This is a genomic window from Hymenobacter koreensis, assembly GCF_039541855.1.
GTDB lineage: Bacteria > Bacteroidota > Bacteroidia > Cytophagales > Hymenobacteraceae > Solirubrum > Solirubrum koreensis.
The window spans coordinates 1-57,671 of record NZ_BAABHA010000016.1; the positions used below are offsets into that span (position 1 = coordinate 1).

Here is a 57,671-nt window from a genome sequence, read left to right on the forward strand (position 1 = left end):
GCACCAGTTCTTCCTGGTGCTGGGCCAGTACATCACCGGCGGCCGCTACGAGCGGGTGCTCAACGCCCAGCGCGACGTGGATTTGAGCGAGTACCGGCTCATCTGCTTTGACCTGGCCAAGGTGCAGGCCGACCCCGACCTCTACCCCGTGGTGGCCATGCTCATCACCGAGCTCTCGCTGGACCTGTTCCGCAAGTTTCCCGATGATATCAAGTACATCGCCCTGGACGAGGCCTGGACCATGCTCTCGGGGGTGCTCTCGGAGTTCATCGAGTCCATGTACCGCACCATCCGCAAAACCAATGGTTCGGTGACCATCATCACCCAGGGCATCACCGAAATTACCAGCAGCAAAATCGGGCCGGCCATCATCAACAACTCGGCCACCAAGATTATCCTGCGCCACGTCAACCCCGACTCGCTGGCCCAACTGCAGGCCCCGCTCGGCCTCACCGGCCACGAGATGGACCTGATTAAGTCGGTGCGCTCAACCGAGGCCCTGCGCGAAATCTTTATCAAGCAGGGCGCGAAGGGCAAGATATTCGGGGTGGAGGCCTCGCCGCAGTTGGATGCTATTCTGACTTCAAAGCCGGTGGAGCGCAACTACCTCAACAAGCTGGTGAAGTTCTACCAGCAGACCAACCTGAAGCCGGTGCTGGACCGAAACGGCCGGCCGAAGCTGGATGCGGACGGCAACCCGCAGTATGAGCCCGTGAAGGTGCAGCGGCTGGACTACGCCGTTGACCAGTTTGTGGAGGATAAACAGGCCCGCAAGGGCGTCCTGGCCCAATGAGTAGCCTGTACTTAATGGTCGCCTACGGGGCCGACCCGGGCTTTCTGAGCGCCTGCGACCAGACCCTGCAAATCGTGCTGCGCGCCTGCCGCTACATCACGCCCACCTTCATGCTCATTGCCCTGCTCTACACCATCGGGCGCGGCTTTATCTCGGGCAACGGGCTGGCCATGGATTGGGGCCCCATCATCAAGGCCTTATGGATATTCTTCCTGCTCTTCTTCTACAAAGAGCTGATTGATACGCTCAGCTCGGGCATTGCCGGATTCACCCGCATGTTTGCCACGCCCGACGGCTCCACGGCCGCTTCGGCGCTGGGCGCGACCATCAGCACCTCGGAAACGCTCTCCCAGAAAACGGTAGTGGAGCAAGGGGCGCAGGAAATAGCCAACCTACTTAAAACCATCACCTCGTTCAGCCTGACCAACATTCTGCTGCAACTGGTGACCGGGGAAGTCGTGCTGCTGATTCGGCAAATCATGCAGTTCATTCAGCAGTTCATTCTGGGCTTCCTGTTCGTGTGTGGTCCAATCTCCCTGTGCCTGTCGGTAGTGCCGGCCTTTGGCCAGCTGGCCATCAAGTGGCTGCAGAACTTCCTGGCCGTACAGTTCTGGGGCCTGTCGTTTGCCCTACTGGATTTGCTCTACACCTTCTACACGGCTTCCAACACCACTTTCGGCGGGGTCTTCTCCGCCCCGGTGGCGGCAGAATCAGATACCCGCCAGTTGATTGTCTCGGTCGCCTTCATCATGCTCTACCTCATGGTACCCTACCTGACGAGCCTGTTTATCGGCTCCTCGGCCGCGCAAGGATTCGTGGGCTCCGTGGTTGGCATGGCTACTTCGGCGGCAGCGGCGGCGGCCGGTGTTTCGGCCGGCATGGCCGGCGGCGGCCACGGCGTGTCCGGGGCCATCGGCCGGGCTATGAGCAGCGGCGGCACCTCGGGCGGGGGCGGCTCCGGCGGGAGCACGGGCGGCGGCTTAGCCGACCCCAGCCCGGCCCCAAGCGGCGGCAGCTCGGCCTCGGCGGGCCTGCCCTCCATTACCATGTCCGATGCCCTCAATCCTTCCTACCGGCAACGGCCTTCCGGGCTGTGGACGGCTTAACCAATCCCCTCCTTTCCGATGAACTATCCCACCCGTTACCTAGCCCTGCTGACCCTGGGCTTGGCTACTGCCTGTCAATCCAAAGAAGAAAAAGCCAACGCGGCCCTCGTCGACGCACTGGAAGCACAAGCAGAAAGCCCCGCTGAGCAGGCTCGTATGGCGGCGCAAAAAGCGGCTTACGCGCTGCCCCCAGCCCGGCCGGCCTCGGCAGTGGTTGTGCGGGCCGGCGTGGAGCAGCTGCTGCCAGCCGAAGGCTACTTGGAGCTGGTGTCGGTGAAGGGGCAGGCCCTGCAGCCCATCACTATCAGCCTGCCGCCCATGTGGCGCATCGGGGTGAAGCCGGGCTACCCCAAAGTAGGCCCCGGCTACAAGATTCCGTTCGAAGCGGTGCTGCGCTGGAAGCCCACGGGCTACGTGGAGACCAAGCCCAAATCGGCGCTGCTGGTGCTGCAGACGCCAAAAGATTCGCTGATGCGCTTCTATATCTCGGAGATGAGCGTGGGCAGCAAGGTCGTGCAGGTGCGGCCCGGGGAGCCCGTCACGGTGCAAGGGGTGCTCTACACCTACCTCGACCGGGATAATGCGCAGCGGCTGCTAGTGTACCCCTACCAGGACAAGCAAGTGTACCTGCCCCTGGCCAACTAGGGGCAGTGGGGAAGAAAGCCCCGGCCTCGCCAATCATCTCCCGTTGACTTAATCAGCCTTTTTAATGGACTCCGCTAAAAACCTAAGTACCTCATTCTCCATCATGCGCAACCTAGCGATGGGGAGCGTCCTGGCCCTGCTGCTCGTGTCGCTGGCGGCAGGCTTTCTGGTGTACCGCGCCTACGAGAACAGCGGCCGGCGCGTGTACGTGGTAGGCCAGACCGGCTCGGTGGCCGCCCTCTCCGCGCCCACCACCGAAACCCACACGCCCTACGAGGCCCGCAACCTGGTGCGCAACTTCATGCAGACCATGTTCGGCCATGACCAATACACCTACAAAATCAACTTGGACGCGGCCCTGCCCCTGATTGAGGGGCGCGGCGGCCGGCGCATCTACGACGGCTTCACGCGGGGCCAGGTGCTGCAGAACTACGAGCGGTACGCCGCTCGCAACGTGGTAACGGTAGATAGCGTGAGCATCGACATGAACCACCGCCCCTGGTCGGGCCGGGTGTACATCAAGCAGCGCATCTTCATCGGGGGCGAGCAGAAAGAGCCCCTGCCGCTGGCCGCCAAGTTCAACCTGACGGAAACCAACCGCTCTGATGCCAACCCTTACGGGATGCTCATCACCAACTTCGACTACATCCCCTACAATCCGCAGGTGTCACGGGAAGAGCTACAGGCCCTGAAGGAGCAAGAGGCCGACCGGCAGCGGGCCCTGCTGGAAGCCCAGCGCAGCGCCGGGGCCCTGGCTCCGGCAGCCGGCGACGCGCCTGCCCCGGCAGCAGCTCCGGCTGCGCCCGCCGCCCCCGCAGCGGGCAACTAATACTATCCTTTCTCCAAGCGCATCGCACTATGTTTTCCAAGCTTTTGCTGGCCTTGAGCCTGCCCCTGCTGCTGGCGTCGGCCACGTCAGCCCAATCCTCCACGGCCGTGCTGCGGCCCGCCGCGGCACCACCGGCAGCCCCGGCGCTGCTGGACGTGGCCGTGTCCGACAGCTCCACTACCTACCTCGTTTTCGGCGGCCCCGTGTCGCTGGTCGACGTGGGTATGGCCAACAACTACCTGGTGAAAATCGAAGCCAACGCGGTGTTCGTGCGCGCCCGCCGCAAGTCCGCGCCGCCCACGCCCATCCTCATCCGCTACGGCTCCAAGTACTGGATGGGCCGCCTCGTGTACGTGAACCGGCCGGTGCTACAGCTGTACGACTTTCAGAAGGACGGCGCGCTGAGCGTGAGCAGCGGTACCAGCGAGGGCACGGCAGCCGGCGCGGCCCCGGAGAATGAGCTGGCCCTGGACAAGGAGCGGGAGAAGAAAGCGGCCGTTGAGGGCAAGCTTAGCCAGCTGCGCAAAACGCGGGAAGAGCACCAGGCCGTGGCCGTCGTCGACAACGACCTGGTACTGTCGCTGGCCAACGTGCGCAACGACAAGGATTTTACCTACCTGCGCTTCAAGGTCATCAACCACTCGGCCATTGACTACAATGTCGATTTCACCGACTTCCAGCTGGTGGAAAACGCCCATAAGAGGTTTCTGGCCCGCAAGAAGAACGAAGCGCGCCGGCCGCTGGCTCCCTCGGGCGGCTTAGCCAACCAAGTGGTTACGGGCCGCACCACCGGCTACCTGACCTACGCCATTCCGCTCTACGCGGCCACCGACCGGGGCTACCTAGAAGTGACCCTGCGGGAGCTGAACGGGGCGCGGGTTCTGGTGCTGCCGGTGCCTTCGCGGGTCATCAATCGAGCCTCTACCATCTAACACCGCTGCTATGGAACCCGCAAACCCCCACACCCACCCCCCAGTCATGGGCTCCGCGGCGCACGACGACGCGGAGCACTTCGGCCCGCAGCGGCCCGCCCCCGCCGGCCAGTCCAAAGCCACACCGCTGGAAACGCTGCGCAACAACTGGCTACTCTTAACCGGCCTGCTGGTGCTGCTGGTCGGCATGGGCTTGTTTCTCTGGCTGCGCTCCGCCACTCAGGCCGCGCAGCAGAAGAAGGAAGTCGTTGCGGCGGCCTCGGAAAACATCGAGCCCGAGATTAAGGCGGCCCCCACGGCGGCGGCGGAGCCGGTTTCGCCCTCCGCGCAGATAGAGCAGCAGCGCCGGCTGGAGCAGGAGGCGCAAAGCACGCCCAGCCGCCTCAATACCGACGAGGTCGCGGAAGCCTTCGTGGCCGATACGATGGGGCAGGCCCAGCGGCGGAAGCAGCGGGCGGCGGCCCTCACGGCGTCAGCGCGCCGCCGGCAGGAGGAAGCCCGCCTCGCTGCGGCCGACGTGGACACCATTGAAGCCACGGTGCAGGACCCCGCAACGGGCTCATATCACGCCCAGACGCTGGTGGTGCCCCGGCGGCGGCCTGGCCAGGTAGTCGGCAGCGTGGCCCGCTGGACCAGCTCCGGCGCGGCGCGCCGGGCGCGGGCCGCGCTGCTGCCGGCGACTGATACCGACGGCACCCCGTTTGAAACCGACCCAGACGTGCTAGCCATGCTGAGCACGTCTCCGCCCGAAACCCGCGCCGCCTACGAGCACATGACCGGCAAGCGCTACCGCGACCCCAAAGCCGTCGCGCAGACTCTGGCCAGTCGCGCCAGCGCGCCCGGTATGGATGGCTTTAATACCGTCAAGGTCGCGGGCTCTGCCCGGATGATGGCCCAGAGCAGCCAGGCGGAACTGGTGCCCGACGTCTTTTTCAAGTGCGTCATCAACGGCGAGCAAAAGGTGCGAACCGGCTCCGTGGTACTGCTGCGGCTGCAGGAAGACGCCGTGGTGTCGGGCGTAACCTTCCCGAAGAATACTGTCTTTGCTGCCATTGCCACCGTGGGTACCAACAACGTGATGCTGGAAGTCAACCGCCTCGGGCCTAACCGGGTCGCGGCCGGCATCTATGACTACAACTACATGCCCGGCATTATGATTGACCCCGTGAAGCGGGTAGCCAAAGATGCCAGCCTCGCCGGCCAGGACTTGCAGCAGCAGTCCATGCAAGAGGTCAGCACCGCCATCGACCGCTCCGCCTCGGCGGCCAACTCGGTGGTGGGCGTGGGCGGGCGCGTGGCCATGAGCGTGCTCAGCCGGCCCAAAACCCGCACCAAGCTGCGGGACGTGCTGCTCCCCGATGGCTACCCCATCCTGATTACCACGGCTGCCGCCGGCCAGATGGGGCCGGCCACGGCGTCGGGACGCTAATCCTTTCACCAATTCCACGACAATGAAAAAGACTCTTTTTCCGGCCCTGGCGGCCGTTGCGCTGCTGCTGGCCCCGGCCGGTCAGGCCCGGGCGCAGATGGTGGTTAATGACCCGCTGCACATGGGCGTGCAGATTGGCGAGTTCGCCAAGCGCCTACAGCAGTGGTCCTCCACGGTGCAGAACTACCAGGTAGTAAAGGACGCCCGTCAGATTGCCGGCGTCACCAAGGACATCACCAGCGAGGTTCGCAGCCTCACCCAGGAGGGGCTCGACCTGCAAAAGCAGGTGCAGGCCGACCTGCGGAAGGTGCAGAGCATTCAGGACTTGCGACTCTCCAACCCGCAGGAGCTATTTGCGCGGGCCCTGGCCATGTCCGGCCGCAGCCAGACCAACCAGATGATGCCCGTCTACGCCAAGGCCCAGCGCCTGCGGCAGGCCCTGCAGCTGACCAACCCCATGCAGGACGTGAATACGATGTACGACGTGTTCTCGCGCTTCGGCACCAGCTCGGCCGACCCCAACGGCAACATGACCAGCGACCAGTACCAGGCCAAGCGCGAGGAATCTACGGTTTCCCTGTTTGCGGCCGAAGAGATGATGGCCAAGCGCAAGCTGGCTATGGCCGTGAACTACTACAAGATTGCCGACGAGATGACCGCGCAAAGCGTGGAAATGCAGGCTACGCTGAAGAATCCGGGCCGCTACGCCATGACCGAGGGCGAGCGGATAGCCGCCCTTAACTCCTCGAACGACAACCTGATTAAGGCCATGCAACTGCGCGAGCAGGGCGACCGGCTGTTCATGGAAGCCTCGCAGGCCGGCCCTGCCCACCAGGCCGCCGAAGCAGTGTACGCCTCGACCCTCAGCCGAAACGCGCTGATTAAAATGGACCGTGCACGGCCGCGCTAGCGTCCTATGAAAAAGCTCTTGTTAGTGGTGCTCCTGCTCGCGGGGGTCGGCATTATGCCGGCCTCTGCCCAGCGGCACGTCAAGCACCTGGCCTCCTGGGGGGCACACCTCGGCCGCTCCGAAACCGGCGACTACTACGAGTTGAGCTACACGCCCATGCTCACCAACCACCTGGCCCTGCGCCTGAGCGGAGGCTATGAGCAAGGTACCCTGACTACTCGCGGCGAATACTCGGTGTACCAGGGACGGGTTTTGCTCTCGCCCCAGCTGTTCCGCCTCGGGGAGGTGGCCTACGTACACCTGCTGGTGGGGGCTGGCGCGGGCTACGAGTGGACCAACCAGAACGGCACCGGAGAGATGATGACCGGTGCGAAAGAGCCGCAGCGCTTCACTTACGGCCCCCAGGTAGGAGCCGAAGCGGATTTCTTCCTCGGCAACCGGCTCTCGCTCGTGGCCACGGGCACCAAAGGCTACCTGTTCAATAATCCGCTAATCGACCAATGGCCAGGCCTGGCCAACATTGGCCTGCGGTATCACTTTCGCTAATCACTCCTTCTGACCTATGAAACGACTTGCCTATCTACTGCTGAGCTGCGCAGCTTTGGTCACGAGCTGCTCGAAAGACAACGATGCCACGCCCTCCGGCCCGAAAGAGTATCAGGTAGAATACAAGGTTACCTCCAATGCTCCAACCTCGGACTACCTGAGCTACACCAACGAAAGCGGCGGCAATACGACGCTCAGCAACACACCGCTGCCGGTGAGCTACAAATTTAAGCGGACCATGAAGCAGGGCGACAACCTGACCATTCTGGCTAGCATCGACGGCGGCACGGCAGCCTCGGAAATCACCTGCGCTATCCTGCTGGATGGCAGAGAGGTCAAGAAGGAAACCGGCCGGGGCGTTGACGCGCAGGCTGTGCCGGTGTATGTCATCGGTGAGTAGATTTTCAGATTCGTTCCTGATAACGACAAAGCCTAACCAGTGACTGGTTAGGCTTTGTCGTTATCAGAGTCTTGCTATATTTTCAAAATCAGCTCTCATCACGGGCACTAGCTTCATGCTTAGTTGCAACTAGAAAACCGAGTGTCAGCTTGTTGTAGCAACTGCTTGAACATTAATGCGAGCTTGAAAAAAACCGCTGTCAAACAGCTCTTCTTTAATATTTTGAACATATTCAGCTGCCTCTTCGGCGCTGGAGACACTTTTGTACACGTAGGGTTTACGTATCAACCAGTCATCATTCTGCTCCGCCTCCGAGACAAGTTCATTGGCTGTTACTGCCAGCCCGTCAGACCTGAGCACTCCTATGTACAAGGTTTGAAACACATTGAAGAGGACCGTAATCGTCCAATCGCCTTCATCTCGAATCAAGGTTACTGCGTCGCCCCAGAAGCAATTACTGGTACCGCAGCGTTGCCCAGTGGCAAACCCTAACTGGGTTATCAAGCCGTTAGCTAACTCGTTGCGATATGTATCTAGTCTAACCCGCGTATAGTCGCGCCCATAGTATTTGTGGGCAAAAACGTGTTCGTATCGCTCCCTGAGGACCGTAGCATCCACATTTGAATTTTGCATCCAGTTTTGCAAGTCAGCTTCGAGATAAAGATGCTCATGTATATGACGGTGCTCACGACTTGAACCGAAAGTAGAACGCCGGGTCGTCAGATTCTTCAGCTCATCTTTTATAGCCTCTTCACTCTCTAAATCCAATAATCCTGCAACAAAAGCCTGGATATACCATGGCTTCCTGAGCAACATCCGCCAGTTATCAGCATCGTCGCGCATTTCAAGGAAACGTAAATGGTTCCATTTGGGCGCGGCACTAATGGTAGCTCGGAGCAATAAGTGGCTCTCCCTATAAAATCCTTGCGTACCTCTTGCGGAAAACAACTGCTCAGCTAACACCACCCGGTGCTGGAACCGGTCAATTGTCAGTTCCCCGAGCAACAAAAACTGGATGCTTCCCTGGAAAAGCGAATGCTTCTCACTTGCTACCAGTATAGCTTCCCAAGCGGCATCATCCTGTATTAGCTGTGCTTTTGTGCGCTCTTCCGTCAGACGAGCCTTGATGAAGCGAGAGCCTTCGGCGTTGATTATGTTAGCGCATTCGTCAGACAGAAGAAATTCATAAATGCTGCCGGCTCCTGATGTTAACTTTCCTACTACACGCATGACGGCGACCATTGCCTCGATGCTACGCATTTCTGGGTCGACGCTGATGTTCCAAATCACGCGCAACCACTGCCGTAGCGTTTGATGGTCAAATAATTCGGCCTCTAGGTAACGCATCACTGCGTAGAATAAGATGCGTTGCTGCTGGGTAATGGAAGCGGCCAGTAAGTGCCAGCTATTGGATTGTTCACCCCAAGATTCTTTGATAACCACGCCAATCGCATCGTAGTTGTCAACTAGTTTATCTAAAAGCCAAGCTGCTGCTTTTACACGACCAGGTTTCGCAAGAAGTGCACCATATAGCGCAAATCCTTTATATGTGTCGCTATTCGAACTATTATCCAGGATTTCAGCTAATGAGTTGCCTTTTTGTTCTGGGTCCACATAATGCATAGTCAGCAAAAAGCGCTGCCAAAAGCGCATATATGCTGCATCGACTGTGTTGTCGACCCTGGCGTTTCGCCAGAAAAGGTCGGTCCAGGTAGTATCCAGCTTGATGGTGAAGGCATCAACGAAAGGAATACTGCGACCATCCAAAGCAACAGGTTCAGCAAACTCCTCGTGCTCCGGATTTGTATCGGCTCGCAACCAGTCGATGAAATCCGCTTTAAAGTTTTCGAAGCCTGTGAGTTGCTTGCCTCGGGCGTTCATTTTGATGTACAGCTCATCCGAAAGCCCAAACCCATCAAGTGGCAGTACATAGAACGACAATTGCTTTAGCGCAAGGAACAGGTCTGCTGCACCTGCCTCAGTGTATTTCTTGTGTATGGCATCCAGCATTTCCAACATGGCTTGGATGGTTGGGTCCTGCTGGTAGCTGCTGTAAAACCAGGCAAGGTTGCGAATCGTCTGGCTGGGTTTGGTAGCAGGGTCTATGTCTACGCTTGTGAGTTTATCGCAAAAGTCACGGGCAGTGCTGCGGGTTGCGTAGCTAAACTTGCCCAGCCAGGCATTAAGCTTCGTCTTGTCCTCACCGGTCAGTTCACGGTTTCCAATGTACCAGTAGAGCAAAAACAGCGTTGTCAGGCGCTGCTGCCCATCAAGTGGTACGAAATATGGCTTCTTGTCCAGAAGTTGGACAGAGCCATATACAAAGTCGAGTGTTAGTTGATTGTTTCCCCCCAACGCTCCGAACAGAGCAGACAGAAACCGGCTTCGCACAGCTTCCTCCGACTTTCGCCCTTGCGCGTAGTCGCGCTGAATCATGGGCACCTGCACGCCGGCAAAGCGGATAGGCTCCTGCGCCGCCATGCCAATTTCATCGGCCAGCAGCTCTTCCAAGTTATACTTTCTCATCTTGCTTATTGGTCGGCTTGGTGGGCAAAAAATCGTGTAATTCGGTGGCTATCTGATTGCGGTGAGCACGAATGTCGTCGATGCCCCAACTGGTTCGGTGGATACCTTTCTTGTCGTGATACTTCAGGAAGGCATTTTTAGTAGCAGGCGGGATAAAATTCCCTGCCCCATCATTTTCAATGATTATTCTCCGCTTGGTTACAAAAAGGGCGTTTCCATAGGAGCGGTTAGTACTCGCGTCCAGCAGGGTCAAATTACCAATGTTGTTTTTCGTCAGCTCGTCATTGGCTTCTTCCCCCGCCAGTTTGATGATATCCTGCTGAATATCCTGGAACTCCTCCCGGTCCTCACTCTTTTGTGCTGCCCGGAAGTCCTCAATGCGTTGAACCAAGTCAGCATCATTACTGAGTTGGGGCAAATCGTGCACTGCCGCTTCTAGCCAGCTAAGTTGGTCTTGCAGCACGATAAGCGGATTTTCCGAGGATGAATCAATGTGTTCGATGTCCCACTTTTCAAGCTTGAAGGCCTTAAAAGGGAATCGTGTGAAGCCTAGAGAAGAGTGGCGCTGCCGGATTACTTCCTGCAGGTTGAAGAGCAGCAGCACCCGGCGAACTAACTCACGGTTGTCATAGCTTACATTCAGGTAGGCTTCACCGTCATTAGCATCTTGGGCCCATTCCACTACACCGACTGATTTATCGACCAGCTTAGCCGCAATCTTAGTTTTTAAGCGCTTAGTAATGTCACTCTTGGTAGGTGCATCGTAAAGAGCCAATAAGTCTTCTACGCGCTCCCCGCAATGAATCAGAAATCCTATATAATGGTACCACTCAGGATGCAGGTACCACTCCAGCATCTGATTGAAGCGCGTGACCACCGTTCCCCATTCCTGCTTGATAAACTCATGCGAGGGGTCAGCATTAGCTCGCAAGTAGTAAAAGCGGAAGGTAGCATGGCCATCCGTACCCGTCTTCTTATCTAGTTCAGGGTCCTTCTGCCGCTCCTGTTGACGAATAACCTCGAAAATGAACTCAATACGGGCGCTGGCATTGTTTGCTCCTTTGTTCAGGAACCACCACAGGTCATCGTTTTGCAACGCATTTTCTATGCGGTCCCATTCACCGGCAATTTCGAGTTGTTGCAACTTTCCTAACTCATTGGCATCCTGACCAAAGTTTCGGGTCTGCAGAAACAAGGCTTTGATTAGCTCAGCGTTCGTTAAAGGTATCTTACCCAGATTGATGCGGGTGAAGCTTTCAATGGGATTTTCGTCTTTGGCCAGCTCATACCAGATGACCTTTACCATGCCCTGTACATTGGGATGCTCGGGAGTTCCTACCAGCGTCCCGATTATCGTATCACGGGCTGGTCGCTGTGGTCCTCTGCTTTCAAACCACTCCCGGATATAGCTATAAGCCTGGGAGATGTAATGAGAATCAATACTATCCTCATTGCCTTCGCTGATGTGCTCCAGGAAGCGGTTGGTATCGTTCCGCGTCTCGTACCGTAGCGTGAATACATCATTGCCATAGGCACTTGCAAAGGACTCATCTTGCGGCAGATGCACCCGCGTTAGGTACACAAACAGGATTTTCAGGGTTGTGAGCCGTTGCTGCCCATCAACAATTTCCCAGCTTTGCTTTGGGTCACCTGGCTCAGTTGCAGTAGCAACTTCAAGGCAGGGCCGAACTACGATAGGCTGCAAGCAATAGAACTCCCCGGGGTTCTTGTTCTTTTTGTTAGCAAATTCAGATATGTCATTTAACAGGTCAACTACTTGTTGTTTATCCCAGCGGTAACCGCGTTGATAAGACGGGATAAAGAAATCTTTCCCAAGCAGTTCGCCTATGGAATAGAGTCGTACAGCGTTTTCCATGAAGCACAAGGCAGTTGCGTGAAGTTGATTAGGAAGTGTTTGGGTTTGGACGGTTATTGGCTTAAGACTCTGCTGGGCCACTATGTGGTACAGCCTGAAACTGCAGCAGCATGAATCTGCCTGACCTGTATCTTTAATGACGCAGGGGCTAGCACTTGCACCTGGTCACCGAGAGACAGCAACTCCATCAGCAGGTCATGGGTGTTGTAGACAGTCAACTGAATCAGTAGCTCCTCATCCGTATCCACCAACACACGCTGTGAGCTGTGTAGTGGGAATGACTTGAGGTATTGGCCCTGCGTTGGTTTCAGTGCCAGAACAATTTCCGCCGGTGGCTCATGGTCCGGGCGAATAATGCCGAAGCTGTGAGCGTAGTACGCCTCGGGCTGAAAGTCCGCAGGAGGCTCAAATGAATTAGCAGTTGATTCCAGCGCCTGGATGCGGTCTAGTCCGAAGCACCGGAGGACGTCCCTAGCTGGGTCGTGTGCCAACAGATACCATCGACCTTTGAATTCTTTGAGTAACAGCGGGGAGACGGTCCGGGTCGAGGGCTCATCGTCCCAGAACTTGTGGTACTGAAAAGCTACTTGGCGACGCTGCTGTACGGCGCGCAGCAGCGGCTGCAGCCATTCCGTGCCCAGGGGCCGCCGGGATTCCCACTGCACAAACGGGCTCAGTGCCGTTGGCAGCCGCAGGAATTCCTGTAGCTCAAATGCATCAAGCATCCGCTGGTAGCCTTCCGGCAGCGGGTCCGTCGAGGTAATCACGTAGCCGCCTGCTCGCCGGTCATGCGCAATGGTAACGCCGAAGCGCTCCGCGATTTTGGGTAAATCCCGCTGGAAGGTGCGCTGCGAATAGTTAGCAGCCAAGTCCTGCAGCGAAGTCTGCTCTAGCAGGTAGTCGCGCAACTCTTCGAAGGGGACAGCGCGCCGGAGGCTCTGCAGGCGCAGAACCAGCAGTAGCTGGCGAAGAAAGTGGGCGTGGGTGGTCACGAAAAGGATAGGAGCTACTGTGCGATAGATGAAGTAAGCAGGCTATTCGTTTGGCGTAGTCGACAGATTAAAGAATAGCATAGCGTTATCAGAGGGCCATAAATCCGCATAAGGCAGGGTGCAAGATAAGGATTGGTAATGAAGGGCAAACAGGCATTTATGCAGTGCCTTCCTCATTGGGCACCATAGTTTCCAGCACTTGTAGAATCCTTTCTTTGACCCACCAGGCACCCCACCGGTCCAGCTGCTCAGAGGCAGCCCCGTAATGTTGCTGTGCCTGCTGCCATCCTTCTTCACCGGCCGCTACCAACTCAGCTAGGCTGAGCCCTTGATTCTGATATCGACTGGCCACGGAAGCCACGTAGAGCTCTACCGTAGCGGGAACGGCATGGATGGGCGCAGGTAGCTTGTGCATCTCGCTACTAGGCTTTGTGATTCGAATGGCGCGTAACATGATGGGCTGTAGCTAAGTCAGGATGATTCACCGGCTTATGAGTAGTAGCAGCCGGACGCCTTCGCCAAGCGCAGGCTCAAGCCCATGTCCAAACACAACTTCAGCTTGGCGGCCGGTCTGGTCCATCAGATACTCCAGAATCTGCGTTAGCTCATCCATCTCCAACTCAGCAGACATCCCGCTTTGGATGGCCAGCAACATCCGGTGGGCAGGCAGCGAGCCATCACCCAGCATCGTGGAACTGGTCAACAGCTGCTGGCAGGTCACCTCAGCGCGGCTGTGGCCTTCCCCGGTTGCCATCCCAAACTGCAGAGCAGTTGCTCCGCTCAACACTTCCCACACATCTTGGTGGCCCACGTTGATTTCGCCGGTATCCGTCAGAATATGCTGCAGTACCGTCAGCAGACTGTTTTCTGTGGCGGGCGTCAGCGCCTGCACAGCGGACAGGTCAACTCCCTCCTGCTTCCAATACGTCATTAGCGCCGCTGCTTGGGTTGGAAGCTCAGGATGAGACAGAATGGGATAATCTTGCATAAGGAGCCGGGCTGATTCCTCACGAAGTTGCGAGCACACAGCGACAAAACCTGTCGTTCTCATTCAGCTTGAAATTTTAGGCCGTTTACGAGCTAAATGTTCGGGATATCTTCGATTTGCATCGACGCATTCTTTGGCCCTTATTAGACTGGAATACTAACTAGAAGGCGCTAATCCGATGACCGACCAATCCTCTGTAGAGCACGAAAGCGAACTGACTGCTTTGCTCAATGATTACCACCAGCGGTATCCGGAAGCTGAAAGTCCCGCCTCGTATATGATGGGCTTTGGCCCGGAGCAGTTGTGCGCCATTCTGCGGAATGCCGATGGCCGGGAGATTGTCTTCAGTTATCCTGACCTAGAACAAGGGGTACTGGATGTCTGCGCCTATCGGTGTAACGAAACCCTGAAAGAAGGCACATCCGGCAACCCCATCACCCTACAGGAATTACTATATGCCCGCGGCCTGCCCCGCCAGGACAAGACGGTGAAGCTCGTCCGGCACCGGGATGCCAGCGGCGAGCTTGACCTGCACGACCTGTACCGCAACCACCGCTCCGCTTTTCTTGATTACCAGCGCCAGCAGGGAAATCCTGTTTTTGACAAATGCGAATTCATTGTGGCCTGCCTGGGTGAGGCAGGCAGCCGGTCCCGCTTTGTGGGTGTTTTCCAGGTGCTGGGTATTGAGCGGAGAACGGAAGAGCATCTGTACTACAACCTGGTTGAAGTACCTGGCTTTGACGACCTGAAAGAGCGGGTCATCTTCGATTGGGGCCGTGCTGCGCTCAGCTGGCATCAATGGCTGCGGCCGGAAGCGGGTAAGACGGTGCTGGAAATTCAGCCCAAGCCATTCAGCCAGCCCTTCACCGACTATCTGGATTTCACCCTCTCGTTCGCGGAACTGGCGCAACTCGTCACGAGCCAGTCGCCCCGCGACGAGTGGTACCGGATGCTCTCGGCCACGGCCGGGGTCTACCTGATTCTGGACCAGTCCAGCGGCCGGCAATACGTCGGCTCCGCCTCAGGTACGGAAGGCATCTGGGGACGGTGGCGGGACTACGTCACCACAGGGGGCCACGGCGGCAACGTGGAATTGGTCAAGCTCCTAGCTGCTGATACGCAGCATAGCCGGCATTTCCAGTTCACGGTTCTGATGACCTTGCCCAAAACTATGACTCAGCGCGAAGTAGTCAAGCGCGAACAGCTTTACATGAAAAAGCTCGGCTCCCGCGCCCACGGCCTTAATTAGAAAGCTTTCCATGAAAAACAAATCAACCGTCACCTCACACGCGGGCCTGACTCTCGACTTGGCCCAAATTAAGTGCTTCAAACTTTCTCCGTTTCTTACAGATGGCAACGACACCCGGCTACTGCTGGTGGAGTACAAAACCCGGCCGGTATATGTGCTGCACCCGGGCACGAAGCAGTGGGAGAAGGAATACCTGGCCGACGTCATTGCTTACGACTTCCCAAGCTATGAATCCGCGCAGGCGCATTTAAGTGAGTGGGAAGAAATCTGGCAAGACTACTTGGACGGTCAGTCTTAAAAAGAGCCGGGCAATTCCCGAAGATTAGGGATGATAAACATTAATTATCATCCCTAATATTTTCGTACTTTTACTCGGCCAATTTTTACCGAACCCGCCGCGCATGGGAGTGTATAGTTACTATGTTGTGACGAAGGGCCGGCTTCCCGGCGTCTTCACCAGTTGGGAAGAATGCAACGCGCAGGTGAAAGGATTTCCCGGGGGCAAGTTCATGGGCTTCTTCACCCGGGAAGAAGCGGATGCAGCGTGGGCGGCGGCTGGCGAATCGGCCGAACCAATACCGGAAGCTCCGTTACAGAATAGCCTCGTCACCAAAGCAACCTGGCACCCGGTGACCAAGGCCGTAGAATACCAGGGCGCGTATTACCCAAGCCGGGAAGTCGTGTTCCGGGTAGGCCCGTACCAGCACGGCACCAATTACCTGGCGGAATTCCTAGCCATCGTGCACGCCCTCGCTTACTGTAAGCAGCAGGGGTTGGCGCTGCCGGTCTACTCCGAAAGTCAGCCGGCCCTGGATTGGGTCCGGCAAGGCGCGGTCCGCACCTCGTACCAACGCACCCTGGACAACCAACCACTGTTCGCCCTCGTGGACCGGGCCGAAGCCTGGCTGAAGGGCAATACCTACCCCAATCCGCTCCTGCGGTGGTACAGCCGCCAATGGGGTGAGAATCCGGCCGACTTTGGCCGGTAACGCACACCTGCACCCATGAAAGAACAAAAGGGAAAAAGAGAGCAAGTGGCCGTCGTGCCGGCCTCGTCGCTGGCCGAGATGGGCGAAGCCCTGGCCGCACACGTCGGCCGTTACTTTGTCGAGGGGCTGCACGGCGCGGACAACACGCGCTTGGCGTACTCGGCCGACTTGAAAAGCTTCGAAGCATACTGCGAGGCCAACGCCCTGACGCCGTACCCGGCCGACGGGGCCACCCTGGCAGCCTACATTGCCCACTTGGCTGACCTACCCCGCAAACTGGCCACCATCCGTCGGCACCTGTCCGCCATCCAAAAGAAGCACGAGTTGCACGGCTACCCGTCGGCCGTAGGCTCCAAGCCGGTTGAAACCGTGCTGCGTGGCATCGGCCGCGTCGTGGGCAAAAAGCAGAAGCAAGCCCCGGCCTTCACCATCGAGGCGCTGAAGCAGGCCATCCGCGGACTGGACCTGACTACGCCCGTTGGCCTGCGGGACCGGGCCATTTTGTTGCTCGGCTTCGCGGGGGCTTTCCGGCGCTCGGAGCTGGTAGCCCTCAACATTGAGGCGCTGGAATACAAAGACGGGGCCTTGGTGATGCACCTGGATAAAAGTAAAACCAACCAACAGGGTGAAACCGAAGACAAAGCGGTGTTCTACGCGCCCTCTCCACTGTTTTGTCCGATTCGCGCCTACGAGGAATGGCTGGCGGTACTGGGCCGCACGTCTGGGCCCCTGTTCGTGTCGATGGTGCGCGGCAAGCCCGGACAGCCGGGCCGACCGGGCACCCGCCGCTTGACCGATGGCCGGCTAAACACCGTGGTAAAAACCCATTTGGGCGACAAGTACTCGGCCCACTCGCTACGGGCTTCCTTCATTACCATTGCCGTGCTCAACGGCCAGTCCAATAACTTCATCAAGAACCAGACAAAGCAGAAAACCGACGAAATGATTAGCCGCTATACCCGTCTCACGGATGTAATTACTTACAATGCGGCACAAGCGCTAGGGTTATAAGCCAAGGCTATCTCTGACTGAATACTTCGGCAGTGGCTCAATGCGGGTGTTTAGTGGCGTTGTAGTCGTGTAGGAACAGCTTGATGCAGGCATCGAGTAGCTTCTGGGAACGGGAGAAGGAAAGGGATTTGCGCACGAGCCGACCGATGCGGGCGCGCAGCGTGGCGTTGAACCGCTCGATATGGTTGGTGGTGCCGCGCCCGTAGCCGGCCAGGTGTTGGCGGCGGGGCACCACGCCGGTGTAGGCTTCCCACAAGTCGGTGTAGCACCAGGCCCGGCGGTACTACGACGGCAGGCGCCGCCACAGCTTGCGGGCGGTGCGCCGGCCGCGGCAGCCCAGCGCGTAGGCCACCACCTGGCGCGTGCGCCGGCACAGGGCCAGCCAGAGCCACACCTTGCGCTGTTTGCGGCCGATAAACGTGCACAACTCGTCCAGTTCCAGCCCGTCAACCGGTCGCGGCGGGGCCAGCGTCTGGCTGAGCGGGGGCAACTGCTGGGCTTTTTTTTAACCAAGCCGTGACCGTCTGCCGCGACACGCCGAAGATGCGCGTGAGGCCGCGCAAGCTGGTGCGTTCCTGGTAAGCACGCAGAATTTCGGCCTTGCGCGCCTCGTCGTAGGCGTTCGTGCCCGGTGCCGGCCGGCTGGTGCGCCGGCAATCCGGGCAGAAATAGCGTTGCTTGTCGTTGCGGGCCAAGCCGTGTTTGCGCAACTTCGCCGAGTTGCAATGCGGGCAGGTGTCCATACCCGCTTATACGCCTAACACCCTACTTGGGCCACTACCATCCCTTGAATGCTAAGCCAGTTGTAAAAGAGAAAAGCATACTTTTGACCACCTTCCATTTATTGACTGTCACTAAGGTCTGGCAGAACGCTAGCAGCTTCACTTGCCCGCGTTCCAGTGAATGAAAAGCGGTCACAGGTAATGATTAAGCACTATAGTTAGCGCTATTACATTTGCCTACCACATACATACTCCACCCCCCCGCACAACATGGCAAGTTTTGTACAACAGCAATACGATAAGAGCATTGAGCATCTGGCCGAATGGCGGGGACGCTATACTAAAAATGAGCTTTGCGATAAAATCGTCTTGAACACCTTCTATCGTCAGCAGTCGATGCTGAACGCATTCCCTAAAATGCTTGAGGGCTTTGAAAAAAGGGCATCATTCCAAAACATCAACGATGCATACACAAAAGTATACATTACGTATTCTGAAGAATCTAAAAAGCTAGCTACTATTGATTTTCAGCGACTTCTTGATACCACACCGAATAATCCGGCCCTTGGAATTAAGTACAGCGATTTTAAAGCTATCGCTCAAAAGTCAAAAGGCGGTAATTCACTTACTTTTAATGATGCTTACGAGGAAATAGCGACTGGCTATATCGCAAACTTTATATCAAATCATCAGGTAATGCTTTGGGCAGCTCTGGGCTATACAGGCAGTACTAAAACAGCGGCTATAGCTCAAGCAATGGGCGTTGGGATTGAGGATATAGATAAAATGAACCTGCCCTACGCACCCATCCACCAGATAGCTGAACAGCATGGCGCTTTAGCATACTTAAGAACAGTTGATTACCAAAAATTTGCGAAGGACATAGGCATCTAACCTCTAATAGAGGTCGGCACCTTAACGGGTTGCGCAAGAGTAAGAACAGAAATTCCCGTTAGGACAGTTGGGCGAGTTGTTCTTCCCAACTGGCGGGATTGCGCAGCGGGTGTAGCTGTCCGGCGGCGATGCCCTCCGGCAAGGTGAAGTCTAGCGGCCGAGCATGTTGATGTGCTCATGCAGCATGGGCGAGAGCCGGGCCACATCGCCGGGCTCCGGCGGTTCAGCCACGGCTTGGTGGTGTTTCAGCGCTTGCTGTAGATAGGGTATTGTTAAACAAATGGAGTAAAACCACCGACTCGATGCTTTGCCCTCCGGCTAACAGGTGAAGAGAAACGAAAAGGTCCCAGAAAAGCACGTTCGCTCTCGCTCCAAGCGTTTGACGTCCCCGCCAGCGACTAGGCATAATAGATGGAGTGTCGCTTCGGTCCGCCAACATAACCTGTTGTTAAACAAAGCCATATACAAAAAATGATAGTACACCTGCTTTGGAGCCGGAGGGTTTCCCCTATTTGTTTAACAACACTCAAAAATTACCTGAGTCATTCTTATGTGCGCGCGTTGAGAGCAGATCTTACCTGCTTTGCAGCGTCCAGAAAGGAGTTATACATTGCTGCGGCAAGCCCTCGCGAGTGTGTAACACAGCATAGTGAGGCCCAGAGCAAGGCAACCCATTTCAACTTACAGGCTCGTTCTGTTTACTCTTGTGTAGCCTCTATGCATATATAAGTCATATAAGCAAGGTTTGTCAACCCACTGCCCATATACAATAACAGCCATAATGCAATCACCTAATACAGACGCCAACGCGGGAGTTCAAGCCGGTGTTGGCTTTGATTTTCAAAGGAACACGTGCGTTTACATATTACTAGACCAGTATAATCTATTAAAGAATCAGAACTACTTTGTAATGCTCGAGCATTATGATGACATCGTGTTCGCATTCAACAATGACGAAGGAGAGATATCTGAGGTTAAAATCTACCAAGCGAAGAAATCTGCCACCGTCTGGACAGTAGGCCAGCTATACGAGATCTTGACTAAAATGTGTGATGCAGGGATAGGAGTGATGAATGACAAACTAAGCAAAGCATCAGATTATTGCCAACACAGCTATTTTATAACAAACAATACAATAACCATTGAATATAAATGCTCAAAATCCAATAAAAAGTTAAAAGCATATGTCAACGAAACAAATGATACCGTAAGTTATAAATCTTTGCACCCAGATTGCCAAACTGTGCTAAAGAAAGGAAACAAAGACTTCAAATTCAACTCGAATCAGTTGATTCATTTAACAAATATTAATTTTAATTACATTGATTTCGGCAGAAATACAAAAAGCCAATTACAACATTTAACTGGAAAATTTCAAGAAGTATTTGGCAATAAGATATCTGATCATAGTGCTGCAAGAGACACATTGATCAAGGAGTTAAAAAAGATTGAAACGACCTATAACCAAGGTCACCAACCAAAGTTGTCTGATGCGAGTAAAAAAATCACATCGAACAAGATAAATGAAATAATAAACGTCATAACTACAAAAAATTTAGCAATTGAGTTTTGTCGTAAAAAAGCAGAAGATATTTGCTCCAAGCTATTAATCAATGTAATCGACGCCATGAGCTTTGAACTTGATTTTGAAAACAGCCTAGACAACTTCAAAGATCTTAACCAAGGAGAACATCAAAAAATAATACATTTCATAAGAGGAAAAAAGGATAATTTCGTAAATTTCACTGATTCGGTTGCTTGCATAAAATCGTTACATGACGATTTTATATCTGAGCAAAATTCTGCTTTAAGTCCCACACAGCTAAAAGCGGCAATCGCATCCGGGTACTTTTTGACGCTTACACAGAAATGAGAGCTAATCTAACGGTCAACAAGCTGTTCATTCACAGCGAAACGAACAACAAGAGCTTCTACACAGACTTTGGAGATCGCTTGAATGTTATTTATGGCGCCAACACTTCAGGCAAGAGCACGCTTATACAACTTATATTATTTGCTTTTGGCATAAATGACAATAAGGACAAATTAGTAAACATTTTGTCAGAGAATATATTCGTAAGATTAGATTTTAAAGTCACAAAGAATGATGAGCAACTTTTATATACTTTCATAAGAAAAGATGAAACTATATATATAAAGGATCAAAAATCCCTTAAGGTGACTGTATTCAGTGGAATAAGTGGCAATACCTCTGCTGAACATATAAAGCTTAAAGCCTTCTTCAATAAGCTTCTTGACTTCAACTTGATGCTTGAGACAAAAGCTGGGATCAATACTGCTCCCATAGAAGTCATATTTTTGCCTTATTACGTTTCTCAAGATGTAGGTTGGGTATACCTGAGAAAATCCTTCACTGGTCTAGACTTTTATAAAAACTTCAAAGAGGACTTTTTGGACTACTATTTAGGAGTATTGACTTTAGAAGATAGAGCAAAGAGAAAAGAGATCGAGAACGAGCTTAGCGAGTGCAAACAGAAACAGCATTTCTATCAAAATTTTGAAAGCACAAGTTCAGAGATTGAATCAGCAAAGCTTCTTGATGATTCTTTCAAAGGAAAAGGTAATGAATTCATTGATCATCTTACCAGCAAGAAAGCTTCTCTTCTAAATGAGGAAAATAAATTTGTAAAGCTAACTAACCAACTTGCTTATAATAAGCAGCGCCTTTCTGTACTTTCTAAGGTAAGCAGGAATCACAAACATCAGATTCCTGGCGAAGGAAACTGTCCAATTTGCCGACAGGTGTTACCCTCAAGCACAGAAAGCTTGTTCGAGTATTATCAGAATGAAAATGATTCTTTGACAACAAAACAAAAGATGTTGGAAGAGAATAAAAAGGTTCAATCTGAATTAAATTCATTGAGCAAAAAGATAGAAATACTGAGAAATGAGCTAACCAATGATTACAAGAAGTTGATTGTTTATTCATCCAACGATATCACTCTTGATGACTGGATAAAGACACAAGCCAACATAAAACTTGAAAACTCTATAATTGAAAATATTGGGAAACTGGCAATTAGGATTACCGAACTAAAAAAATCATTACAGCAGTTCAAAGACGACGACGATATTGAAGCTGAAAGGCTTGATAAAAACAGGACTTTTAAAAAATATTATAACCAAAATAACATCCAGTTAGGAGTTCAAAGACTTGAGGACAATCGATTTAATTATGTTTATGAATTATCTAGCTTCCCGTTCCAAGGTGTTCAGCTTCATTTGGCTGTACTAAGCTACCACTTTGCATTCAATAGAATTGTTGATTCTACTCCTAACGTACACAGATTGCCATTGATACTTGACAGCATTTTCAAGGAAGACTTAGACTCGGTTAACAAAGAAAACATCCTAAAATTTATATGTAACAACAAGCCCACTGATACGCAAACAATCGTTTCTGTTGCTGACAATAAGCTAAAGGATCCTAAAATTGATTACTACAACAACAAATTCTTTGACTCAACAACTAAACTTATTTGTGTTGGGAACTCAATCGACAAAGAATCTATACTAAGCCAGCATCATAGCGACTTAGATCCACTACTGAACGACAGTTACTCAATAATGGAATATGTATAGGAGAGCATCAAAAAGTGTGGGGCACCTCAACAATTTGGTCGGCCTGACCGGAAACAACCCGGCTAGTTGCTCAACCCAACACGGAGGTGCCCCACACTTTTTGATGCTCTCCGCTAAGGAAAGCTTGTTAAACAAATAGGGGAAAACCTCCGACTCAACTTCGGGCCGGTTTGGCTCCTACTTGGGGGAGAGCAGCCAGCACATACCTTACACTGGTCTTTCCTTTTCCTGCATCTATTATGTCCAAGAAAGTACGGCGTCGTCACTCGCCCAAGCGCCAGCAAGAGGGCGATGGAGCAGAACAGCAGCGGGCGTTTGCAGCGCTGCTTTACGGCCACCGGCTCACACATTTGTCCATCGTGAAGAAGCCTAGCAACCCGGACGCACTGGATGTCTATGAGGAAGAAATGGACACGTTCGACGTGGACTTAACCTTTGACAACGGGTTGGTATGCCGGGTGCGCAGCTACTGGCTGCCCGATACGATGATCAGTTGGGGTGTGAATATCTGGCAGCCGGAAGAATAGCGAGCCACCACTCAACGCCTTGCAAAGGATTACCTTTTCTATAGGCAACTCGCACCTGCCGTACGGCTTAGAATTAGCCTTTTCCAGGCTGTTTTTTCACACCCCTTTTTGATGTTCTCTCCTTAGAGTGTAAATCCGCCCCGTTGGAAAAGCCCCCCACTACAGCGGCGCATAGCCACTGCGGTGAAGGGAACAGTTGTTAAGGCAAACTTTGTCTAGGCTATAAGAGATGAAGTCGTTGAGGCTCTAGTTTCCTTGCAGCAAGGTATACAGCCCTAACTCAGCCGTACTTTACGAAAAGTGAGCGAAACACGACGCTGACGCGCATTACGCTTCCCGTCTATAATATCCGCCTTCACTGGTTTAATGCCGTGTCGCCATTGAAACCGAGCTTCATCTTGGAGTATTATAGCACTCCCTGGCATGAGCACTTGGTCAAAGGTTATGGATGGGTCGTCAGCTCGGGACAGGTTCATTGTGCAAGAAGAACCTAAGCTGATAGAAATGACTGTATCATCAAAACATGGCGTACAGTCAATATGTGGCGCTATTCCTTGACCAGGCTCATATTCATTTACAATCACCTGGTCCGGCGGCGCGTCAACAAAGTATCCAGCAGCATGGAACTGCTGAGCGTAGTATTCGCACCACGACGGCAAAGGTCCTAGGTACTGAGCGCGGTCAACACGGCGACTTTTATAATCATACCGATAGCCATAATGCTGCACCCGACGCTTTAAATCATCCATCCAAGGGCTGCCATCAATCAATTCAAGCAGACGCGCTTGCAAGCGTGGAGCTATGAAGTCAGGCAAATACTGCAATCCCTTCACAGCAGAACCAATACTATTCTGCTGTCCGATGGAAACGCCTCGCTGCGACGCGGCAGCGAATTCCTGGTCGTGATTATTGAAAAGCGAGTAATTCATAGTAAACCTCCTCAACGCTAGGGGCTGCTCCTGACTTCGCATTATTCTTATAGTACACTTGGGCTACAGATTGCTCCAAGGTGTGAATGAATGGCAACCTGCTTCTCCACTCAATGTACTTTCGATTGCGGTCAGCCCTGTTTGGATTCTGAAACACAAAAAACATTTTTGCATCCCGGCACCTCTGGCGTAGTGTACTCACAAACAACGCAAGGTCATCAACGTTCAATGAGGAGCTAGCAAAAAGATACGATGCATTTATGATAATGGGGTTTGTCACCTGTACTAGTTGGGTGATAATCGGCTCCAGAGCCTCCGTCCAGCTCTCATGGTACTGCATTTTACTGTCGGCCGCAAACAGTGGTGAAGCAGAAAAATCTCTGGCCTTCAACAGCATAGCTGGGGCAATGTCAATGCCAGCGTATCGAATGGTAAGCGGCTTTCCAAACCGCTCGTGGTATAAGTCTGCAAATGCCAAACCGGAGGTCATCGGTCCGCACCCCAAGTCCACGAATACTGGCTCAGTAGCGGATGAAGACAGCAGCACTTGTAAAGAGTCGATGACCTTAGCCAATACGTAGCGCGTGGTAAAGAAATGCTTACGCATGTTGTAGTAGCAATACAACAGTACCCGGTCAGCGGGGCTAGCCTCCGGTATTACCTGCCGGCACGGCTCTCTAAAGTCAGCTCGACCATACTCAAGTATACGTTCACGAGATGCATCGTTTGTATACCCTAGGGGCAGCTGGTATCCCCTCGTTCTATCGTCACGCAGAATAGCCTGGAGAATGTGTTGCTGAAAAATGGATTCAATGAGTGCCGTTGGGTAAAGTAAAGTAGGCTTTGGAACGGCTGGCTGAATATGTAAAGCCCCTCCTGTTTCGCCTCGTAGAAGGGAATGTACTGCTGGATGGTCAAGAAAAGCGAATTGGGCTACCTGCTCTGGCTGAGAGAATAACGCAAGGAATGCTTCTTTTTCCCGTTTTAAGCCCAAATCTGTTAACCTGGCCACTCCATATTGGATGTACTCCCGGACTATCAAAATGATGTACGAAGTATACTCCGAGTCTTGTTCAAACTGTGCTTCGTGCAACAAGCGCATCACTTGCTCAAAGGCTCTGGTGAAGCCAGTTCGAGCATCGGATACTAGATGAATCAGTTCTTGGGCACGAAGTCGCTTTTTCACCGATGACTCCGGCAACAAAGCACGTATTGGTTTAATCATCGCCCGGCTACCACTCCGCTCGAAGGCTGTCGCAAAAAGTATCAGAACCTGCTGTACGATAGCAGAAAAATCCTCCGTCTGCTCAAGCTCCCGGAAGCCAGGACTACGCTTCAACATATAGAAGCTTTGCTCTAGCTCTTGCAAACCTGCAGGCGTTGTTACGTCTGCGGTGAGTAGGGCCAAGCTCAAGGTTTGGATTTGACTTTCTAAAGCCTGCTCAAGTTCATGCGGAGTAGCGCAATCCGCTACCAGCTCGCCAACTTCAAGGATTGTCATATAACGGAGGCCAGGCGTATGAATATGGAGCTAGTTTTATAACTAGGCTATTTGCCCATTAAAAAGGCTAATTCTTGCAATGCCGTGCGCTGCGAAGCAGGTAACTCTTCTAACAGAGCTTCTATCTCGGCTACTGATTTGATAAAGCTTTCAGGTCGTAGCTTCATCAGAGCAATATAAAGCACTGAATCAGGCCCTACTCCCTCAGGGTAAGCAGCCTGCCAAGAAAGCTTATCCACTACCGCTGAGGCTGCAGTCGTTAGAGGCTCTACTGCTTTGACTTCAATCGGTGCTGGCTCGAAAAGTGGCACCTGTGGCTGCTGTATAGTTTGACTACCAGCAGCATGAATAACAAGGCCTTTGTAATTGCTGATATCAAAGTCCAAGTAGTTTAGTCCATCATGGATAGGGCTACCATCAGATTTTGAAAATCGGAACACACTCTCCACCAGCCGTCTATCGTCAGGCTTCTCCATTCGGAAGCGTAGACGGTTCGTATCCTCATTCAGAGATGCTAATTCAGGCTGTTCAGTGAAAGGATTTTCCATCTCCCTGACCAAAGACTGATAACCATAGTAAAGCCCCATAATGGCCAGATACTGTATCAAGTCCGTTTTCTGAATAGCTGCATTCGTTCTAGCGAAGTAATTAAGCGCAGCTTGTTTATCCGATTTGTCTCGTTTTCGGTCAGAGAATTTACCTAACAGCACTAGCGCAGAGAGAGGCAGATTAGATGAAGCATGTTCATTTTGTGGCCCTTCAAAGTGCTTCAGTACACTCTGAAACGGTATGAGGCCTGGCGTCGAAAGCTTGTTAAACTCCTCTGCAGCCACCCGCAATTCCTGCAGCTGCGATTCTTGCGATTCTGCTTCTTTACCAACTAGGTTGCTGCGCTTGAAGGCGCCACCAACCTGGTTTATGAGTTTGATTGCAGTAGCATAGCTAATCTGCTCGCCGGAGTAAATGGTATTAATTAATGCAAAGAAGAGAGCCCGCTTAGCGCGAACAACCCCTTGCCCTTGGTCAATATCCAGCCGTAACAAGCTTTTGAATACGGGTGTCTTGGCCCGCTCAGGCTTTTCAATAGCAGTATTGATTTCATGCCAAGCACCTAGGAATTCATCAGGGTAATCTACAAGAGGCCCCTCAACATTAGCCCTGAGTACGGAAGCAATTTTCATGTACCCGAACATGCCCAGCACCCGGTCAAAGCGCTCCAGCACCTCAGTCCATTTTGCCACATTAGTTGCTGGCAGCCTCGGCTGTCGGCTTAGTTCCCCCTCCACCGTTGGAATATCATCCCTGATAGCTCGACTCAGCGACTTTGGGAAGAAGTAATCACGAAAGGATTCAACATTGTTATAGAAGCTACTCTGAGCTGACTCCGTAGCAAATGAGATGCTTTTGATTCGAGATATAGGTAATGGCGTGTTGAGAAAGCACAACTCATCCACTACCTCTGAGTTGATAGCATCCTCTTCGCGCAACTGCAGTTCGATGAGCAGTTGGTTTTCCTCAAAATCGCCGACAATACCAGGTGCTAGGACCAAGTAGCCAGGAAACTGGCTCAGAATGTCTTCAGCTCGATTTTCTTTGTACTGCTGATTCAATTCTAGCGCGTTGGGATAAAACGCACCGCGAATGAAATACTGCCCTACGTTATCACGATGCAACTGGAGATAGTGAGCCTGACCTAGCTTCACACGTTCACCTATCAGAACCTGTTCGTCAGCTTCCTCTGCTGCTGGAACAGATGAGGGTGAGGGCGCCACTGGTGCCTCCGCTTCCACGTCTACTTCACGAGCCGTGCCTGTCATGGGCAGTTCAGCTTGACTACCAGTAGGCTCACCAGATGCCAATGACTCAACAGGAGGCACTGATTCAGGCTTTTCCAGCAAGGATTCTGACGCGTCAGACTGTGGTGCGCCTATCTGTTCATTGTCGGGTTCGGCATGTGGAGCTACTTCAGTGAATAACCCCTTTTGCTTTTGCAGGTCCTTTTGCCTTTGATGGTGCTCATCAAGCCTGGCCCTCAATTCGTGGGCTTCGCCGCTTGCGTCCAATCCCCAAGCAATGCATAAGCTTTGAAGCTTGGGCAATTGCGTTCTTTTATCATATCCTTTTGAAGCCATGAGGTTACTAGAATGAAGTAGCCTGCACGGTGCCGGCTGTTGGTGAATTTGGTATGTGTACGTATGAGTCGGCCCGGAATGACTTTGCCCAGGCAGGTAGCGCTGGCGTTCCGTAGAGCAAGTATAGCTTCTCCGTTGCACGGGTACAGCCTACGTAATAGTGCTCCGGCGTCATAAACTTCGGGTCGCCCATCGCGAACTGCATTTCAGGCATGATGACTACTTGAAACTCCAGTCCTTTTGCTGATTTGAATGTCGTAACGACAATATTTTCCATGCGAGCGGCATGAAGCTCTCGCTCGTACTCGCTCATTTTGCTATGAAACTTGGTACTGGCAAAGCCGCGGTCCTTGATTCGCTTGTGCCACCGGTCAACCTGGTCTGTAAAGTAGAGCAGGACAGCTACGTTGACGTTTTCGTTATCAAGCAGCAGGTTTGACAGCTTTTCCAACGTATCATCTTCATCCCTGGCCTGAATCATCACCGGCAAACTGCTTGTGCCGCCCTTCCCACGGGGCATGTTGTCAAGTATTGCCGATTGGTGCACCGAGGGAGCGTGCTCCATGAATTGGCGGCCAAAATCATACACTTCGAAGTAGTTGCGGTAGTTGTACTGAAGCTCTATCGGCATGATTTGCTTCTGTGATTCCAGTACTTCTTCTATCTGCTCCGCACTAACTCCGCCGCTGTGTAACATTTGGCCGGTGTCAGCCCCTACTGACAACCGCTTGGCGATACCTGGTAGTGCCTGATAGACACACAACGGTAAGTCCTGTCCCTCGTCAATCAGTATCTCGTCGAATCGGTCAGTCTTCTTCTCTATCTTCTCGCGAAGTGCCGGTCCGCTCGTTTTCTCATCTAACCAATGGGAGTAGTTATGCAGCAGCCATGAATGCATGGTGCTGATACAACCGCTCAATGTCGCATCAGCAATGTTTTGAAGACTGATGCGCAGCAAGTTTTGGTACGTCAGGATGCGAACCGATTTACCCATTTTACTTAATCGGGTAGCTCGCATCAGCGTTACCGTGGTCTTGCCACTACCTGGTCTTCCGGTCACCAATAAGTTCCGGGGGCCATCGTATAGAATAGCATCCATCATCACATTCCCACCCCGCGAGCTGCGTATATCCGCTTCGCTCACTGTGTTGAATCGAAAAGCCATAAAGAGGGAATGGGATTAAAGAGCAGAATTCTTACTCGAAACTTACCGTTGGCAGGCTTTCTACAATCTCAACAGTCTGCACGCTTAGGGCAATGACGCTCAAGAGCAGGTCGAGGATATAGCGGGGCTGGTTGTGCTCGGTGGCCCAGTCGTTGGGGTTATTGGTGATGCCGCTGTCTTTGTGGGTGGTACGCTGGTACCGCTCCATAATCCACTCAATGGCGGATTTGCCGTTGACGGTGTAGTCATAGGCAGTGGCGGGAATGTTGCTGACAGTGATGTATGAATTGTAGTGGATGGTGTCGCGCTGGCCCTTCTTGGGGAAGCGCATTTTGTCGACTTCGTAATGGTCAGGCTTAGTGTAGGTGACCGTTACCTCAGGGAGTGGGGCTACCTTCTCGTAGTCGAGGTGAAGGGCAGCAAGCTGACGGCCGGCTTTGCTGAACGCCCAGAACTGGCGTACGTCTTCGAGCAGAGGCAGACGCGGCAACATCTTCTTGAGGTCGTCGGCGAAGGTTTCGCGGTAAGTAGGGCTATGAAGCAGGCCATAGACATAGTAAAAGATGTCTTCTTTAGTAACGTTCTTGCCGTACTGCTGCTTGGCGCGAGTCAGGATAAAGTCACTGATGCCGTCGCGGCGAATGAATTCGGTATCGCCGCCTTCATCAAATAAACTCCGGGTTTGCTTCTGACGTTCTTCATAATAATATAGTGGGAAGCAGAGATTTTTGCCTACCATTTCCAAGTCTGGAAGCACATCTGTGATAACACAAGAAAAATCTTTCTTTACCCCTACCCCAGATACACAGATTAATAAGTTATTGTGGGCACTGGTTGGGAAAATGGCGGGTAGTTGATATACACGGTTGATAAGCTGACGTTGGAAGTATGACCATTGCTTAAAGTATGGGCGATAGATTGAAGTACGAACCGATGTAGGTTGGTATTCGTATCGTTTTCCTCTCGGCAAATCATCTTTTTGAGCTTGGTCCCAACTCAGTTTTGTGGAATCAAATTCAATGAAATCCAAAGCTGCTAAATCTGGATTAGTTTTTTTAGCTGCCTGAAATAGGCCAACCTGTTCGTTATAATAGTCAATAGACTTTGATGCGTTATCTTCAACGACATGCTTAGATGAGTTGTAAGTCCACGCGTCTCGGTTGGTTTTAAGACCTGAACTGAAAATGGGATTAAAAAAGCTAAGAATCTTCTTATCCTCTTTGCTGCCTAATGGTATCAGGTCAGCGAATCCTGAACTACGCTGGCTTAACCAATCGCCGTGCATGTCAGGATGGAGCGTTTGCCAAGCGAGTTCAGGGCTGCTAACAGAACGGTATTTTTTGATGAGCTGAAGCTTCTCGTCGCGGTTCAGGTAGTCACCGATGTCGTGGTAACGAATTGTAGCTAGTCCATCAACTGCATTTGGCTGTTTTACCAGTACAATAATTGTGATTGAGGAACGGGACCCAGACCCAAAGATTTTACCACCTTCCTTGCGCGAAAGCTCGCCACTAGTGCGTTGGTCGCCCCGTAGGTTGAACACATAAATTGAGGAGAACTCGCGCTCAATAATTTTCCGGAAGCCGTTCGCACTATTGTCATTTAACCAACCTCCGCTGGTAACAAAGCCAACTATACCACCTTCATTGCCTATACGGTCTGTGCTCCAACGGAAAGCACGATAGTAAGAATTATACAATGAGTTCTTGAGGGTTGCATCAGTTAAAGCTGCATAGGTATCAGCAATCCGTTTGTCTAGCGAATCATACTTCTGGTTTTGGGCATTGTCATTAGCTTTTTTTTGACCTACTGAGTATGGAGGATTGCCGATGATAACGCGCAGAGGTGCTTTTCTTTGATTGGTTACACGAGCTGAGTTTTGGGGAAATGACTCTTTAAATAACTCATTGCGCCCATCGGGTTCACCTAATTGGAAAGTATCGGTGAGACAGATACCATCGAACGAATCATAGGAAGTCACTTTAGCAGCATCGTGAAACGCATTCTCGATGTTAACGGCCGCTATATAGTAGGCCAGCAGGACTATCTCATTGGCGTGCAGCTCGTGTTGGTATTTACGGGCAAGGTCCTGAGGCTTGATGAGGCCGCTTTGTAGCAAACGGGTCATAAACGTACCCGTACCGGTGAAGGGGTCGAGGATGTGAATGTTCTCTTCGGTGAGACGGCGGCCGAACTCCTGCTGCAGCACATCGTCCACGGAGCGGAGAATGAAGTCAACCACTTCGACCGGGGTATAGACAATACCCAACTGTTCCACCATTTTGGGGAAAGCAGTTTTGAAGAACTTGTCGTACAACTCAATGATGATGCGCTGCTTGCCCTCGGCGTTGTCGATGCCGCTGGCCCGGACCTTGACGGACTCGTAGAACTTCTGCAGTAGGGCCGTTTCTTCAGCCACATTGGTTTCCTGCAGCAGGTCAAGCATCTGTTGCATGCTGACCGAAATCGGGTTGCTTTTAACGAAGGAGTACCCCTCGAAAAGAGCCTCAAACACAGGCTTGGTAATGATATGCTGCGAGAGCATCTCAATGGCCTGCTGCTGGCTGATGCTGGGGTTGATGTTGTTGCGCAGGCCACCTAAGAATTTGTCAAAGGCTTTCTGGAGGCTGGGCTGGCTCGCCAGTAGGTCAGTGATACGGATGACCTGGCGCTCTGCGATGCCCGCAATACTTTTGGCCCACTGCTCCCAGTATCGGCGGTCGCCGACTTTATTGACCATGCGGGCAAAGACGACGTGCTGCAGCTGCTCGAACTGGATGGCCAGCTGCTCATTGATGGCGTTGGCTGCCTGGGTCGTTGTCACATCGTGGCCAACGTTGACGGGGTCGCCGTCGGGGAAGCTGGTATCGGGGCGGCCGACGAGGATTTGGGCAGGCCGCTTCTTGTTCAGCTCGATTTTGTTGACAGTAGCGTTGAACCGGTCATCGTGGGCGCGCAGGGCGTTGAGGACGGTCCACACAACGCGGTAACGGTCATTGTCGTCGAGGGCCTGGGCTGCATCAATGGTGGAGGGTACAACAATGGGAATGACGATGTAGCCGTACTTCTTGCCGGGGGCGCGGCGCATAACGCGGCCAACGGACTGTACTACATCGACCTGTGAGTTACGGGCAGAGAGAAACAGTACGGCATCGAGTGAAGGCACGTCAACGCCCTCAGAGAGACAGCGCACGTTGGTAAGGATGCGGCACTCTTGCTCTGGCGTTTCGGCTTTGAGCCAGGCTAGTAGCTCATCGCGGCGAGGCGCGTTCATGCTACCATCGATGTGCTGAGCCTGGACGGATACCATGCTCTCGCGCTTCTCTTCGGGGAGAGCATCGATATACGTATCGGTAGCAGAGTTGAAAGTGCCGGTGATTTTCTTCGATGCCGCGATATTGGAGCAGAAAGCAACGGCCCGGCGCATCGGTTCGGGGTCGGTTTCTTTAATGATGCCTTCGTCCCCGAGTATTTGCTTAGATAAAGCGTTGACGCACCCAATGAGACGCGAGGCATCATCCGCGTCGATTTCGCTGTCTTCGCCGGCAATCATCTTCTGAATGGCGGGAGGCACATCCTGGTCGCTGAGGGTTAGGATGAGGACTTTGTAGTCCGTCAATAGCCCTTTCTCGACAGCTTCGCCAAAGCCAATGCGGTAGATTTCGGAGCCATAGAGCGCCTCATCGTCCATGGAGCAGAGGAGAGCTTCGTTCTGGGCAGCTTTGCTTTTTGTCTCGTCGTTGTACAGGCGGGGGGTGGCCGTCATGTACAGCCGCTTTTTAGCGCGGAGGAAGTCGTTGTTGTGTACTTTGGTGAAGTTGGATTCGTCTTCGCCAGCTATAGAAACGCCCGTGGTGCGGTGAGCTTCGTCGCAAATGATGAGGTCGAATTCACCGAACTGGGGCAGAGTTTTTTGCAGCTCCTGCTGGGCCTCGGCAATAACATTGATGGATTGGTATGTAGAAAATACCACCGTCATGCCTTTGGAAGGAGCGGCCACCAGGTCTTTGAACTGCTTGATGATTGCGGTTCGATTAGTAGAGGCTGGGACGGCCAAGTCTTCGACACTAAAGCTGTCGGTGTCACCGAGCTTTTTACGCTGGCGGGTAATTTCAGCATCGGAGCAAATGCAGATGGCTGATATAGGCATCTGGGCGTGGTTGGTCCACTCGCGCAGTGTCTGGCCCAGCAAAGCGATGGATGGCACCATGAATAGCACCAACCCCTTATTGTGGGTTTCATTTTCTGCGATGCGTAAGGCAGTAAAAGTCTTTCCGGTGCCGCACGCCATGATGAGTTTGCCGCGGTTTTTGGTTTTAAACTCTTCCCGCGTTTTGGTTAGGGCATCTTGCTGATGCTGGCGCAGTTCGAATTGTTCGGTAGTGCGAGCAGCGTGGCCACTGAGGCCGGCATCAAGTTTGTCCCAGTCGATGGCGGCCTGACTAATGGTGGCTAGGTCGAGGCGAGCGAAAGGTGGGCTCTGATTCTTAATGGCCTCTTCTGCATTGAGCCCCCACTTGTTAGTGGTGGATATCCAAAGGCGCTGAGCGAAATGAACCGTTTGAAGTTGGTCGTTTCGGAAGCTACGGCTAGAGGTAGATAGAAACGAGTCGAGGGCCGCTTTATCTACTACCGTGCCCTCCTGAACGCATTTGCACTGAATGGCCCAATAGTCGCCAGCAGGCGTCTGGGCTACCAAGTCAATACCCGTGTCTTTGCCACCAAAGTCTTTTTTACTAGGGAAGTCGTTCCACAACCAGACTTTGCTGAAGCGGTCGGCATAAAGTGGGTCGGTCTGCAAGTAACCTTGCATCAGACGCTCGAAACGGTCTCCCTTGTCACGCTCAGAGAATGATAATTTGCGGTATTTGTCGAGTAACTGAGGAAAGGTCATAAGAAGGAGGCTGCAGGTGAATGCAAGCAGGGCAGTATTGCCAAGAAAACCAAATCAGGGCTCTGCGAACAAATGCATCGGAGAACCAACAGGCAAACCTACGGTAAAAGCATATAAGGCCTAAACTGAAAAGTACTGGCCATGCTGAGTGCGGTTCAGCCTTAGATTAAATAAGCTATGAAGTGCTTGAAAGCTAGGCAGGGGGTTGATACATGCTGTCGCTACGTTGTGGCTAAAGCACTTACGGTCTGATGTCAGTTACACCGTATCATGGGCAATTGTGAAAAAGGCCCCTCAACCATCACATTTCGTAGATTTACGGCGCTCATAAGAGCGTTTTGGAGGCCCGACGTATCGTAATGGTGCGGCGGGTTTTCTTCAGGTTCTACATGCTCTGCACTACTCTATTGATATGTTCGATAACAACTCCGAAGACGAATCTGAAGTCGATTTTCCCTCGTTCGATGCCTCATTTGCCGTGACGTATGAAGACGCGCTACGCTTGGTGCGAGGGTATCTGCGCTCCTACGCGCCGGCGACCCTACCGGAGCTATTAGACCGCTGTGCGGACCTGAACTTGGCCGTTGATAGAGAACAGTTGCACAGAGTGTACTATGGTCCCCTCGTCAAGCAAGAGCCTAAACTGATACAGAATCTGCTGGGCGTATTCGGCTATCAGGCTATGTTGCTGGGCTTCGATGTCGGGCCGATGCGAGGTAAGATGCGCTACATGCTCTTCCTGAAGACAAAGGGGCGTCTGGACCGCTTTCAACAAGAACTGGCCGCCTTTGACGCGGAAATGTAGAGGGAATTTAACTGGTAAATAACTGGTAAATCTGCTCATCTTCCAATCGTACGTATTGGCATGGTAAGCATATTGGCACCGTGTCGTTCAGCTTTGGACTAAGCTTTCTAACCAAGCTAAAATTTGCTCTGTGTGCTGCCGGTATGAGCTGCAGGCATGCGAGCTAAGCCTGAGTTGAGTTCGGACCGTGAGCGGGCTGTATCACGGTAAAAAGAAGGGCTTATGCGGGCAGTCATACCGTACGCATGCAATTTGCCAGGTCTGAGGGTGGTAGGAAGTGGATGAATACGGGCTTGGTATAGGGCACAGCAAGCCTATAAAAATAATAGCATTAAATAGTAAAAAAGTGCAATCCCATAATTTGCGGTTTGTGCTTTTTTAGACTGTTTTGTTTGGCGTGATTCTTCGGTTTTATACCCTAAATGCTTTTTTGATATTCGCGGACTAAATAGTCGTTTTTTAACTGATTAGTAAACTTTCTACAAGATAGTTTTACTATAAGGAGTAAACCGCCAAAAGGTAAGTTCTGGACAGGTGAAAAGTAAGCTTTGGACAGCTCCTGAACATCTAAAAGGTAAGCTTTGGACAGATATACTGACCTGAAAGGTAAGTTCTGGACAGGTAAAAGGTAAGCTTTGGACAGGTACTTATCCACACGTGGGCTTAATCAAAAGGTAAGTTTTAGACAGGTGCTTGGGAACAGGGTCAGCTGTTGCTAGAGTTGCTCATGAGCTAAAAAGGTAAGTTCTGGACAGGTGTAGAAGCCTTATTTTATCTGAGTCAGCATCCTGTCGATAGGGTTGCAGAGTGCAAGACCGGAGTAAAAAAGTAAGTTCTGGATAGGGCTTTATGCTCCTGGCTTGGCAAAGGGTAAGTTTTTGACAGGTGCAACGACGACTAGAAAGGTAAGTTTGCTTCCTCAATCAAGTTGCTACTTTCTTTTTTGCCGCTATCTTGCATTACCGGATAACACTACCAACGATACTCTTATGGCCGACAAGCGTGTAACGCGTTCCTCCTCCGTTCCTATGCTGGAGCTGGACCTCAAGTACGAGCCGGAGTACCGCGGTGAGGTCAAGCAGCACTGGAACGTCACGTTTGCTCACCAGAAGAAAATCTCCGTGTACAGCAAGCGCATCCTAGCCCGGGTAATCGACCAGATTCGGGACAATGACTACCAGTTGCGTGAGTTCTACCAGATACACGTTTCCTCCATTCTGGAGGGCACAGACATCGAGATTGACACGGCGTACTCGAAAATCAAAGGGGCCCTCTACGAGTTGGCCGATGTGAAGTGGGAGTTTGAGAGCATCGACCGTTCGGAATGGTACTTCCGCCACCTTCTGGATACGACCAAGGAACGGCGGGTAGGTTATAAGGATGGAATCATCACCATCCTGCTCAATCCGCAGCTGGCCCCTTACTTGGTGAAGGCAGCTCACTACAGCAAGTTTCCGCTTCACGGCTACATGAATCTGAAAAGCTGGTACAGCATGCGGTTCTTCGAGATTCTGTCAGCCTTTCAGGATAAAGGATTCTGGGAGGTGCCAGTTGAGGAATACCGGCAGTACATGGATTGCTGGTACGAGTACGACAAGCGTGGGCAAGTCAAAAAGGACAAGGATGGTAACCCCTTGCTGAAGTATCCCAAGACCAAGCTTCTGATTGATTACACCATGAAGGAGCCGCTCAAAGAACTGGCGGGCACCGACTATGAATTTACCTTCACCCCCATATACGAAGTCACGCGGGCGGTAAAAGGCCGGAAAAAGATTATCCGCCTACGCTTCGACCTGAAGAAAGGTCCGGCGCTCAAGGATATTCCCGAGTCCTGGCTGCAACACACCGAAACTGGCAGCATCGTCCAGCGCCTGCGTGAGTGGAAGGTAACGGACCGGAATATTGTGCAGTATGCTCCCATTCTTAAACAGGCCGGAGTGTTGGAGTTGCTGCGCGCCTGGGAGTTGAAGAACCGCTCAAACCGGCACATAGACGATAAGCTCCGCTACTGCAACGCGGCGTTCGTTCGCGCCGGTAAGCAAGCACTGGAGGATGCTAAACAGGCCAAGGCCGAGGAGAAGAAAGAATCAGTTGAAGCAAAGAAGCTGGTACAGCAGGCTCTTAATCTGTAGCCACATACCATTCTCCTTTTCTGCCTTCATGAGCACTACGCCGTCTTCGAGTAACCTTGGCCTCACCCTCATGGATGAGGTTGCTTCCGACCATATCACCGACCTAACCGCCGATGCGGCCGAGGCACTACTGGATTCTATGACAGATGCGGCCGAGGTGCTGGAAGCCTTTCCCGTGTTTGGTGGCGCCGTCAAGCTTATTCGAGCCGGCTTTAGCATCCATGACCGCCTGTTTCTGCGCAAGCTCAGCAAATTTCTGCTGGAGCTGCATACAGTCTCAGTCGATGAGCGCTTTGAGTTTGTACGAGAATTTGACGGTGACCCTGGCTTTAAAAAGCGGGTGGGAGAACAACTCGTCCTGCTGCTTGACCGGTTTGATGACTTAGAGAAGGCCACTGTGCTGGGCAAGCTATTTCGGGCGTTCATGGTGGGTCGCGCCGATTACCACTTGTTCGGTCGCCTTTCCGGCATCGTAGACCGGGCTTATCTACCCGATTTGTCACGGCTGAAACACTTCGAGCGGGACACGCCCGGCGATGACGCAATACGCGCCTTGGAAGCGCTGGGCTTGGTGTACCAATCCGTGCTGGATGGGGGAAATGCCGCCGGCGTGAGCGTACACCGTTACTCTATCTCATCATTGGGACAACAGCTGGCTAGGCTGCTTTTCTAAGCGCTTTCCCTCTTTACCTATCAGCCCGAGCAGCTAGCTATGTCCCTCTTCGATATCAAATGTTACTGAAGAGGGACACAATCAGATGATTATAACCATTAGGTTCCGGAAATTACCTGCTTAAAGGTGTGAATGCGCTCAATGAGCAGTTCCCGCTGGTGCGCTTTGTCGGGGCTGGTATCAGCAGGCAATGTGGTTGTCGCGAGCCATAACTGTGCGATGCTACCTGCTTCCACATCCACGTACAGGAAGCCTGCACTATACTCCTCATAGGTGTCTCCAGCACGGGTAATTTCTCCTTTAGCTGAAGGTATCCAGTCCTTTTTATGGGCGTTCCAACCTCCTTTCTTAGCGAAAATGGCGTATCCGAGCTTTTCAAATGCAGTAAGCACCTGCTGTTGCGTAACACCAAAGCCGAAATACTTCTGCAGCACCCGATGCAGGGTTAAGTGAACGCGCTGCAATTCATTGCGGGTGGTTTTCCGCCTGTTGCCGCGCGGTGGGAGAAAGGCTCTAATAAAGCTGTCCAAGATATGCTGGTGGGCAGTGGGGAGAGAATTCATCATGAAGACGCGTTAAGCGGTCATTACTCTTGGTAATTTTACCAAGAGTTTACCTAAAGCTTGTGATTGCAGTTTTATAGCTTACATTTGGGTTAGGTAATTTTACCTAACTCTTCAAAATGCAGGACTACAACAATAAGTACCAAGATATCGACAAGCTCCTCGAAACAGTACTGAAGAAGTCGAACATGGACTTACGAAAGCTCTTTGACGCCCGCTTGAAGGAGGAGAACCTTTCTTTTAGCGCGGCCATGGCCCTGCTGAAAGTGGAGCACCGGGCGTTGAATGGCGTACTCGACGCGACCCAGAAACGGCACGACCTGCTCATGCTCACCCGCCTGGCGGACTTCCTGCAGGTGCCGTTTAATGAGTTGATTACCGAACTGGTTGAAAATCTGGAAATCAATTTCGCATACGAGGTGAGTACCTCTAAGAAAGAGGAATTTATCCGACGAAGCTTCAACCTCTCCTATCTCAAGCAGATTGGGCTGATTGACGACCCCAAGGACCTGCATCACGTTGAGCAGCGCATCGTAGAGCACTTCGGCTACACCAGCATTTTCGACTACGAGAAGGAGGCCGTTGGCATCGCCTACAGCAGCGGCAAGCCCAAGTCCAAAACCACGTTTGAGAAGGATTTTTGGGCTGCCCGCTCCGCGAAGGTCCTGAGCGGCATCAACAACTTTTTTCCGTACGACCGCGACAAGCTCAAAGCCTACATCCCCCACATCCGCTGGCATTCGATGAATGTCAAGAAGGGCCTGTTCCAAGTAATTCGGGACTTGTTTAAGCTCGGGGTGACCGTTATCATGCGGCCTTACGATGCAAAGCTTTATGCCCGTGGGGCCACGTTGGCGGTCAAGGACAAGCCGGGGATTGTCCTGACACCCTACAGCAATTACTATCCCACTCTCTGGTTCGCGCTGCTACACGAGCTTCACCACATTCTCTTCGACTGGGATGAAATCCAGAGCCTCACCTACCACATTACGGGAGAGCTGGACCTGTTTTCCATGAAGGAAACCCAGGCGGATGAATTTGCCGCGAACATGCTGCTGCAAAACGCCAAGATGGAGCAGGTGAAGCCCCATATCAACAACAAGACCTTTGTCGAGGAGTTTGCACGGGTAAACCAAATCCACCCGAGCATCATTTACATCCGCTATTGCTGGGAAATGCAGGATAGCGACAAGGATGTCTGGGCGAAATACACCCCCCTCATCCCCAAGCAAAGCGAGGCCATGTTAGCCCTGCCCGGCAATCCGTGGCAGAGCAAAGTAGCACTCAAGGAAATCGCTCAACAAACGCAAGAAGCATATTTCAAAGGCATCTAACATGGCCAAGCAAAAACAACTAGCCCCCACGACCCAACTCCAAGAAACCACGCGGCCCACGATTAGCCGTGAGGAGGAGCTAAACGAAATGTATGCCGCCGCGGCCGCGCTGGTGGAAAGCGCGGGGCTGGACGAGACCCTGGACAAAGAGAATGAAAAGCGGTTCCTAGCCGAGTTCAAGCTTAACAACCCACGGCTGGCCCGCTACATCGGCGAATTGCAGCCCTATGTCGTCACCTTTCCGATGGAGTTTTACGAGCAAATTTACCGCTTGCACGGCTGGTCCACGGACCCCGAGAACCTGCGCAAACGACCAGGAATCGTGGGCGCCTGGACCATCAAGCTCATCTACGACCGCTTCCCGACGGGCATGGTCGACGAGCTGCGGTCCAGGAACCCGCGCACGTTGAGCGGCGACTTGTTGCATAAGTACTTCCAACTCCTGACGGCAGAGGGCTCCTCGCTGCTCAAGGAGTTTATCCAAGAAGCCATCGACCTGATGAAGCAATGCGGCAGCTGGGCGCATTTCGAGAGCGCATTTGCCCGCAAGTGCGGTAAATCCTGGCAGACGTTCCTGTTCGACAACCCCGTCGATTAGGCTGCTTTACTCTTCTGGTTATGATTGTTACGCCTGCCCAACGAAAGGTCATCCACGACATCCTAGCCCAGATGCTGGTCGGCATCAACGGGAATCCCGGCATTATTTTCCTCTATGACGGCAACAAAGAACTCGGCATTTCGAAAGAGGACGGCCGGTTTCTGCGAGACGTCATGCAGGCGGAAGGCCTGGTCCGAAATGCGGACGGCCCGAATCAAAATCGTCTTTCCGAACTGACCACGAAAGGGCAAAGCATCGCCCAGAGCCCGGGCGGCTACTGGGCCTATGTCCAGCAACAAGCGGCCCAACAGCAGCAGCAACGCCAGCGGGAAGACGAGCAGCTTGAACTAAACCGGCAAGGCGTTGCCGCTACCATAGGCAGCACCCGAATCGCAAAGATTAGTGCCTGGGTCGCGGGCTTCAGCTTGGCCGTTACGATGATAGCCACCTACATCGCCTACCAAGCGAATGCCGGCTCTAATGAGGTAAATGCCCGCCTGCAGAAGCTCGAGGCGCAGATGCAGCAGTTACAGCCCAAGCAAGCAGCGCCGCTACCCAGCCGTAAATAAATCCTAGCAATACCCTTAGAAGAGAATGAAGAGACACAAGCCTTACCCTGTGTCTGGTGTCGCTTTCAGGGCGTGGACTTAGGTAGAACTATGCGAGAAGCCCGTCACCCCTTCCTCCCATTCCAACTCGGCCACAATTAGCCTTACCAGGACCGTATTATCAGCCCTGTACTCTGTTAAGCGCTTTTTGACAGCATAAATCCCGGCCCACCTTCTATCCTCTTCCGCACCAGCCGTGACGATAAACTCGTCGCTTGGCAGTGGAAGGTGCCCGCTAACTGCGTAATAGCGTTGAACCAAGGCCTCCAGCTTCTCGGTCAGATAACTCCTCATGCCATTTAGTGCCCATCTCATCCGCGTGCGTTCGTCCGGGTTGGCGCCGGTGCTGTGGGGATAGGGACGGGCAGGGCTTGCCCGCTGAAACAGGTCTGCCGCCTCGTGCGGCCAGCTTTCGACCTCTACGACCAATCTAAAGGGTAGCGTCGGTCTTGGCTCTGGGTGCAGCCCGGTAAGGTAATCTTCCCAATCTTCTAGGATGAGCGGGGCTGGTAATTGCATTGGGCGTACCGGAAAAAGTAAATGTGGAGGAGCCTTTAAAGTACCGGGTAAAATTACCTCGCGGCACCGGCATCTACAGCCACCTTGTCTCATCCGTTCATAACCTCGCCTTCGATTCCTCAACCAAGATGCAATCCAAAATAAGCTAGTTATGATTTTCATTTGTAGACAGCCGTTTATGAAGATAAACGCAAAGTTTTTAATCAAAAAAACTTTGCGTTTCGGGTGATGATGTATCTTCACTTTTCGTTTACTCCTCATGAGCCGTTCCCGCATCTCTCCTACCCAGCAGCGCTTGCTGCGGCGTTTGCAGCAGCTGACACCGGGGCAGATTGTGCGCTTCGCGGATTTCGAGCAGCTGGGGTTGAGCGCGCCGGCCGTGGCCTCGGCGTTGAACCGCCTGACGCGCACGGGGCAGGTTCAGCGCGTGGCCAAGGGCCGCTACCGGGTCGCGCCCACCGGCCGCTTTGGGCCGGTGCCGCCCAGCGAGCAGCAGGTACTGGAATCCTTGTTGCAGCCGGCGGCGACCGGGGGGCTGGAATACCCCACCGGCGCGGCCATCTTTAACCGGCTCGGGCTCACGACTCAGGTGCCGCGGGAAATCGAAATAGCCACGCCCCGACCCAAGCCGGCCAAGCAAATCGGCACGGTGCGGGTGCGCTACGTGCGCAACGCCGGGGCTACGCGCCCGGAAGAGGTGGAATTGCGGCAGCTGCTCGATGCCCTGCGCCGCATCAAGCGCGTGCCCGACGCCAGGCCGGCTAAATTGATTATCCAGCTACGGGAGAAGGTGCGGCGCTTGCCTGCGGCCGACAAGCGCCGCCTGGCCACCCTGGCCCTGTCCTACAACCCCGCTACCCGCGCCTTGCTCGGGGCCCTGTTGGAAGACATCGGCGAGAAAGCCCTCATCCCCGCACTGCGCGCCAGCCTGAATCCCTTAACCGTTTACCGCCTCGGCTTGTCCGCGGCCGACTTACCCAACCGCGACCTGTGGCGAATCCTATGACCCTGCACCGCCAGCCCGACGTATTTCGGGAGGCCATTCTTCTGACGGCCACCGAAACCGGGCTGAGCCAGGCTCTGGTGGAAAAGGACTATTGGGTAACCTGGGTGCTGCGCAACTTGGCCGAGTCGCCTGTGGCCGGGGAAGTTGTATTCAAAGGCGGCACGTCGCTGTCGAAAGCGTACCACCTCATCGAACGGTTCTCGGAAGACGTGGACCTGGCCGTGTTGCTGGGCGGCCGCACCGGGGCGGCCGTGAAGGCCCTTATTCGACAGGTGCACCATGCGGCGGTAGCGGCCGGAACCGCCGAGGAGTTGCCCGAGGTGCCGGGCAACAACAAGCTGGGGCAAATTCGGCGGGTATACCACCGATACCCCCGCACGTTCCCGCACATCTCCACGGTGGCCGGGGAAGATATTCTGCTGGAAATAACGGCCTTCGGCGAGCCGCATCCGGTGGTGCAGCTACCCCTCAATTCCTACATCGCTGACGTATTCGCGGCGCGGGGCCTGGAAGCGGAACTGGACGAGTTCGGGCTGAGGCCGTTTGCGTTCAACGTGCTCAGCCTAGGGCGCACGTTCGCCGAGAAAATCATGGCCCTAGTGCGGGCCTCGTACGAGCCGGACCCGGCCGTGGACGTGAGCAGCAAGGTGCGGCATCTTTATGACCTGCACCAGCTCGCCGGCCACCCCGACGTGCAGGCGCTGCTGCCGGGTGAAGACCTGTTTGCGCTACTGCGCGCCGTGCAGGCCGACGACGTAACAGCTGGCGTGAAGGGCCCCACCCACGAGTGGAAAGGTCGGCCGCTGAGCGATTGCTGGGCCTATGCGCAGGAAGCGGTAAACCTCCAGTTGGCCCGCCGCGCCTACGAGCGCGAGCTGCCGGAGCTGTTGCACCGGCCCGCGCCCAACTTTGAGGAGGTGATGCACACCATGCGCCACATTGCGGCACGCCTCACGGTGTTTGACCAACTCTAAGCACAGAATTGAAAGGATGCGCCAACTATTTCCAAAGAGTTGGCGCGAGCAAAAGCGGCAGTTTTTATTATTGCTATTACAGCAATAATAAATTTTATAATTGCTACTAAAACAGATACTTAACTCGTTTTTAAAATGCTCGCAATTCGCTAGGAGCGGATGTATTCGCGCTGTAATGTTGTGGCATCTATTACAATTCAGCCCAGTGTTACGCATGCTCTCTTCCCATCAAATCGAGACTTTAAAAGCCGGCAAAGCGGCCCATCTACCGGCCAGCCGTGTCATCACCGAGGCTGATTTGCCTTCATCGACTTATACCTACTTTCTGTATGACGAGTGCTGGCTCACGGACCAAGCCTCGTTGCCCGAGCTGCTAGAAGGCCTACGCGTAGCGGGGTCACCTGAACTGGGAGGCTTCATCTGCCACTACTATCACACTGCGCTGGCAGGACGGCTACCGCAAACTCGCTACCTCATTGAGCAGCGGGTGCCATTTGCCGCTGAATTCAGCAAGTACCTATTGGCCGCCGACCGCCGCAACTACAGCCGGCCGAAGGATTGGCTTAAGTACCTGACGCAGCAGATTCACGAGGCTCAGCCCGAAGACATTGACTACTTCTTCACGGAGATAGCCGCCACGCTTCAGCATCACCTGGTGGTGCGGACAGAAACCAAAATATTCCGCATCACGGAGCTGGAGTTTTACTATCACAGCCGAAACCACCCCGACCCCTACGTACACAGAGACGCGGAACAGCTAAAGCCTTTGCACTGGTATTTCAACAAGGCTACCAGTCTAGACCTTACGTTTGGCGACCGAGACAGCAACAGCTTTGGTGGCATTCTGCTGCGGGGGCTTCAATTGCTGAGCACTGCCCCTACCGACGAGGTAACGCCGTCCTACCCCTATATCATGGGCCCGCAGCTCCTGACCAGAGCGCTGGTAGCCAGCTGGGGCAGCGCGCTGAACGGCGCGACGTACCTTTCCCTGGAGGAGAATCCTACCCCGACGGAAGCACCGCCTGCGGCCTGGCGCACGGCCCGCGTAGGGCTAACCTTTCGGCCTGACGAAGAAGACACAGTGCTTCCCTACGTGACGCGGCCTTACCGCTTTCTGGCCGATGAAGGCTACTTATCTCGCCTCAAGAACAAGGAAAGCATCTGCAAGCAGCAGCGTATGGATGCTGACACGGTGCGTCGCATCCTGGGCTATAAGCCAAGCTGGCTATGATTGCGGCCAACTCGGTTGCCCGCTTCTACTTGGCCGATACCCTCGTCCAGCGGCACCCCGCCACTGCGACGTCCCTCACTGATGCGCTGCTTAAAAGTGGGACGACAGTCGCTACCCTGCCTGAAACCCGGGATATCTGGGCTCGAGATTTTATGCCCGTGCTTACCGCCCGCGGCCACCTGATGCAGTTTCGCTACTTCCCAGACTACTTGCGCCCTGAGCGGTGGCATACGACCATCACCGACGGCGCTGCAGTAGCAAACCAGTTGGGCCTGCCGCTCCGGCGCAGCCCGCTTATAGTCGACGGTGGCAACGTGGTCAGCCGGTTCGGCCGGGTACTTATGTCTGATAAGGTGCTGCGCGAAAATCCCACGGTGCCTCGCTCTCAGTTGTTGCGCATGCTGGCCGATGCCTTGGAAGTAGACCGGATTGACTTGATACCGGCTCACCCCGACGACTTCACCGGGCATGCTGACGGGTTAGTGCAGCTGCTCGATGAGCGAACGGCCCTGGTAAATGACTACCGCCGGCACGAGCCCGTCATCTGGCAACGACTGCTGAAGGCCCTACGACGCGCTGGCTTCGACTGTGTACCCTTACCCTACAACCCCTACCAGAATAGGGATTACACATCGGCAGTGGGCGAATACATCAACTATCTGAGTGTAGGAAAGACGTTGATTATTCCTGTCTACCACCAAGCAGAGGATGAGCTAGTCATGCGCCGCTTACAGGAACTCTACCCCGACTTTGGCATAATCCCACTCGATGGTAGGGCAGTGGCTAGGCAAGGCGGCGTATTTCACTGCGTGACGTGGGAGACGAATTGAGGACTATTCTACATTCAAAGTCGCATTTGGCGAGACGGGAATGCTCAATCGGTCTCATCATGGGCATGGTGCTAACTGGAAAAGAAAACGACTTAGATTTACGCGTTGCGGTAATTTTCTATTAAGCAAGCGAAGATTCTCTATTGAGTTGCCTCTGGCATAAGTTCTATCATTTATGAGTTCTATCATTACCACTGAAGCTTTTTTTTCTGAGATAAAGGCCAAGATTTTAGCAGAAATCAACTCAGCCAAGCACACTATCTATGCTGCTGTGGCGTGGTTTACTGACCGGGAACTACTAGCTGCTCTAGAGGCAAAGCAGCAAGAAGGTGTACAAGTGGGCCTGGCTGTTGCGCGGGACGCTATTAATCAACGTCTTGATTTTGGGCCGTTGAAAGCCTGTGGGGGATGCTTCTATTGGATAGAGGGAAACCTGATGCACAATAAATTCTGTGTTATTGACAGCCGAGATGTAATTACTGGGTCTTATAACTGGACATACCGTGCAGCTACCGATAATTATGAGAATATCGTGGTTACAGCGGGAGACTACGACCTCGCCTTTCGCTACTTAAGTGAATTCAAGCGCATTACAGGCTCCGAAAATCAGCCATCGGTTGCATTAGCATTTGACTTAGGCAAAGTAGTGCGGCGCATGCAGGTTATTGGAAACCTTGTACAACTGCAGGAACAGGAAGACGCATTGCGTCAGACGCTCCGGCTGTCAGCTGAGTGGTCGGACCCATTAGCTGAACAGCTACATAGGCACCTAATGGCAAATGAGTTTGCCGCTGCCTTGACCTTGGTACATGAGTTTATTCGCGTGCAGTCACAAGTTGTGCGCTATGAAGACCCGCTGATAGCAGCCCTGAAGCTTGAGATTAGAGACTTTGAGTACCGGTTGGTAGCAGTTGAAACAGAAATTGCTGATGCTGAGCACAGGCTTAGACAGTACAACCATACTTTCACCATTAAACTGGGAAGTATCAGTGAGGAAATCCTGCGCCTTAAACAAGAATATGCGCGGCGACATCGGCAGGAGAGCCCATTTTCCGAACGAGAATACGCCGAGTCGAAGCGACGTTACGAGGACTTTAAGCAAGAGCGACAGGCCGAGGCACAACGACCGTTTCAAGAACTTGACGCTTTAGGCTTGGAGCAACTCAAAAAGCTGCATAGGCGCTGTGTATTGCTCTGTCACCCTGATAAAGTTCCGGAAGCACAGCAGGCTGAGGCTACACTGCTTTTTCAGCGGGTGCAAGAAAGCTATGAGCGGCAAGACTTGGAGCAGTTAGCAATTTACGCAGCTCAACTAGCCAACGGCATATTCCGGCCCAGTACCGATAGCACTGATTCCCTGGAATATTTGCGGTTGCGACGTGACCGGTTGGCTGAGCAATTGGCAGCGGCAGTCCAGCACTTGGAAAGCACTGTGCAGAGCGAAGTATATCAACAGGTCTGTAGCATTACTAATTGGGAGCAGCATTTTCAAGAATTAGCCGAACAACTTGCCCAAGAACTAGCACGCTGGGAGTCTTATGTCAACTAAGCAAAACCTACCTATCCGGAGCGGAGCCGACGCAGTCCTAAGTTCGGTTGAGAATAAATTGCTGACGCTGCAAACTCTACAACTGGAAGCTTCGGTTGACTACTGGTATCAGCGTGGTGTAGGCTACAAGGAAACTTTCGACTGGCCAGGTGCGCGGCACTGTTTTCGACAGGCCTGCCTGTTAGAAAAAAAGCATTGGAAGGCGTGGCTAATGACAACCTACGTGGCCGCTCACACCGGCCCCGCTGAGGATTTGCAGGCTAGCTTGTTAATGGCTTGGCTAACAAAGGACATTGAGGACAACCGACGTTTTGAAGAACTGCTCTCAAATGCGGAGTGGCTGCTGTTGCACGATGCACTACTGGCAGAATTAGAGCGTGTTTTTAATGATGATGTGCGCGAGCAGATGGCCGTTATTCACAGTAATAGCAAATCAAGCAGGCTGTGGATACCTCCGTGGCAGACCCCAAACACTTGGCACTTCGTGGATGCCTGCACTTTAAAGCAGGTATGTCAATTTACGCAGTTGTCGCTTGAGCAACTGACTGTCACTGCCCTATCGTACGCGTTGGCTGATAAGCTATCCGGTTACAAGGAGTATGAGGAACACCGCGTGGATGCTTATCACTTATGTCATAAAATCTGTGTCAGACTGATTAACACCGGGCACAAGCTGCTGGCACAAACAAAACGCATCAGTCCGCTTCTTGACTTGCTCCGAGATAAATATAAGTTGTTCTATTATGCGCTTGGACACGTCACAGACTTCCAGGACCGTAGGACAGCTTGGCAGGACGTACTGCGCTTTAACCCCAAAGACCCCATCGCACACTACCATTTAGGTTCTATTCACCCAAATTGGATTGGGGCACTTGATTCTGCTAATGCATATAGTTGGCTGTACGCAGCAGCACAGCTTGAACCCCGCTATGAACAACAGGCTTACTATCTTGAATCCAGAGGGGACGCCGTGTTTTCGCAGCACAACAGGGACTGGAATGTTGTAAATATCATGGGTGAACAGATAGGAGACAAATGGTATAATAAGCGGATAATTGACAGAGATTATACATCAAGTATTCCGCCATACTACTTCGATGACAGCCGGCCTCTACTTATCCGTAGCTATCAGCTTGCATTGACAGATTACTATAAAGTATTAACAATTGAGCCTGAAAATGTGAATGTTAAAACAAATATTGCTAGAATAGAAGCTTGGTTTAACTTGAATTTTGATAAAGCAATACTGCTTCTAACACAGGTGGTGGACCACTATCTGCACATATATAATGTTGCTCCTACTAGAAATAGGGAGGAATACAAGCTAGAGATTCATGAATTACAAGAAATCAGCCGGTTAGGACCTCTATACCAAGCTTTATTTTATCGTGGGCTGGTCAGGATGAATAAAGCTGATTATACGGGTGCTGTTGAGGATTTCAACCGCTCTCACAATGTGCGCCAAGGTGTATACATGAGAGGCTTAGGCACAGAATTACTTTATCACCGGGCTGAAGCTAATTTCTTACTATCAAACCTAGCGGATAGCTTAAGTGATTTGAACGCACTTGCTGACAGATTCAGATATGATGATGACCGGTTTTATTACCGGCGTAGTCAGGTAAAAGCCGCGCTAGGCGATGCGGCTGGCGCTGAAGCCGACAGTATATTATCGTATTCAGCGCGGAACAGTGAAGTCAGGCAGCAACAGTTGAAACGTTTTGCCGACCAAACTCCTAAATTCTTATACCGTCTTCAATAGTCAGAGCAGGAACTGTCAAACAAGAAAGTAGATGGCTTGCATGTATTTTCTTTTGAACTGGCGGTAGCTGACGCGGCTTCATTATCTCATGAAAGAGACCGGTACTTTTGCGCACCAACGCCACCGATTAACTATCTAAATAATAACAATTTGCGCTTTTAATGGTCTTTACTAGGCCTATATGGTTGGCTTGTGAAAAAAAGCCAACTAGACTCTCTAAATGCCATTTTTAGCAGGCAGGATGCCCCCTGTCTTTAACTCATCTCGGGTATAGTTTATTGGTCCTATGGTTGGCTTTGCCGGGCGCGTATGCGGGGGCAGCGTATCGTCTTCCTCGGTAGCCAGGAAATAGAATACCTGCGGCTCGTGGTACGTGTAAGGCTTAATCCGCTCAGCCCGGATACCGTTCTCTATCCCATTTAGATAGTTTCTCAGGCGGATAGCTTGGTCTTCAGCCAGCCCAAATGAGTTGGGAAAGACAACTTGATTGAGTTGCTGTAGCGTGAGTACCGGGTCCACGTTATATAAAACGTGCACAATGCTATAGATTCTCTGCATTTCGCTGTTACCCGCCCGAAAGCAGTAGTATCGGTCGCGGCTAAGCAGGCTTTCCTTGGCTGGCCTGGAGTGGATAAGCTGCCTTTCGATTAAATGCGCCGTTTCACTGGCGGGAAGTGTAATCACGGATGGCTCGTAGCTTGGCATAGCTTGTTTCTGCGACTGGCTGAATCAGGACTTTGGCGCTTTTTTGGATGGCTTTTTCTTTGCTACAGTAGATTGTGGGGGTTCCTCGCTTGCGTCCGCACTCGGCTCCGCCGGCCGGTTCTGATACTCGTCACGGATGAGGTCAATAAGCTGCTGCTCGGGCACTCTTAGCAGCGCAGCCAGCGCCAGCAGCTCCCTTATGGTCAGGGTCTCGGGTTCCTTGATTCGGCGCTGGGCCGTGCGGTGGTTGATATCCAAGCCCTCCGTGAGTTGCATAATCTTGGTACCGGTCTGCTGCAGCAGCTCGGCGAGGGTGCTGGCCGTGACGGTGGTAGCCTGCGCCTGGATGGAGATGAGGTGACGTGTCATGGGTAAGGCTACTTTCTGCTGGCAAGGGGGAGCAAAGGATTTTTTATGGCGCGGAATGAGCGTTGGGGCGGCTCGCCGGCCCGCACCTGAGTTAGCAACTCTTCTACCTGCTCCGGTTCGAGTAGCTCGCGCATGGGGCCGATAAAGGTGAACCCTCCGAATATGCTCTCGTCGCCGTGCACGAATCGCAGCAGGTAGTAACGGGCGTCATACGGGGCAGCGTAGCGCACCAGCATTACCAGCGCCGGCGGAGCAATGGCGTACTGCTCACAGAGCTTGCCGGCTAGGTCCACGACGCCTAACCCAATACGGTCCCAGAAGAATTGGGGCAGGTCAAGGGCAATGGCCCACCCGTGGGCCGGATGAACCAGCACTTCACTCCGGGCGGACTGGGCTTGGTCATCCAAGAAATAGAAGGGCTCGGCTTGTTGAATACCGGGGATGCGAAGCAGGCTTTCCAATAGCAAGGGGTCAGGAATGGTAACTCAAGTACTAGGTCCGGCTTACGTACAGACGCGCCGTTAGTGGCAGCAGCGCGGGAAACTTGAACGGCCGCCCTGCGACGCTTCCTCACGGAGCAGCATCGCATCCTCCCACCGCTCACTTTCCGCTAGCGCCAGCGCGGCCCACCGGCAGACCTGCCGGGCATCCGACGTGGCGGCCATCAACTGGTCCGCCTTCTGCCGGCGCTCGGCAGAAAAAGCCGGGTGGTTGAGAACGAGCGCCAGCCAGGCCCTGGCTTTTTCCAACGGTAGCGGGTCAGCAGTGAAGTGGTCGATAGGAACGGAAACAGTCATAGCTATTCTATGCACAATATACAAAGTATAATTGCACTTACTGCGAAGCCAGTGGAAAGGGCCTATTTGCAAAACATCCCGGCCGGCCACTGGCCAACCGGGATGCTGCGGGCATTACCTCATCATCTCAGACCGCATGAGTAGTACCGGGCCGGCCACCACATCCACGGGGGAGTACTGGTCAAGCGGATAGGTTTCGTACCACAGAGCCGTGGCCAGCGGGTTAATGGGGCGCTCCTTGAATTTGCCCTCGTCGTCAAAGACCAGAATCCAGTCCTGGTAAGCCCCGTGCTGGGGATGGTGCACGTCGATGTAGTCGCATTCCAAGGCCGCATACAGCTGCGCCAGCTTGAACGTCCGGCCCTTCACGGGTCGCACTTCCTGGATACTGCCGTCGACTCCCAGCAGCATGGCCGCCCCCTCGGCCGGGAGCATGGCGCGGTGCTGGCGGGCGAAGTAGTCGCCCAAGGCCTTTACGCTGGCCAGCCGCTGCCCGTCCGCAAGCTGAAAAGAGCCGTGCTCGTAGGCATGGGTTAGAAACCGTTTGCCGGTAGTACCACACAGCGCCACGATGCACGATTGGTCAAGCTGCCCGGCCTGGACCTGCACAAACAGGCGCGGCGGTAAGGGCTTCCAGAACGGCTGCTCCTGTTCGTCGCCGGCCAATATCTGGCTGCTGTGCAGGCTGAATAAAAGCGGTTCAGCCGCCATGGCTGCTGCCGCTGGTGGGGTAGGCTCGTCGTCCACCCCAAACAGCAATGCCTCCGCCACTGGCCCGGAATCATCCTTGAACTGGTAGTGCCAAGCTCCCTGCACAAAGTCGCGGGCCGATACCGTCAGCGGCTGCTCTACCCCAAAAAGGCGCACGGTCTGCCCGGGATTAAAGCGCGCTGGCGCGGTTCCGGCTGGCACCGGGTAGGTCAGACCTTTCACCCAGCGCAGACCCTGTGGGCCACGAAACCGCACCTGCTGGCCTGCCGCCACTGAAGCCGCTTCGGCCCTATCGTCGGTACGGTTGAGGTAGCCGCTCAACTCTGCGCGGCAATAAGCTGCTGCCTCAGCTATGGTAGCGAACAGCGCCGCCGGGAAGCTGTCCCCGTACTGGCGGAGAACTTCAAACTGGTAGCTGGCAAGATGAGTGTTTTCCATGCTCTAAAGGGTATTTGGGGTGGTTGTTGATTCTAAATGGTCAACATTCGCCCTCTTCCCTTAGTTGCATTTTATACAAATTTTAATAGTACTTTGTGCAATATCTTATTGTCTTCTGGTGTCTTTGATTGCCACGCAAAAACTCAAAAGCCTTTCCGGCCGCGTGACCGAAAAGGCTTTTAATAGTTTTGTGCTACAGGGAGGGCTTCTACTAGGCTAAGACGTAGCTGGGGCTAGGATGCTAATAAGACGTTCAATAGGAATTCTGGGGGTGAAGGGATGTGTGCCTCCCCACGTGTGAGCTTTGATACGGCGCACATCTTCGTCAGAGAGACTTACATGGCCAAGCTCGGTTTGCCCCCTGAATATATGGCAATGATTGCCGAAAATATTTAGGGTGAAAGTAACGGGAACGTGTTCGTCGAGTAGGTGTAAAAGCGGGTAGTATGCGGTTGACATGGGAACAGAGTGAAAGGGTTCACCAAGAATTTACGACATAAATGCCATATTTCCTCTGCCTCACTTAATTCTCCTGGCCTTTCGGCTTGGTCGGCGTCCAGTCCATCCACTTCCGTTCGGTTTGGCAGCGGGTGCATTGCATCAGCAGCTCCGTTCCTACAGGGTAAACTTCCAGCACTTCCAAATGGGCGTGCAGCGTATCCTCTCCGCACGTCACGCAAGCCAGTAGCTCGGTGCCGGCCAGCTGCTCTTCCAGAAAGCGTAGTTCGTCGTCCTGCATAGCAGCAAAGTACGAGGCTTAGCGTTCGATACCACCGCTGCTACGGCCGGCACTGGGGCTACTACGCTCCTGCACCGGGGCAGTGGCCAGCACCTTGGCTGAGCCACGCAATTCATCCAAGTGCTTGCTGCTGCCAAGCCCCGGCATCTTCTCGGCCGCGTCGAGTGACCGACGGAAACTCTCCGCGTTGGGTCCGACAATTACTGGGTTACGCGCCACGTCCTTCGCTACCTCGCGCAGGCTGGCCCCGGCGGCGGCCTGGCCATGGGCATCCAGCACCTTGGCCACCTCGCGGGCGGCAGCGGCAAATACGGGCTGGGCCTCGGCGTGCGTTCTGATGGCTACGGGAGCCGGCTGGCCGGTGCTCCTTGCCGCCGAAGCCGCGGGCTGCCGCTGTATTGGCGGGGCCACCAGTTCGGCCTTGGTTAAAAGTTTGGTACAAAGGTTAAACGAGCGGGCCCGCTGGGGCGCCCGATTGTCAGGAGCAGATTATGGGCACCATATGGCTCACTGAACAAGATTCCACCCGTTGATTAACCTGTCCGTCGATTTTTCCTCGTAATTTTTTTCTCTAAAAGTTTTAGCCTGACAAAATAAACAGTATGTTAGCGGCGGTCCAATCACACGCATGTGGGCCACAAATAGGTTATCCAGCTTACCGCGTAGTTTAAAACCGAGTTCACGCTAGTTTGTGCTTTTACAGGGATGTGCAACCCTGCGTGGAACAAAGCTTGTATTATAACAGCCCTCCAAGTTAATTGGGACAACTGTTAAGGCCACTTACGATTACTTGTAATTCATAGAAGGCTGGTTAAAACCAGTTGCACAGTTGTGTCCTGTGTTTTTTGAATTGCCGGCCCAACTTTACACTGATATATGAACGCGGACAGCTCATCCGAATGCCTTGTTACGTTGGTTAAACAGCTGGGAATTCCCGTGACAAAACGCGGCATTTTCGAGGAATTAGGTAAGCATCCAGACCATCCCAGTTTATTGGCTATCAGTGATGTGTTGCATACTTGGGGCGCGACAAATAATGCGTACAAAGTAAGTGTTGAGCAATTAAGGGATATTCCTGCTCCTTTTATTGCCCATACTCTAATCAAAGGCGCTGATTTTCTTTTAATAAAGAAGATAGACGGTAAAAAAATTACATGTAATCATGGCTTAAAGCGGAAGTATGAGTTCTATTTAAGTGACTTTAAAAAAATTTTTACAGGAAATATATTAGTAATAGATAATAAAAGAGCAATTGGAGAGCTAGATTATAGTTTGAATAAAAGGAAGGAGTTAATAGAAAATTTACGACATCCAATAATTACAGGTATTTGTGCATTGCTGATTATAATAATCTTTGTAAATTTAAGTTATCGAGTGAACACCGATTGGCGGATCATAAACCTGTTTGTTGCCAAAAGCCTGGGATTAGCCTTAACAGTCCTACTGCTGATTCAAAGTGTGGGAGCCAGTAATTCGCTCCTGCAGCGTTTATGTGACGGAAAAAAAACTAGCAATTGTAATAGCATACTCCAATCGAAAGAGGCCAAGCTCACTGAAGAAGTAAGTTGGGCTGAAGTGGGTTTCTTATACTTCGTTGGCAGTTGGTTAGCACTGATTACCCTGAGTAACTCAGCAAACATTCTGTATCTGTTAGCTTTGATTTCTATGCTTTGTTTGCCTTTTACGGCTTACTCGCTGTACTATCAGGCTCGCGTTGCGCGACAATGGTGCATCTTATGTAGTGCGGTTCAAGCTTTGTTGTGGATTGAGTTCCTACTATTGTCTTCGTACCTCACCAGTTCATTTGCTCTGCCATCTTTTGCAGATATGGCTACTTTAATAGGGTGCATGCTCACTCCTTTTGCAGGGTGGTTATTCATCAAACCATACATTCAACAGGCGCAACAAACAACAGAATTACAGCAACAACTGCAGGTGTTTAAGCAAAATCGGCAATTATTTAATAAAACCTTGGCCGAACAGCCTTGCCACGAGTTACTTCCAAATACCCAAGCCATTCATTTTGGTAACCCAAAGGCTAAAAATATTATTACGGTCGTCTCTAATCCTAGCTGTTCTCCTTGTGCGCAAACTCATCAGTTGCTTGAACACTGGCTAACACGTCGCGACGATTTTCAAGTACAAATTCTATTTGCAGTGCCCAGCAATCCGCATGATCAAAGAGCACAAGTCGCTTCGCATTTAATGTCTTTGAATATACATAACCAGCAGCTAGTGCGGGCAGCTCTGCATAATTGGTATATCGATAAGCCAAAAGAATACAAAGCATGGGCCCGGCTTTATCCTGTCGAACATGGACTCGACGGGGGCAACGAATGCCTACAGAAGCAGTTTGATTGGTGTCAAAAAATCGCGGTGGTGAGTACACCCACCGTGTTGCTGAATGGCCGGAAGCTCCCTAAACCTTACCTACTGAAAGACATCCAGTACTTTCTCTAAGTATTATACAAGCATTGTTGGCCGACAATGGAGTTGCTTGGCTCCTTCAACCAAGATAAGGAAAGCCGTAACCTGATAAAAGAGGCCCAAATTTTTAGAGTTTTACCCATGAGTTCAACAGCATTTATGTTTGGCGTGGACGCTTGTGCCGCGCTCTCGAGAGATGAAATGAGATTAGTAACGGGAGGCGATATATTTTCGCCTGCACCCGGAGAAGATGTGCCGACCGAAGGCGAAAGTGGTGGACGACGCTACTGCAGTGTCAGTGCAAACTTTGGTGCTGGGGCTATCGACAATAGTGGCTGGTGTGCCAGCGACAACAAAGCGACTTGCGAGGCAGCAGTATTGTCTTGGTGTACAACGGTAGGCGCAACAGGTTGTCATGCAACTTGTTAGAAAGTGATTTTCTTTCGGGGTGCTGATTTCCATAATCAGCACCCCGAATTATCGCCATTTATTATTATTTGTTTTAAGTATTCTGCCATTAATTATTCAATCCATTATTATACACATAATTTAACACAGTCTAAATTTAAAGTAGCTATTTAAATTTTTTAAGAAAAGTTCATGGTAAAGCTCGCTAAAGAATGTCTCTCCACATTGATGTTTGTGTTGCTCGCGTGCTGGTGCAACGCCCAAGGTAAGGCCCTACCCACTGTGCTAATTGGGTCTGGGGACGACATCTTCTTCAGTTACCTCAACGATTACAACGACCGGGTGCGCTTCCTAATGGAGCGAGACAGCGCCACGAACACTACGCCCCCGGTTACTCTGTACCTAACGGAGCCGACCCTGTTGGAATTCAATGCAAATTTTCGGCAATACCGGGTGTATGCGGCACCTGGCGACACGATCCATGTCATAGCAAACCGCAAAAGCAACCTGTATTATCACTTTGCTGGACGAAAACAAAAGCAAGTCGCCTTTTTCAACGACCTAGAAGCAGCCGGCTTAGGGTTGGGGTACCCGGATGTGGTCAGCCTAAAATTCAACCCAACGCGTTACACCAGTTACGAGGGGAACCTACGGGGTAACCGGGAGAAACGCTTGGCCATATTGCACAACTACCAGGCGCTCGGTTACTTAGATCCTTCGTTCTTCGCGTTCGCGCTTTCGCTGATCCATCAGCAGTATGTATTTGCCTTGCTATACCCTTATTACGACACACCTGCCATAAAACAGTACCCCGCCGCGTATGTTACCATGATACACCAGAGCCCGGTGCGGTCATTGGTGCAGGAGAACCAGTTCCTGAACACGTCCCAGCATTACCGTAACGTCGTGCGGGGCTATAACAACTTCCTAAGCCGGAACGCGACGGGCACTCCAATGGCGTTTGCCACCCTGTACAGAAACGCGCTAGATTCATTGCGCGGGCCGGCACGAGACTATGAGCTATTTAGTTTGCTGAAGGATAACATCAACGGCGGGTTAGACGATTACCGTGGCGTCTACACGGGCTTCCGTACGGCATGTACCTCGCGCTCCTACGTTGCCTACATCGATAGCTTGGTTGGCCGGCACCAAGGACTGGTGACACTGCCGAAACTGCTGAATACTCAGCTTGAAGACCCGTCGGGGGCCGCCCTGACGTGGCAGAAAATCCTTGCGAAGAATAAAGGGAAAGTGCTCTACATTGACTTATGGGCCAGTTGGTGTGGACCGTGCCTAGCCCAAGTACCTGCTTCGCATAAACTGATGCAGGCGCTGGCTGATAAGCCTGTTGCGTTCATCTACCTGTCCGTTGATGCGGACAAGCAGAAATGGCGCAAAGCCTTGCAAAGCACTGGAATCGACGCGCCCGGCTCCCAACAATACCTACTGAATGCAGAATCAGATTTGGCAAAGTATTTAAATGCTCCGCCTATCCCGCGTTACGTTTTGATCAATCAAAATGGAATTCCTGTAGGCTTAGATGCTCCCCGTCCAAGTGACATGAATGCACTTAAAATGGTGCTTAATATAGTTAGATAGGATGAAGGTGCAGTGAAGGTTGCACGCCGATCTGCCTGAATACGTAAGCAAAGTTCTAAGCCTATATAACTACCCGTTATTGTAAAATAAATTCAATTATTTGTTTTTTTGGATAAATTATAAATTCTTCTAATAAAATTAGTTGTGTCTATTTTTATTGGTTAACATAATTGGAATAGAAGTCACTGTTTAATGAGTACTAATTCTTTGAAATAGTGTTGTCATTCTCAAGTATAAATGAAAAAAAATGCATATTATAAGCAGCTCGACCAAATGGATTGCGGTCCTACTTGCCTGCGGATGGTGGCAAAGCACTATGGACGTCATTTTTCCGCGCAGACGCTGCGAGAACAAGCTCAAATTGGTAAAAATGGCGTTTCGCTGCTCGGGATTGCGGATGCAGCAGAAGCGATTGGGTTCCGTTCACTAGGTGTTCAGGTATCTTTCGAGAAATTAGCACAGGAAGCCCAATTTCCCTGTATTGTACACTGGCAGCAGAACCACTTTGTAGTCGTTTACAACATACACGTAAGGGACAAGAAGTGGATGCGTAAAATTTTCGGGGGAAGTAGCGCTTTAACAAGCACCGAAGCAAGCATTCGTTCCCACGTCGATTCCGACGTCTTCGGCCCATCTAAAGCAAAGGATAGGCATGTACCTATTGAAACCCGTCCTGATGCAATACCTCAAGGCACTGTTCAAGTTGCCGACCCTGGCCGAGGGTTGATTACCTATACTATCAAAGAATTTTGCGATGGCTGGCTGGCTTCACGCTCTACAGTGCAAAGTGTGGGCATAGCCTTGCTGTTGCAGCCTACGCCAGCTTTTTTCGAGCACCAGGACGAACATTCCAGCACTTACGGTTTTGAACGAGTCCTAAGTTATGTGCTTCAGTACAAAGGACTACTGATGCAAATAATGCTTGGGCTAGCCGTGGGCAGTGGATTGCAGTTACTTATACCGTTTCTGACTCAATCCGTGATTGATATCGGAGTTGATACCCAAAACGTGTCATTTGTGTACTTGGTTCTGGGCGCTCAATTGATGCTCATGGCTGGGCGTCTAACCGTTGAGTTTATCCAAAGCCGGCTTCTGCTGCATGTGAGTACACGGGTTAACATCAGCATCCTGTCCGATTTTCTAATTAAGCTCATGCGCCTTCCGTTGTCGTTTTTCGACACAAAACGGTTTGGAGACCTTATGCAGCGCGTCGGCGATCACCACCGAATTGAGGCCTTTTTAACGGGGCAAGCTGTGTCGTTGCCTTTCGCAATAATTAATATTATACTACTCAGCTCAGTCGTTG

The 57,671-nt window shown here is 52.5% G+C and carries 51 protein-coding genes and 2 pseudogenes (1 of these 53 running past the window's edge); 32 read left to right on the plus strand and 21 right to left on the minus strand.

Translation table 11 applies throughout. The features are described from left to right. The 9 genes from ABD903_RS22830 to ABD903_RS22870 form a co-directional block, all read left to right on the plus strand. On the plus strand, nucleotides 1–793 hold a 793-nt coding region (locus ABD903_RS22830), incomplete at its 5' end, for a VirB4 family type IV secretion system protein (RefSeq protein WP_425555561.1). After that, a complete protein-coding gene (locus ABD903_RS22835) occupies nucleotides 790–1,899 on the plus strand; it encodes a hypothetical protein (RefSeq protein WP_345228127.1) in 1,110 nt (369 codons plus the stop codon). The genes ABD903_RS22830 and ABD903_RS22835, both read left to right, overlap by 4 nt. 18 nt (nucleotides 1,900–1,917) lie before the next feature. Next, nucleotides 1,918–2,544: a hypothetical protein gene (locus tag ABD903_RS22840; RefSeq protein WP_345228128.1), complete on the plus strand. Its 627-nt coding sequence runs from the start codon at nucleotides 1,918–1,920 to the stop codon at nucleotides 2,542–2,544. A 64-nt stretch (nucleotides 2,545–2,608) separates the two neighbouring features. Next, nucleotides 2,609–3,373 (plus strand): conjugal transfer protein TraK, encoded by a 765-nt coding sequence (locus tag ABD903_RS22845; protein ID WP_345228130.1) that lies wholly within the window; start codon nucleotides 2,609–2,611, stop codon nucleotides 3,371–3,373. A gap of 29 nt (nucleotides 3,374–3,402) precedes the next feature. Continuing rightward, the gene (locus tag ABD903_RS22850; protein ID WP_345228132.1) at nucleotides 3,403–4,305 is read left to right on the plus strand and encodes a DUF4138 domain-containing protein; all 903 of its coding nucleotides are present in this window, start codon (nucleotides 3,403–3,405) and stop codon (nucleotides 4,303–4,305) included. A gap of 10 nt (nucleotides 4,306–4,315) precedes the next feature. After that, the gene (gene traM, locus ABD903_RS22855) at nucleotides 4,316–5,734 is read left to right on the plus strand and encodes a conjugative transposon protein TraM (RefSeq protein ID WP_345228134.1); all 1,419 of its coding nucleotides are present in this window, start codon (nucleotides 4,316–4,318) and stop codon (nucleotides 5,732–5,734) included. A 22-nt stretch (nucleotides 5,735–5,756) separates the two neighbouring features. Next, nucleotides 5,757–6,644, plus strand: a complete 888-nt coding sequence (locus tag ABD903_RS22860) for a hypothetical protein (RefSeq protein WP_089334200.1) — start codon at nucleotides 5,757–5,759, stop codon at nucleotides 6,642–6,644. Nucleotides 6,645–6,650: 6 nt separating this feature from the next. Further along, nucleotides 6,651–7,190, plus strand: a complete 540-nt coding sequence (locus ABD903_RS22865; protein WP_345228140.1) for a hypothetical protein — start codon at nucleotides 6,651–6,653, stop codon at nucleotides 7,188–7,190. A 16-nt stretch (nucleotides 7,191–7,206) separates the two neighbouring features. After that, entirely contained in the window at nucleotides 7,207–7,590 is a 384-nt protein-coding gene (locus tag ABD903_RS22870; protein ID WP_345228142.1) for a hypothetical protein, read from the plus strand. A gap of 144 nt (nucleotides 7,591–7,734) precedes the next feature. On the opposite strand, the gene ABD903_RS22875 is transcribed toward ABD903_RS22870, so the two are convergent. The 5 genes from ABD903_RS22875 to ABD903_RS22895 form a co-directional block, all read right to left on the minus strand. Further along, the gene (locus tag ABD903_RS22875) at nucleotides 7,735–10,101 is read right to left on the minus strand and encodes a GmrSD restriction endonuclease domain-containing protein (RefSeq protein ID WP_345228143.1); all 2,367 of its coding nucleotides are present in this window, start codon (nucleotides 10,099–10,101) and stop codon (nucleotides 7,735–7,737) included. A 1-nt stretch (nucleotide 10,102) separates the two neighbouring features. Further along, nucleotides 10,103–11,992, minus strand: coding sequence for a GmrSD restriction endonuclease domain-containing protein (locus ABD903_RS22880; protein ID WP_345228144.1), 1,890 nt, complete (start codon nucleotides 11,990–11,992; stop codon nucleotides 10,103–10,105). An 80-nt stretch (nucleotides 11,993–12,072) separates the two neighbouring features. Continuing rightward, on the minus strand, nucleotides 12,073–12,984 hold the full coding sequence (locus ABD903_RS22885) for a helix-turn-helix transcriptional regulator (protein WP_345228145.1): 912 nt from the start codon (nucleotides 12,982–12,984) through the stop codon (nucleotides 12,073–12,075). Between the two features lie 157 nt (nucleotides 12,985–13,141). Beyond that, nucleotides 13,142–13,399 (minus strand): hypothetical protein, encoded by a 258-nt coding sequence (locus tag ABD903_RS22890; RefSeq protein WP_345228147.1) that lies wholly within the window; start codon nucleotides 13,397–13,399, stop codon nucleotides 13,142–13,144. Between the two features lie 66 nt (nucleotides 13,400–13,465). Next, nucleotides 13,466–13,972, minus strand: a complete 507-nt coding sequence (locus ABD903_RS22895; protein ID WP_345228149.1) for an FtsZ/tubulin family protein — start codon at nucleotides 13,970–13,972, stop codon at nucleotides 13,466–13,468. Nucleotides 13,973–14,150: 178 nt separating this feature from the next. Between ABD903_RS22895 and ABD903_RS22900 the strand changes: the two genes are divergently transcribed. The 4 genes from ABD903_RS22900 to ABD903_RS22915 all read left to right on the plus strand — a co-directional run bounded on the left by ABD903_RS22900 (nucleotide 14,151) and on the right by ABD903_RS22915 (nucleotide 17,221). Further along, complete coding sequence (locus tag ABD903_RS22900) at nucleotides 14,151–15,221, plus strand: GIY-YIG nuclease family protein (protein ID WP_345228151.1); 1,071 nt, start codon at nucleotides 14,151–14,153, stop codon at nucleotides 15,219–15,221. Between the two features lie 10 nt (nucleotides 15,222–15,231). Next, entirely contained in the window at nucleotides 15,232–15,519 is a 288-nt protein-coding gene (locus tag ABD903_RS22905) for a hypothetical protein (RefSeq protein ID WP_345228153.1), read from the plus strand. 127 nt (nucleotides 15,520–15,646) lie between these two features. Continuing rightward, complete coding sequence (locus ABD903_RS22910) at nucleotides 15,647–16,210, plus strand: ribonuclease H family protein (RefSeq protein ID WP_345228155.1); 564 nt, start codon at nucleotides 15,647–15,649, stop codon at nucleotides 16,208–16,210. Between the two features lie 15 nt (nucleotides 16,211–16,225). Continuing rightward, nucleotides 16,226–17,221 carry a tyrosine-type recombinase/integrase gene (locus ABD903_RS22915; RefSeq protein ID WP_345228157.1) on the plus strand — a complete coding sequence of 332 codons (996 nt, stop codon included), beginning with the start codon at nucleotides 16,226–16,228 and terminating at the stop codon, nucleotides 17,219–17,221. Between the two features lie 37 nt (nucleotides 17,222–17,258). Here the strand turns inward: ABD903_RS22915 and ABD903_RS22920 are convergent. Together ABD903_RS22920 and ABD903_RS22925 are read right to left on the minus strand one after the other, a co-directional pair. Next, nucleotides 17,259–17,711: pseudogene (locus tag ABD903_RS22920) on the minus strand (IS1 family transposase). Continuing rightward, nucleotides 17,668–17,964: an IS1/IS1595 family N-terminal zinc-binding domain-containing protein gene (locus ABD903_RS22925; protein WP_345228158.1), complete on the minus strand. Its 297-nt coding sequence runs from the start codon at nucleotides 17,962–17,964 to the stop codon at nucleotides 17,668–17,670. The pseudogene ABD903_RS22920 and the gene ABD903_RS22925 overlap by 44 nt, the downstream one beginning before the upstream one ends. Nucleotides 17,965–18,213: 249 nt before the next feature. On the opposite strand from ABD903_RS22925, the gene ABD903_RS22930 reads away from it, so the two are divergent. Then, the gene (locus ABD903_RS22930) at nucleotides 18,214–18,837 is read left to right on the plus strand and encodes a hypothetical protein (RefSeq protein WP_345228160.1); all 624 of its coding nucleotides are present in this window, start codon (nucleotides 18,214–18,216) and stop codon (nucleotides 18,835–18,837) included. Nucleotides 18,838–18,895: 58 nt separating this feature from the next. Here ABD903_RS22930 and ABD903_RS23305 read toward each other — a convergent pair. Next, nucleotides 18,896–19,119: pseudogene (locus ABD903_RS23305) on the minus strand (hypothetical protein). 499 nt (nucleotides 19,120–19,618) lie between these two features. Between ABD903_RS23305 and ABD903_RS22935 the strand changes: the two are divergent. The 3 genes from ABD903_RS22935 to ABD903_RS22945 all read left to right on the plus strand — a co-directional run bounded on the left by ABD903_RS22935 (nucleotide 19,619) and on the right by ABD903_RS22945 (nucleotide 22,967). Then, a complete protein-coding gene (locus tag ABD903_RS22935) occupies nucleotides 19,619–20,710 on the plus strand; it encodes a hypothetical protein (RefSeq protein ID WP_345228161.1) in 1,092 nt (363 codons plus the stop codon). Then, a complete protein-coding gene (locus ABD903_RS22940) occupies nucleotides 20,707–22,440 on the plus strand; it encodes a hypothetical protein (RefSeq protein WP_345228163.1) in 1,734 nt (577 codons plus the stop codon). The genes ABD903_RS22935 and ABD903_RS22940 overlap by 4 nt, the downstream gene beginning before the upstream one ends. 239 nt (nucleotides 22,441–22,679) lie before the next feature. Beyond that, nucleotides 22,680–22,967, plus strand: coding sequence for a hypothetical protein (locus ABD903_RS22945; protein WP_345228165.1), 288 nt, complete (start codon nucleotides 22,680–22,682; stop codon nucleotides 22,965–22,967). A 275-nt stretch (nucleotides 22,968–23,242) separates the two neighbouring features. Here the strand turns inward: ABD903_RS22945 and ABD903_RS22950 are convergent, their stop codons facing one another. Genes ABD903_RS22950 through ABD903_RS22970 form a run of 5 tightly spaced genes read right to left on the minus strand, consistent with a single transcriptional unit; the run spans nucleotide 23,243 to nucleotide 33,588 of the window. Beyond that, nucleotides 23,243–23,896 (minus strand): alpha-ketoglutarate-dependent dioxygenase AlkB, encoded by a 654-nt coding sequence (locus ABD903_RS22950; RefSeq protein WP_345228167.1) that lies wholly within the window; start codon nucleotides 23,894–23,896, stop codon nucleotides 23,243–23,245. After that, entirely contained in the window at nucleotides 23,874–25,397 is a 1,524-nt protein-coding gene (locus tag ABD903_RS22955; protein ID WP_345228168.1) for a class I SAM-dependent methyltransferase, read from the minus strand. Before ABD903_RS22955 ends, ABD903_RS22950 begins: the two co-directional genes overlap by 23 nt. 47 nt (nucleotides 25,398–25,444) lie before the next feature. Then, nucleotides 25,445–27,529 (minus strand): hypothetical protein, encoded by a 2,085-nt coding sequence (locus ABD903_RS22960; protein ID WP_345228169.1) that lies wholly within the window; start codon nucleotides 27,527–27,529, stop codon nucleotides 25,445–25,447. A gap of 7 nt (nucleotides 27,530–27,536) precedes the next feature. Further along, nucleotides 27,537–28,694, minus strand: coding sequence for an AAA family ATPase (locus ABD903_RS22965; RefSeq protein WP_345228171.1), 1,158 nt, complete (start codon nucleotides 28,692–28,694; stop codon nucleotides 27,537–27,539). A gap of 31 nt (nucleotides 28,695–28,725) precedes the next feature. After that, nucleotides 28,726–33,588, minus strand: coding sequence for a DEAD/DEAH box helicase (locus ABD903_RS22970; protein WP_345228173.1), 4,863 nt, complete (start codon nucleotides 33,586–33,588; stop codon nucleotides 28,726–28,728). A 412-nt stretch (nucleotides 33,589–34,000) separates the two neighbouring features. Here ABD903_RS22970 and ABD903_RS22975 point away from each other — a divergent pair, with 412 nt between their 5' ends. The 3 genes from ABD903_RS22975 (at nucleotide 34,001) to ABD903_RS22985 (ending at nucleotide 37,198) form a co-directional block, all read left to right on the plus strand. Then, nucleotides 34,001–34,393 (plus strand): hypothetical protein, encoded by a 393-nt coding sequence (locus ABD903_RS22975; RefSeq protein ID WP_345228175.1) that lies wholly within the window; start codon nucleotides 34,001–34,003, stop codon nucleotides 34,391–34,393. 989 nt (nucleotides 34,394–35,382) lie between these two features. Then, nucleotides 35,383–36,525, plus strand: coding sequence for a replication initiation protein (locus tag ABD903_RS22980; RefSeq protein WP_345228177.1), 1,143 nt, complete (start codon nucleotides 35,383–35,385; stop codon nucleotides 36,523–36,525). Nucleotides 36,526–36,553: 28 nt separating this feature from the next. Continuing rightward, nucleotides 36,554–37,198: a hypothetical protein gene (locus ABD903_RS22985; protein WP_345228178.1), complete on the plus strand. Its 645-nt coding sequence runs from the start codon at nucleotides 36,554–36,556 to the stop codon at nucleotides 37,196–37,198. 98 nt (nucleotides 37,199–37,296) lie between these two features. On the opposite strand, the gene ABD903_RS22990 is transcribed toward ABD903_RS22985, so the two are convergent. Next, entirely contained in the window at nucleotides 37,297–37,764 is a 468-nt protein-coding gene (locus ABD903_RS22990) for a hypothetical protein (protein ID WP_345228180.1), read from the minus strand. A 116-nt stretch (nucleotides 37,765–37,880) separates the two neighbouring features. Between ABD903_RS22990 and ABD903_RS22995 the strand changes: the two genes are divergently transcribed. From ABD903_RS22995 to ABD903_RS23035, 9 genes are all read left to right on the plus strand, one after another. Continuing rightward, on the plus strand, nucleotides 37,881–39,095 hold the full coding sequence (locus tag ABD903_RS22995) for an ImmA/IrrE family metallo-endopeptidase (protein ID WP_345228182.1): 1,215 nt from the start codon (nucleotides 37,881–37,883) through the stop codon (nucleotides 39,093–39,095). Nucleotide 39,096: 1 nt separating this feature from the next. Then, nucleotides 39,097–39,693, plus strand: a complete 597-nt coding sequence (locus tag ABD903_RS23000) for a P63C domain-containing protein (protein WP_345228183.1) — start codon at nucleotides 39,097–39,099, stop codon at nucleotides 39,691–39,693. A 20-nt stretch (nucleotides 39,694–39,713) separates the two neighbouring features. Then, entirely contained in the window at nucleotides 39,714–40,262 is a 549-nt protein-coding gene (locus ABD903_RS23005; RefSeq protein WP_345228184.1) for a hypothetical protein, read from the plus strand. An 817-nt stretch (nucleotides 40,263–41,079) separates the two neighbouring features. Further along, on the plus strand, nucleotides 41,080–41,826 hold the full coding sequence (locus tag ABD903_RS23010) for a type IV toxin-antitoxin system AbiEi family antitoxin domain-containing protein (protein WP_345228186.1): 747 nt from the start codon (nucleotides 41,080–41,082) through the stop codon (nucleotides 41,824–41,826). Next, nucleotides 41,823–42,800: a nucleotidyl transferase AbiEii/AbiGii toxin family protein gene (locus ABD903_RS23015; protein ID WP_345228187.1), complete on the plus strand. Its 978-nt coding sequence runs from the start codon at nucleotides 41,823–41,825 to the stop codon at nucleotides 42,798–42,800. Before ABD903_RS23010 ends, ABD903_RS23015 begins: the two co-directional genes overlap by 4 nt. A 214-nt stretch (nucleotides 42,801–43,014) precedes the next feature. Then, nucleotides 43,015–44,031 carry a hypothetical protein gene (locus ABD903_RS23020; protein ID WP_345228189.1) on the plus strand — a complete coding sequence of 339 codons (1,017 nt, stop codon included), beginning with the start codon at nucleotides 43,015–43,017 and terminating at the stop codon, nucleotides 44,029–44,031. Next, a complete protein-coding gene (locus ABD903_RS23025; RefSeq protein WP_345228191.1) occupies nucleotides 44,028–44,861 on the plus strand; it encodes an agmatine deiminase family protein in 834 nt (277 codons plus the stop codon). The genes ABD903_RS23020 and ABD903_RS23025 overlap by 4 nt, the downstream gene beginning before the upstream one ends. Before the next feature lie 175 nt (nucleotides 44,862–45,036). Next, nucleotides 45,037–46,410, plus strand: a complete 1,374-nt coding sequence (locus ABD903_RS23030) for a phospholipase D-like domain-containing protein (protein WP_345228193.1) — start codon at nucleotides 45,037–45,039, stop codon at nucleotides 46,408–46,410. Beyond that, nucleotides 46,400–48,172, plus strand: coding sequence for a hypothetical protein (locus ABD903_RS23035; protein ID WP_345228195.1), 1,773 nt, complete (start codon nucleotides 46,400–46,402; stop codon nucleotides 48,170–48,172). Before ABD903_RS23030 ends, ABD903_RS23035 begins: the two co-directional genes overlap by 11 nt. 216 nt (nucleotides 48,173–48,388) lie before the next feature. Here ABD903_RS23035 and ABD903_RS23040 read toward each other — a convergent pair whose 3' ends face one another. From ABD903_RS23040 to ABD903_RS23070, 7 genes are all read right to left on the minus strand, one after another. After that, a complete protein-coding gene (locus ABD903_RS23040) occupies nucleotides 48,389–48,856 on the minus strand; it encodes a hypothetical protein (RefSeq protein WP_345228196.1) in 468 nt (155 codons plus the stop codon). Nucleotides 48,857–48,901: 45 nt separating this feature from the next. Continuing rightward, nucleotides 48,902–49,246, minus strand: a complete 345-nt coding sequence (locus ABD903_RS23045) for a hypothetical protein (protein ID WP_345228198.1) — start codon at nucleotides 49,244–49,246, stop codon at nucleotides 48,902–48,904. Between the two features lie 8 nt (nucleotides 49,247–49,254). Further along, nucleotides 49,255–49,707, minus strand: a complete 453-nt coding sequence (locus ABD903_RS23050) for a hypothetical protein (RefSeq protein ID WP_345228199.1) — start codon at nucleotides 49,705–49,707, stop codon at nucleotides 49,255–49,257. 60 nt (nucleotides 49,708–49,767) lie between these two features. Then, nucleotides 49,768–50,043: a hypothetical protein gene (locus tag ABD903_RS23055; RefSeq protein WP_345228201.1), complete on the minus strand. Its 276-nt coding sequence runs from the start codon at nucleotides 50,041–50,043 to the stop codon at nucleotides 49,768–49,770. Between the two features lie 114 nt (nucleotides 50,044–50,157). Next, a complete protein-coding gene (locus ABD903_RS23060; protein ID WP_345228203.1) occupies nucleotides 50,158–51,192 on the minus strand; it encodes a hypothetical protein in 1,035 nt (344 codons plus the stop codon). Between the two features lie 523 nt (nucleotides 51,193–51,715). Next, entirely contained in the window at nucleotides 51,716–51,931 is a 216-nt protein-coding gene (locus ABD903_RS23065; protein ID WP_345228204.1) for a hypothetical protein, read from the minus strand. An 18-nt stretch (nucleotides 51,932–51,949) separates the two neighbouring features. Further along, complete coding sequence (locus tag ABD903_RS23070) at nucleotides 51,950–52,342, minus strand: hypothetical protein (protein WP_345228206.1); 393 nt, start codon at nucleotides 52,340–52,342, stop codon at nucleotides 51,950–51,952. A gap of 465 nt (nucleotides 52,343–52,807) precedes the next feature. On the opposite strand from ABD903_RS23070, the gene ABD903_RS23075 reads away from it, so the two are divergent. The 3 genes from ABD903_RS23075 to ABD903_RS23085 all read left to right on the plus strand — a co-directional run. Continuing rightward, nucleotides 52,808–54,391, plus strand: a complete 1,584-nt coding sequence (locus ABD903_RS23075; protein ID WP_345228207.1) for a vitamin K epoxide reductase family protein — start codon at nucleotides 52,808–52,810, stop codon at nucleotides 54,389–54,391. Nucleotides 54,392–54,958: 567 nt separating this feature from the next. Further along, nucleotides 54,959–56,365: a TlpA family protein disulfide reductase gene (locus tag ABD903_RS23080; protein ID WP_345228209.1), complete on the plus strand. Its 1,407-nt coding sequence runs from the start codon at nucleotides 54,959–54,961 to the stop codon at nucleotides 56,363–56,365. A gap of 237 nt (nucleotides 56,366–56,602) precedes the next feature. Beyond that, a protein-coding gene (locus ABD903_RS23085; protein WP_345228212.1) for a peptidase domain-containing ABC transporter crosses the window boundary here: on the plus strand, nucleotides 56,603–57,671 show its beginning. 1,277 nt of this gene lie beyond the right edge of the window; the window shows 1,069 of its 2,346 coding nt (coding positions 1–1,069); it begins with the start codon at nucleotides 56,603–56,605; its stop codon lies off the right edge, out of view.

Coding starts and splice junctions, on each gene's coding strand:
- ABD903_RS22835 (WP_345228127.1), top strand. CDS start 790: ATGAGTAGCCTGTACTTAATGGTCGCCTACGGGGCCGACCCGGGCTTT.
- ABD903_RS22840 (WP_345228128.1), top strand. CDS start 1,918: ATGAACTATCCCACCCGTTACCTAGCCCTGCTGACCCTGGGCTTGGCT.
- ABD903_RS22845 (WP_345228130.1), top strand. CDS start 2,609: ATGGACTCCGCTAAAAACCTAAGTACCTCATTCTCCATCATGCGCAAC.
- ABD903_RS22850 (WP_345228132.1), top strand. CDS start 3,403: ATGTTTTCCAAGCTTTTGCTGGCCTTGAGCCTGCCCCTGCTGCTGGCG.
- traM (WP_345228134.1), top strand. CDS start 4,316: ATGGAACCCGCAAACCCCCACACCCACCCCCCAGTCATGGGCTCCGCG.
- ABD903_RS22860 (WP_089334200.1), top strand. CDS start 5,757: ATGAAAAAGACTCTTTTTCCGGCCCTGGCGGCCGTTGCGCTGCTGCTG.
- ABD903_RS22865 (WP_345228140.1), top strand. CDS start 6,651: ATGAAAAAGCTCTTGTTAGTGGTGCTCCTGCTCGCGGGGGTCGGCATT.
- ABD903_RS22870 (WP_345228142.1), top strand. CDS start 7,207: ATGAAACGACTTGCCTATCTACTGCTGAGCTGCGCAGCTTTGGTCACG.
- ABD903_RS22880 (WP_345228144.1), bottom strand. CDS start 11,992: ATGGAAAACGCTGTACGACTCTATTCCATAGGCGAACTGCTTGGGAAA.
- ABD903_RS22890 (WP_345228147.1), bottom strand. CDS start 13,399: ATGCACAAGCTACCTGCGCCCATCCATGCCGTTCCCGCTACGGTAGAG.
- ABD903_RS22895 (WP_345228149.1), bottom strand. CDS start 13,972: ATGCAAGATTATCCCATTCTGTCTCATCCTGAGCTTCCAACCCAAGCA.
- ABD903_RS22900 (WP_345228151.1), top strand. CDS start 14,151: ATGACCGACCAATCCTCTGTAGAGCACGAAAGCGAACTGACTGCTTTG.
- ABD903_RS22905 (WP_345228153.1), top strand. CDS start 15,232: ATGAAAAACAAATCAACCGTCACCTCACACGCGGGCCTGACTCTCGAC.
- ABD903_RS22915 (WP_345228157.1), top strand. CDS start 16,226: ATGAAAGAACAAAAGGGAAAAAGAGAGCAAGTGGCCGTCGTGCCGGCC.
- ABD903_RS22925 (WP_345228158.1), bottom strand. CDS start 17,964: ATGGACACCTGCCCGCATTGCAACTCGGCGAAGTTGCGCAAACACGGC.
- ABD903_RS22930 (WP_345228160.1), top strand. CDS start 18,214: ATGGCAAGTTTTGTACAACAGCAATACGATAAGAGCATTGAGCATCTG.
- ABD903_RS22935 (WP_345228161.1), top strand. CDS start 19,619: ATGCAATCACCTAATACAGACGCCAACGCGGGAGTTCAAGCCGGTGTT.
- ABD903_RS22940 (WP_345228163.1), top strand. CDS start 20,707: ATGAGAGCTAATCTAACGGTCAACAAGCTGTTCATTCACAGCGAAACG.
- ABD903_RS22945 (WP_345228165.1), top strand. CDS start 22,680: ATGTCCAAGAAAGTACGGCGTCGTCACTCGCCCAAGCGCCAGCAAGAG.
- ABD903_RS22950 (WP_345228167.1), bottom strand. CDS start 23,896: ATGAATTACTCGCTTTTCAATAATCACGACCAGGAATTCGCTGCCGCG.
- ABD903_RS22955 (WP_345228168.1), bottom strand. CDS start 25,397: ATGACAATCCTTGAAGTTGGCGAGCTGGTAGCGGATTGCGCTACTCCG.
- ABD903_RS22960 (WP_345228169.1), bottom strand. CDS start 27,529: ATGGCTTCAAAAGGATATGATAAAAGAACGCAATTGCCCAAGCTTCAA.
- ABD903_RS22965 (WP_345228171.1), bottom strand. CDS start 28,694: ATGGCTTTTCGATTCAACACAGTGAGCGAAGCGGATATACGCAGCTCG.
- ABD903_RS22970 (WP_345228173.1), bottom strand. CDS start 33,588: ATGACCTTTCCTCAGTTACTCGACAAATACCGCAAATTATCATTCTCT.
- ABD903_RS22975 (WP_345228175.1), top strand. CDS start 34,001: ATGTTCGATAACAACTCCGAAGACGAATCTGAAGTCGATTTTCCCTCG.
- ABD903_RS22980 (WP_345228177.1), top strand. CDS start 35,383: ATGGCCGACAAGCGTGTAACGCGTTCCTCCTCCGTTCCTATGCTGGAG.
- ABD903_RS22985 (WP_345228178.1), top strand. CDS start 36,554: ATGAGCACTACGCCGTCTTCGAGTAACCTTGGCCTCACCCTCATGGAT.
- ABD903_RS22990 (WP_345228180.1), bottom strand. CDS start 37,764: ATGATGAATTCTCTCCCCACTGCCCACCAGCATATCTTGGACAGCTTT.
- ABD903_RS22995 (WP_345228182.1), top strand. CDS start 37,881: ATGCAGGACTACAACAATAAGTACCAAGATATCGACAAGCTCCTCGAA.
- ABD903_RS23000 (WP_345228183.1), top strand. CDS start 39,097: ATGGCCAAGCAAAAACAACTAGCCCCCACGACCCAACTCCAAGAAACC.
- ABD903_RS23005 (WP_345228184.1), top strand. CDS start 39,714: ATGATTGTTACGCCTGCCCAACGAAAGGTCATCCACGACATCCTAGCC.
- ABD903_RS23010 (WP_345228186.1), top strand. CDS start 41,080: ATGAGCCGTTCCCGCATCTCTCCTACCCAGCAGCGCTTGCTGCGGCGT.
- ABD903_RS23015 (WP_345228187.1), top strand. CDS start 41,823: ATGACCCTGCACCGCCAGCCCGACGTATTTCGGGAGGCCATTCTTCTG.
- ABD903_RS23020 (WP_345228189.1), top strand. CDS start 43,015: ATGCTCTCTTCCCATCAAATCGAGACTTTAAAAGCCGGCAAAGCGGCC.
- ABD903_RS23025 (WP_345228191.1), top strand. CDS start 44,028: ATGATTGCGGCCAACTCGGTTGCCCGCTTCTACTTGGCCGATACCCTC.
- ABD903_RS23030 (WP_345228193.1), top strand. CDS start 45,037: ATGAGTTCTATCATTACCACTGAAGCTTTTTTTTCTGAGATAAAGGCC.
- ABD903_RS23035 (WP_345228195.1), top strand. CDS start 46,400: ATGTCAACTAAGCAAAACCTACCTATCCGGAGCGGAGCCGACGCAGTC.
- ABD903_RS23045 (WP_345228198.1), bottom strand. CDS start 49,246: ATGACACGTCACCTCATCTCCATCCAGGCGCAGGCTACCACCGTCACG.
- ABD903_RS23055 (WP_345228201.1), bottom strand. CDS start 50,043: ATGACTGTTTCCGTTCCTATCGACCACTTCACTGCTGACCCGCTACCG.
- ABD903_RS23060 (WP_345228203.1), bottom strand. CDS start 51,192: ATGGAAAACACTCATCTTGCCAGCTACCAGTTTGAAGTTCTCCGCCAG.
- ABD903_RS23065 (WP_345228204.1), bottom strand. CDS start 51,931: ATGCAGGACGACGAACTACGCTTTCTGGAAGAGCAGCTGGCCGGCACC.
- ABD903_RS23075 (WP_345228207.1), top strand. CDS start 52,808: ATGAACGCGGACAGCTCATCCGAATGCCTTGTTACGTTGGTTAAACAG.
- ABD903_RS23080 (WP_345228209.1), top strand. CDS start 54,959: ATGGTAAAGCTCGCTAAAGAATGTCTCTCCACATTGATGTTTGTGTTG.